The organism is Streptomyces sp. NPDC007346, assembly GCF_040703535.1.
Classification (GTDB): Bacteria; Actinomycetota; Actinomycetes; order Streptomycetales; family Streptomycetaceae; genus Streptomyces.
The window spans coordinates 1-56661 of record NZ_JBEYKR010000011.1; the positions used below are offsets into that span (position 1 = coordinate 1).

Genomic DNA, 56661 nt, shown 5'->3' on the forward strand with positions numbered 1-56661 from the left:
CTGGGCGCGCCCCATCGCCGGCCTGCCGGTGGGCGAGCACGGCGCGGTGTTTCAGGGCCGGCTGGAAGACGAGCAGGGCAAGTTCAACCTGCGCACCTCCAGGTGGTGGGGGTTCCGGGGCCTACGCGGGTCGGCGGCCGCTGCTATCGGCCGTTGTTACCGCCGAAGAAATTTCCGTTACCGCCTTGCGCGGTGAAAAGCATGATGCTGCCGCCCTTGTCCATCTCGGAGCCAGGGGCGGGGTTGCTCGTCACCACCCTGGCGTCCGGGTTGTCGGCCGACCCCGGCCCCAGCTCGACGACCAGCCCCATGCCCTCCAGCTGCCCCCGGGCGTCCTGGTAGGACTTGCCCGAGAGGTCGGCGGGGACCGTGACCTTCTCCGGCTCCGGCGGCTCCGGCGGGCCCTTGGACACCTTGAGGACGATCTGCGCGTCCTTGGCGTGCTTTCCGGGCTCCGGGCTCTGCTCGACGACGACGTCCTTCGGCTCGTCCGAGTCGACATCGGACCGCGCGATGTTGGTGAAGCCGATGCCCCGCAGCTGCTGTTCCGCGGCCTCGAAGGTGCGGGTGCGCATGTCGGGCAGGTCCAGGGTCTCCTTCTTGGCGACCGTGATGGTCACCTCGGAGCCGTCCTCCGCCTCGGAGCCGCCCTCGGGCTTCTGCTCGATCACCGTGCCCTCGGTCTTCTCGGACTCGACCGCGTCCACGTTGACCGTGAACCCCTTGTCCTCCAGGGCCTTGCGCGCACCGTCCTCGGACTTCTCCAGGACATCGGGCACCTCGATCTTCGGTGCGCCGGAGGAGACCTTGACCGTGACGGTCCCGTTCTCCTCCATCGTGCCGTCCTTCGGGTCCTGCGAGCAGATCTTGCCCTTCTCCTGCTGCTCGCACGGCTCCTCGCCGCCGACCTTGAGGACGACCCCCGCGTTCCCGGCGAGTTGTTCCGCGTCCTTCACGGTGACGCCGACCAGGTTCGGCACGGAGACCTGGCCGTCGTTGCCGTTGTCGCTGAACACGGCCCGGCCGATCAGGATCGCGCCGACGAGCACCAGGATGCCCGCGACGACCAGCAGGATCGTCGAGGTGTTGCTCTTCTTCTGCTGCTGGCGCCGGCGGCCCGCGCGGTCGTCGTAGCCGTAACCGCCGTCGTCCGGGCTGACCGGCGGCAGCATCGACGTCTGCGCGTTGTTCGGGTCGGCGGGGTGCAGGGCGGTGGTGGGCTGGTCGGCGTTGTAGCCGTCGTAGCCCCCGTACCCCGCGGCCCCCATCGCCGCCGTCGCCGCGACCGGCCGGCCGTCGAGGCAGGCCTCGATGTCGGCCCGCATCTCGTCGGCGGACTGGTAGCGGTAGTCCGGGTCCTTGGTGAGCGCCTTCAGCACGATCGCGTCCATCTCGGGCGTGATCTCGGGGTCGAAGTTGCTCGGCGGCTGCGGCTCCTCGCGCACGTGCTGGTAGGCCACGGCGACGGGCGAGTCCCCGACGAACGGGGGCCGGACCGCGAGGAGCTCGTAGAGGAGACAGCCGGTGGAGTACAGGTCGGAGCGCGCGTCGACCTGCTCGCCCTTGGCCTGCTCCGGGGAGAGGTACTGGGCGGTGCCGATGACCGCGGCGGTCTGCGTCATGGTCATGCCGGAGTCACCCATGGCACGGGCGATGCCGAAGTCCATGACCTTGACCTGGCCGGTGCGCGTCAGCATCACGTTGGCCGGCTTGATGTCCCGGTGGACGATCTGGGCGCGGTGCGAGTATTCGAGCGCCTGGAGGATCCCGACCGTCATCTCCAGCGTGCGCTCGGGCAGCAGCCGGCGGCCGGAGTGCAGGAGCTCCCGCAGCGTCGAGCCGTCGACGTACTCCATCACGATGTACGGGATGGAGACCCCGTCGACGTAGTCCTCGCCGGTGTCGTAGACGGCGACGATCGCGGGGTGGTTGAGCGAGGCGGCCGACTGGGCCTCACGGCGGAACCGGGCCTGGAAGGACGGGTCACGGGCCAGGTCGGCCCGGAGCGTCTTCACAGCTACGGTGCGGCCGAGCCGGGTGTCGTGGGCGAGGTAGACCTCGGCCATGCCACCACGGCCGAGCACCGAGCCCAGCTCGTACCGGCCGCCGAGGCGACGCGGCTCTTCCATAACTGTTCCAGCCCTCTCCGTCAGTCCTGACCGCACCCGTGTGTGTGGTCCGGCGGTGCGCTGTTCGCGCATACGCTACCGGGCACGCGGTACGTGATCAGCCCGCACCCGTCAGCCGATATCCGACCGGTATCCGATGTCCGGAATGGGCGGGCGACCGCCGTGACGGGCCTCACTGCTTGCTGTCGATGACCGCCTTCATCACGTCGCGCGCGATCGGGGCGGCCAGTCCGCCACCGGAGATGTCGTCCCGGTTGGCGTTGCCGTCCTCGACCACGACGGCGACGGCGACCGGTGAGCCGTTGTCGGTCTTCGCATACGAGATGAACCAGGCGTAGGGCTTCTCGCTGTTGTTCAGACCGTGCTGGGCGGTACCGGTCTTGCCGCCCACTGTGACGCCGGGGATCTGTGCCCTGGTTCCCGTACCGTCCTTGACGACGGTCTCCATCATCTGCTGGACCTTCTGGGCGTTCTCCCCGGACAGCGCCCGGCTGAGCTCCTCGGGCTCGTGGGTGTAGATGTCGTCCAGGTTGGGCGCCTGTCGCTTGGCGACCATGTACGGCTGCATCAGCTTGCCGTCGTTGGCGATGGCGGAGGCGACCATGGCCATCTGGAGGGGAGTGGTCCGGTTGGACGCCTGGCCGATGCCGGCCATCGCGTTCTGCGGCTTGTTGTCCTCGGGGTAGATGCTCGCGTCGGCGCGGACGGGGGTGAAGACTTCCTTGTTGAAGCCGAACTTGTCCGCCTGCTCGATCATCTTCTCGTTGCCGAGGTCGTCGCTGACCTTCCCGAAGACGGAGTTGCACGACACCCGCAGGGCCTCGCGCAGCGACGCGTTCTCGCAGGGGATGTTGCCCTCGTTCTGCAGCGGCAGGTTGGTCTGCGGCAGCGTCCAGGGCAGCGGCGACTCCGTCTTGGCGTCGATGTCGTCGTAGAGCCCGTTCTCCAGGGCGGCGGCGGCGGTGACGACCTTGAAGGTGGAGCCGGGCGGGTAGGTCTCGCGCAATGCCCGGTTGAGCATCGGCTTGTCCTTGTCCTTCAGGAGCTTTTCCCGCGCCTCGGAGTCCTTGTTGGAGTTGCCCGCGAAGACCGAGGGGTCGTACGAGGGTGTGCTCGCGAGCGCCAGGATGGCGCCGGTCTGCGGGTCGAGGGCGACGACGGCGCCCTTCTTGTCCCCGAGCCCCTTGAACGCGGCCTTCTGCGCGGCGCCGTTGAGGGTGGTGACGACGTTGCCGCCCTGCTTCTTGTCACCGGTGAACATCGACAGGGTGCGGTTGAAGAAGAGCTGGTCGCTGTTGCCCGTGAGGATGCCGTCCTCGAGGTTCTCCAGCTGCGAGGAGTCGAAGGCCTGCGAGGAGTAGCCGGTCACGGGGGCCCACAGGGGCCCGTCCTTCCAGACCCGCTTGTACTTGAAGTCGCTGCCGTTGGTCTCGACGGACCCGGTGACGGCCTTGCCGTCGACGATGATGTTGCCGCGCTCGTGGGCGTAGCGCTCGATGCGGATGCGGCGGTTCTCGTCGCGGGTGTTGAGATCGTCGGCGCGTACGTACTGGAGGTAGTTGGTCCGCACCATCAGCGCCAGCATGAGGATGCCGCAGAAGATGGCGATCCGGCGCAGCGGCTTGTTCACGGTCGGACCACCTGGGTCATCTCGGCGTCGGTGGACGGTGAGGGGGCGGGAGCCGGCCGACGGGCGGTATCGCTGATGCGGATCAGGATGGCGATCAGCGCCCAGTTGGCGAGCACGGACGAACCACCGTAAGCGAGGAACGGCATGGTCATACCGCTGAGCGGGATGAGACCCATCACGCCGCCGGCGACCACGAAGATCTGGATCGCGAACGCTCCGGAGAGGCCGATGGCGAGCAGCTTGCCGAAGGGGTCGCGTGCGGCCAGTGAGGTACGGACGCCGCGCTCGATGATCAGGCCGTAGACCAGCAGGACCGCCATCATCCCGGCCAGCCCCAGCTCCTCGCCGACAGTGGAGAGGATGAAGTCGGCGTTGGCGGCGAACATGATCAGGTCGGAGTGGCCCTGTCCGAGCCCGGTGCCGAGCGTGCCACCCGAGGCGAAGGCCATGAGGGACTGGCCGAGCTGGTCGCTCTGGGCCCACGTCGCCTCGGAGAACGGGTCGAGCCAGGCGCTCACACGCTGCTGCACGTGCGACTCGAAGGAGGCCACACCGACCGCGCCGACCGCCGACATCAGCAGACCGAAGACGATCCAGCTGGTGCGTTCCGTGGCGACGTAGAGCATCACCACGAAGAGGCCGAAGAAGAGCAGCGAGGTGCCGAGGTCGGTCTCGAAGACCAGGATCAGGATCGACAGGGCCCAGATCGTGATGATCGGCCCGAGGTCACGTCCGCGCGGCAGGTACATCCCCATGAAGCGGCGGCTGGCCAGTGCCAGGGCATCGCGCTTCACCATGAGATAGCCGGAGAAGAAGATCGCGATGAGGATCTTGGCGAACTCGCCCGGCTGGATCGAGAAGGGGCCCAGGCTGATCCAGATCTTCGCGCCGTTCACGGCGGGGAAGAACATCGGGATGATCAGCAGGACCAGCGCGACCACCATGGAGATGTAGGTGTACCGCTGCAGGATGCGGTGGTCCTTGAGGATCATCAGCACCGCTACGAAGAAGGCGACACCGATCGCGGAGTACAGCAGCTGTTTGGGGGCGTCGGGGCTGTACGCCCCGTACAGGTACTCCGCCCGCTGGATCAGCCGGGGCGACTGGTCCAGCCGCCAGATCAGCACCAGGCCCAGCCCGTTGAGCAGGGTGGCCAGCGGCAGCAGCAGCGGGTCCGCGTACGGCGCGAACTTGCGCACCACGAGGTGCGCCACGCCGCCGAGGAGGATGAGCCCGGCTCCGTAGCCGAACATGCCCGACGGCAGCGAACCGTCCAGCGCGAGCCCGACGTTGGCGTAGGCGAACACCGAGATGGCGATGGCGAAAACCAGCATCATCAGCTCGGTGTTGCGGCGGCTCGGTGCGTCGATCGCGCCGATGGTGGTCGTGTTGGTGACAACGCTCATGGTGCTGAAGGCCCCCTACGGCTTTACTGCTTACCGCACTGCGGGACCAGCTTCTTCTCTTCCTCCGAGAGGCTGGGGCCGGGAGTGGGAGTCGCTGTGGTCGGCTTGGTCCCCGCGGTGGAGGACGTGGCGGAAGTCCTGGTGGCGGGGGCCCCGGCGGTGCCGCCGGCCTGGCCCTCGCCCGTACGGGCCCTGGTCTCGGCCTCGGCCGCGCGGCGCTCCGCGTCCTTCTTGCAGGCCGAGGCCTGCACGGCGAGTTCGTCGACCTTCTTGCGTGCGTCGGTGATGTTGCCCTCGGCGATCGTCGCCTCGACCTGCTTGCGCTGGTAGGGGGGCAGGTACTTCAGCTCGATCTCGGGGTGGTTCTTCTCGACCTTGGAGAGCGAGATCCAGGCGAGGTCCTGGCTGATGCCGCGGAACAGCGCCACGTTCTCGTTCTGCGCGCCGACGTAGAACTGGGTCTGCGTCCAGCGGTAGCCGCCGTAGAGACCGCCGCCGATCACGGCCAGGGTCAGCACGGTGAAGACGGAGCGCTTGAGCCATCTACGGCCGCCACGCGGCTTGGTGAGGTCGTCATCGGTGTAGGAGTCGTACGAGCCGTCCGGCATGGAGCCGTAACCGGAGTCACCGCTGCCGGGCGGGCCGAAGCCGCCCGAGGGGGGCGGGACGGGGCGGCCGAGACCGGCCGCACGCCCGGCGGGGGTCTGCATGGCCCCGCCGTCGCTCAGCTGGGCCGCCTGGTTCTCGGCGACCGCGCCGACGACGACCGGGGTGTCGTTGAGGCGGCCGGCCAGGGTGTCGTTGTTGTCGACGTCCAGGACGTCGGCCACGATGCAGGTGATGTTGTCGGGACCGCCGCCGCGCAGAGCGAGCTGGATGAGCTCCTGGATGGTCTCCTGCGGGCCCTGGTAGCTGGCCAGGGTCTCTTCCATCGTCTGGTGCGAGACCACGCCGGAGAGGCCGTCGGAGCAGATCAGGTAGCGGTCACCGGCGCGGACCTCGCGGATGGAGAGGTCCGGCTCGACGTGGTCGCCGCTGCCCAGCGCCCGCATCAGCAGGGAGCGCTGCGGGTGGGTGGTGGCCTCTTCCTCGGTGATCCGGCCCTCGTCGACGAGGCGCTGCACCCAGGTGTGGTCCTGGGTGATCTGGGTCAGGACGCCGTCGCGCAGCAGATACGCGCGGGAGTCGCCGACGTGCACCAGACCGAGCCGCTGGCCGGTCCAGAGCAGCGCGGTGAGCGTGGTGCCCATGCCCTCCAGCTGGGGGTCCTCCTCGACCATGACGCGCAGCTGGTCGTTGGCCTGCTGCACCGCCGTGGCCAGGGACGTCAGGATGTCCGAGCCCGGCACGTCGTCGTCGAGCTGGACGAGCGTGGAGATCACCTCGGAGCTGGCGACCTCACCGGCCGCCTGGCCGCCCATGCCGTCGGCGATGGCGAGCAGGCGTGGTCCGGCATAGCCGGAGTCCTCGTTCCCCTCCCGGATCATGCCCTTGTGCGATCCGGCGGCGAAGCGCAGGGACAGACTCATACGCACCTGCCCAGTCGACGCCGCGTCGGGGTACAGCCTGTCTCGAGCCACACTGCCCACCCTCCGGTCGGGAACCGGGCAGCGTCCGTCGTCCTGGCCGCCGCGGCTCGCTCGCTCCGCTCGCTCATTGTCGTACTACTTCCGCAGCTCGATGACGGTCTTGCCGATACGGATCGGCGCGCCCAGCGGAACGGGCGTCGGGGTGGTGAGCCGGGTCCGTTCCAGATACGTGCCGTTGGTGGACCCGAGATCCTCGACGATCCACTGCCCGTCCCGGTCCGGGTAGATCCTGGCATGCCTGCTGGACGCGTAGTCGTCGTCCAGCACGATCGTTGAATCGTGGGCCCTGCCCAGGGTGATGGTCTGGCCCTGGAGCGCGACCGTGGTGCCCGTGAGGGTGCCTTCGGACACGACCAGCTTTGTGGGTGCGCCGCGGCGCTGGCGGCCGGGCTGCTGGCGCTGCTGGGGCGGCGCCGCCTGTTGCGGTTGGCGGCCCTGTTGGGGGCGCGCGTCGGCGGCAGTGCGGCGTGAGCCGCGCTGCGTGACGCGCGTTCCGAACAGGTCGCTGCGGATGACCTGGACGGCCACGATGACGAACAGCCACAGAACGGCCAGGAAACCTAGCCGCATGACCGTCAGGGTCAGCTCTGACATTGCCCCCGCTTCACCCTTCGGCTTGCCGGTAAACGATGGTGGTGCTGCCCACGACGATCCGTGAGCCGTCGCGGAGCGTAGCGCGGGTTGTGTGCTGCCCGTCCACCACGATGCCGTTGGTGGACCCGAGATCCTGGATCGTCGAGGGCGTTCCGGTCCGGATCTCACAGTGCCGGCGCGATACGCCGGGGTCGTCGATCCGCACATCGGCGTCGGTGGATCGTCCCATCACCAACGTCGGGCGGGAAATCTGATGGCGGGTGCCGTTGATCTCGATCCAGCGCCGCACCTGGGTGTCCGGCAGTGCGCCGGGCCCGGCCGGCGGGCGCCGGTCGCTCGTGGGGGCCGCGGGCCGTACGCCGCCGGGCGGCGGGGCCGCGGGCATCGGCGGGGCCGCGGCCGGGGGGTAGCCGTAGCCACCGGGGGCCTGCGGGGGGGCGGGCCGGCCGGGGGCGGGCCGCTGGTGCTGATCGGGCTGGTCCAGCTGTGACGAACTCGACGCCAGGGTGCGGCTGCGCACGCGGTAGAGACCGGTGTCGAGGTCGTCCGCCTTCTCCAGGTGGACCTTGATCGGTCCCATGAAGGTGTAGCGCTGCTGCTTGGCGTAGTCGCGCACCAGGCCGGACAGCTCGTCGCCGAGCTGGCCCGAGTACGGGCTGAGCCGCTCGTAGTCGGGCGTGCTGAGCTCGACGATGAAGTCGTTGGGGACGACGGTCCGCTCGCGGTTCCAGATCGTCGCGTTGTTGTCGCACTCCCGCTGGAGGGCTCCCGCGATCTCCACCGGCTGCACCTCGGACTTGAAGACCTTGGCGAAGGTGCCGTTGACCAGCCCTTCGAGACGCTGCTCGAAACGCTTCATGACCCCCATGGGGCACCTCCTCCGGTGTCATCGTCCCTGTACTGCTTACTGATCGTATCCACGCGTCGGGAAATCGGCTGGTTCCCCTTCTCTGCCCTGTGGATGAGTGTCACCCCTCACACGGATCGTAGAGGTGGCCTCCTCACAGTGTCCCGCACACGCGGTGCTCTCTGGAGGAGTGGGTGTGACGGCTTCGCGTTCCCGATTCCCGTCCGGGAGCCGGTCGAACAACGGATGTGAATCCACCCTGTCCAGCGTGCTAATCTTCCGGATGTCGCCAGGCGCTCGCACCGAACACGGTGAGAGAGTCTGGAAACACCACTCTTGCGCGAGTGGCGGAACGGCAGACGCGCTGGCTTCAGGTGCCAGTGTCCTTAGGGACGTGGGGGTTCAAATCCCCCCTCGCGCACAACGGCAGTTGCTTGCAACTGTTGAAGCTCATGAGAGAACCCCCGCTTCGGAGAGATCCGGAGCGGGGGTTCTTCGTTGTTGGGTCGGCTGTTCCGCCGACGGACGGTGGGGTAAACAGGCAGGGCGGTCGGTATGGCCCGGCGGAGGCCGGGCGGCGGTGGACCTCTCCGGAGCGGTTGTCCGGAGCGGTTTCCGGACAGACCGATGGTCTGCGAGGCGGCGTACATGCATACGCTGGCTGCAGAGGCTGGATCGACGGCTGCTCGGCAGTGAAGGGCTGAGCGCACAGAACGTCCCGGAGGCAGGAAATGGCGAAGCAGGCTCGCGCGGTGCAGACGTGGCGGTCGATCGTGGATGCCGCGGCGAGTGTCTTCGACGACTACGGCTACGAGCGCGCGGCCATCTCGGAGATCCTGCGCCGCGCCAAGGTGACCAAGGGGGCGCTGTACTTCCACTTCGCGTCCAAGGAGGCCATCGCCCAGGCGATCATGGACGAGCAGACCTCCACGGTCGACTTCGCCCAGGACGGATCGCCGCTCCAGTCGCTGGTGGACGGCGGCCAGCAGTTCGCCTTCGCTCTGCGCCACAACGCGATGGCGCGTGCCGGGACCCGCCTCTCCATCGAAGGTGTCTTCCTCGGCGGCCCGCACCCGTGGGGTGACTGGATCGACGCGACGGCCCGGATGCTGGAGCTGGGCAAGGAGCGGGGCGAGGTGCTGCCCCATGTCGATCCGATGGTGTCGGCCAAGGTCATCGTGGCGTCGTTCACGGGTATCCAGCTGATATCGGAAGCCGACTCGGGGCGTGCCGATCTGCGTGAGCAGGTGGCCGAGATGTGGCGTCACCTCCTTCCGTCGATCGCCCACCCCGGTGTCATCGCCCACATCAAGCCTGAGGGCCGGGTGGACCTCGCGGCCCAGGCGCGTGAGAAGGCGGAGCAGGCGGAGCGGGAGGCCCGGGAGATCGCCGCCGCGGTGGAGGCGGCCCGTGGCTCCGCGGCAGCCGGCCCGCGGAACGGCGGAGGCGGCCAGCGTGGCGGTGGGGCGGGTCGCGGTACGCGGGACCAGCCCGAGGGGGAGGGTGCCGACGAACCTGCCGGGGCCGGTGCAACGGCGTGTGGACGGGTCTGACCGGAGGCTGTGACCGGTCGGGCTGGGCTCTGTCGGGCTGTGCCCGGTCGGACCGTGTTTCGACGGGCTGTGCTTCGTTTCACGTGAAACATCCCGGTTGATGGCGGGCGTATCGGCGCGGGAGGCCTCGGCGAGCGGGACCGGCTCGGCCACCGACGGCTGTGTGGGGGCACAGGTCGGCCCCGGAACGATGAAGCACCACCTCCCCGGCGGAGAACATGCTCGTGAGCGGCTTCTCCAGGTAGGTCAGTGGCTTCTCCAGGTAGTTCTGGACAAATTCCCAGGCCCTGAGCCTTCAGCCCTCGCGCGAGGTACCCGGAGCGTACGAGCCGCCGATGCCGGCGCCGTGATGGAACCGGCGCTCATGGAGTTCGGGCAGGGGCGGACACGTACCTCGCGGAGCCGGAACGGGTGCCGCCGCTGAGGTCCGGGAGCTGCTCCGAAGTTGTCCACAGGGGCGGGCGGTTGTGGGGGAACAGCGGTACGGTCGTGCTCGGTCGCTGGCGAACAGCACCGCTGACCGGGGCGGACGACCGGGCCGGTCGGAGAGCTGACGAGGGTGGGGGAGGCGACGCTCCATGGGCGTCATCGAAGGCATGGGCGTGGACGACCGTATTCCGGTGGTGCCCGGATTCGCCCGGCGCGGGGAGACGGGGTCATCGAGGGCGGCGGGCAAGGCGCTCCGCGGCCGGGTTCCGCGCTCCGCGCACGCTTCGCTGGTCCTGCCGTCGGGTCGTCCCGACGCGGTGCGGGCCGTCGAGGAGTCCAACCGGGGCCGGGTGCCGGGGCTGGCGCCGATCCGGGTGGGGCGGATGGCCGCCTCGCCCTTCGCCTTCCTGCGCGGCTCGGCCGGGCTGATGGCCCACGACCTGATGGGGACCCCGGTCACCGGGGTGGGCGCCCAGCTCTGCGGTGACGCCCATGCGGCCAACTTCGGTCTCTACGGCGACGCCCGGGGCAACCTGGTCATCGACCTCAACGACTTCGACGAGACCGCCTTCGGCCCCTGGGAGTGGGACCTCAAGCGGCTCGCCACCTCGCTGGTGCTGGCGGGCCGGGCCGCCGGGGCGGACGAGGAGACCTGCCGCAGGGGCGCCTACGACACCGTGGGCGCCTATCGGCGCACGATGCGGCTGCTGGCGCGGCTGCCCGCGCTCGACGCCTGGAACGCCATCGCGGACGAGGAGCTGGTCTCGCACACGGACGCCCGCGATCTGGTCGGCACCCTGGAGAAGGTCTCGGAGAAGGCCCGCAGGAACACCAGCGCCCGGTTCGCCGCCCGGTCCACGGAGGACTGCCTCGACGGCGGCCGGCGCTTCGTCGACGCCCTGCCGGTGCTGCGCCGGGTGCCGGACGCGGAGGCAGCGGCGGTGGCGGCGGGGCTCGGCGGCTATCTGTCCACGGTCTCCGAGGACCGGGTGCCGCTGCTGGCGCGGTACGCGATCCACGACGTGGCGTTCCGGGTGGTCGGCACCGGCAGTGTCGGGACCCGGTCGTACGTGGTGCTCCTGCTCGACCACCGGGGGGAGCCGCTGGTCCTCCAGGTGAAGGAGGCGCGTCCGTCGGCGCTGGCTCCCTATCTGCCGGCGGTCGGCTTCGAGGCGCCCCAGGAGGGCCACGAGGGCCGCCGGGTGGTGCTCGGCCAGAAGCGGATGCAGGTCGTCAGCGACATCCTGCTCGGCTGGACGGAGGTGGAGGGCAGGCCGTACCAGGTGCGCCAGTTCCGCAACCGTAAGGGCAGCGTGGACCCCGCCGCGCTCACCGTCGAACAGGTCGATGACTACGGCCGGATGACCGGCGCCCTGCTGGCCCGCGCGCACTCCCACAGCGCCGACCCCCGTCTGCTCGCGGGCTACTGCGGCAAGAACGACGAACTCGACGCGGCGGTGGCCGACTTCGCGGTGGCCTACGCCGACCGTACGGAGGCGGACCACGCGGAGCTGGAGCGGGCGATCAAGACGGGACGGGTGGCCGCCGAGCGCGGGATATGAGGGGGACGCGGGGCCGGGCGTCCGCGCTGCCGGGAGCCGGGTCGGGGGCTTGGTCCGGAGCCGGGCCGTGGGCCGTACGGTACGGGGCGTGCGGCCGTGGCCATACGCTGGACAGGTGACCCACGAAGCCGCCGGGGTGCCTCCCACCCGGAACGATGATGACCGGCAGGACAACGACCGGCCCGCCGAGCCGCAGAGCGTGCCGGAAGCGCAGGACGCCCCGGCCTCTGCGGCGGGGGAGGCCGGGCCCGCCGGAGACCCGCAGGACGCCGCGCCACGCCCCGAGGCGCGGCTGGCCAAGGCCGTGCAGGTCGCCGAGCAGGCGCTGATCGAGTTCGAGATCGCGGTGGAGACCTTCCGGGTGGAGGTCGAGAACTTCTCCCGGCTGCACCACCAGAAGCTCGGCCCGATGTACGCGCGCCTGGACGAGCTGGACGCGCAGATCGCCGAGGCGCGCGCCGCGAGGACCGGTGACCCCGAGGACCTGCGCAAGGCCAAGGAGGCGCGGGACATCGTCATGCCGATGCCCGGCGTCGACGAGCTCTTCCACGACTGGATGGACTCCGACGGCCTCTCCCCCGAGGCGTCCGCCATGCTCACCGAGCAGCCGGTGCGGCCCCCGAAGCGGGTCAGGCCGAGCGAGGAGGCCCGCAAGCTCTACCGTGAGCTGGCCCGCAAGGCCCACCCGGACCTGGCCCAGGACGAGCCGGAGCGCGAGCGCCGGGACGAGTTCATCACCCGGGTGAACGCCGCCTACGGGCGCGGTGACGTCGAGCTGCTCAAGGAGCTGGCGGCGGAGTGGGCCGCGGGCCCGGCCAAGCCGCTCGCCCCGCTCAGCGAGAGCGAGGAGCTCTACGCCCGTCTGGAGTGGCTCAGCAGGCGCAAGGAGCTGCTCACGGTCCTCGCCAAGGAGCTGGAGGAGAGCGCGATCGGCTCGATGCTCCGGATGGCCCCGGACGACCCGGACCAGTTGCTGGAGGACATCGGTGACCAGCTGCTGGGCGAGGTGTCCCGGCGTGAGGCCGAGCTGGCGGAGATGGTGCAGTAGCGTTCCCGGTGACCCTGCCGCGTACGTACGAGAGAAGGCATGACCCATGAATTTCGCCCCGCTGCCCTCGGTGGACGTCGCGGAGGTGCCGTCGGACGGCCTGGTTCTGGACGTCCGCGAGAACGACGAGTGGGCGGCCGGTCACGTCGAAGGTGCGCTGCACATTCCGATGAGCGACTTCGTGGGCCGGTTCGGTGAGCTGACGGAGGCCGCCGAGGACGGTCGGCGCGTGCATGTGATGTGCCGGGTCGGCGGCCGGTCGGCCCAGGTCACGCAGTACCTGGTCCAGCAGGGGATCGACGCCGTGAACATCGACGGCGGCATGCTCGCGTGGGACGGGGCCGGGCGCCCGATGGTCACGGACAACGAGGCCCCGGCCTTCGTCCTCTGACGTTCGCGTCCCCCTGCCCGGGGCCGGCAGGCGGGTGGGCGGCCCCGCAGGGCGCCCCGTGCCTCCTCGTGGGCCGCCGACACGGCTGTCTGCCGTTCCTCGGTGCAGGTGGAGTCCGCTGCCCCGGCCGCCTGTTGGCATCCCGTGACGGCCCGCCAGGCCGGAACGGGCTCCGTGTGACGGGAACAGTGCGCAAGGGCAACGGCGTCAGCGGTCGAAGTCCAGCTCCACCTCCGGGGTGAGCGGATGCGACTGGCAGGCCAGCACGAAGCCCGCCTCCGTCTCCTCCGGTTCCAGCGCGAAGTTCCGGTCCATCCGGACCTCCCCCGAGACGAGGAACGCCCGGCAGGTCCCGCACACCCCGCCCTTGCAGGCGTACGGAGCGTCCGAGCGGCTCCGCAACACCGTCTCCAGCAGCGACTCCGCGTCCTGGACGGGCCAGCTCCCCGAGCGGCCGTGCAGGGTGGCCGTCAGCGTGGCGTCGGAGGGCGCGGCGACCTTGACCACCGTGGTGTCGGACGGGCCGTCGTCGACGTGGAAGATCTCCTGGTGGACCCGGGCCCGGTCGACGCCCAGCCCGCGCAGGGCCTTCTCCGCCCCCCGTACGAGACCGAGCGGACCGCACAGGAACCAGCCGTCCACCTCCGCCACCGGGAGCACCGCCGGCAGCAGGGCGGTGAGCCGCTCGGTGTCCAGGCGGCCGGAGGGGAGCCCGGCCGACTGCTCCTCCCGCGAGAGCGCGGTGATCAGCTGGAAGCGGTCGGGATAGCGGTCCTTGAGGTCGGCCACCTCGTCCAGGAACATCGTGGAGGCCGCCGTGCGGTCGCCGCGGATCAGGCAGAACCGCGCCTTCTCCTCACGTGCCAGGAGAGTGGCCGCCATCGACAGCACCGGTGTGATCCCGCTTCCGCCGACCACCGCCGCGAAGAGACCCGGACGCGGCTCCAGCACGAAGCGGCCCATCGGAGGCATGGCCTCCACCTCGTCCCCCACGGACAGCTCCTTGAGGGCGTAGGTGGAGAACGCCCCGCCCTCGACCCCGCGGATGCCGACCCGGACCACCGGCTCGGCGGGCTGCTCGGTGGCCGGTGCGCAGATCGAGTACGAACGGCGGATCTCCTTGCCGTCCACGCTGAAGCGCACGTTCAGATGCTGGCCGGGGGTGTGGCGGAAGATCTCGCGCAGCTCGGCCGGCACGGAGAAGGTCACGGCCACCGCGTCGTCCGTGATCCGTTCGATCGCGCTGACCTGGAGCGGATGGAACATCTACAACTCCTTGAAGTGGTCGAACGGCTCGCGGCAGGCGACGCAGCGGCGCAGGGCCTTGCACGCGGTGGAGGAGAACCGGCTGAGCAGCTCCGTCTCCGTGGAGCCGCAGTGCGGGCAGCGCACCGAGAGCGTCAGGGGCACGGGGCCGCCGTCGGCGCTGTGGGCGCGCGGTGGCGCTATGCCGAACTCGGCGAGCTTGCGGCGCCCTTCGGCGCTGATGTCGTCGGTCGACCAGGCCGGTGCGAGCACCGTGACCACGGAGACCTCCGGCACGCCCCTCTCGTGCAGCACCCGCTCGATGTCGGCGGACATGGCCTCGATCGCCGGGCAGCCGGTGTACGTCGGGGTGAGCCGCACGGTCACCCGGCCCGGCCCCTCCACCTCCACGCCCCGCAGGACGCCGAGCTCGGCCAGGGTCAGCACCGGCAGCTCAGGGTCGGGCACGGAGCCGGCGAGGCTGCGCAGCTCCGCCTCCAGCGGGGTGTCGGTCACCATGACGCCCCCGGGTGGCTGCGGTGCAGGTGCTGCATCTCGGCGAGCATCCGGCCGAACGGCTCGGTGTGCAGGCCCTGCCTCCCCGCGCCCGCCGCCCAGGCCCCGGTCCGGGGACCGGTCGGGAGGGCCAGCGTGGCCCGCTCCACGGTGCCGGTGACGGCGGAGAGCCAGGTGCGCTCCAGCTCCTGCCAGTCGACACCGGAACCGGCGGCAGGGGCCGTGGGGGTGGCGAGAGGTGTGGTGGAGTCCAGCCCTTCGATGGGCTGGAACATCTCGCCGGTGAAGCGCCAGAGCGCCTCCAGTCCGGCCTGCATCCGCTCATGGCTCTCGGCGGTGCCGTCGCCGAGCCGCAGGACCCACTGCTCGGCGTGGTCGCGGTGGTAGGCGACCTCCTTGACGGCCTTGGCCGCGAGGTCCGCGAACTCACCGCCCCCGGCCGCCAGCCGCTCGTACAGCAGGTGCTGGTAGACGGAGAAGTAGAGCTGCCGGGCGATGGTGTGGGCGAAGTCCCCGTTGGGCTGCTCGACCAGCTGGAGGTTGCGGAAGGCCCGCTCCTCGCGGAGGTAGGCCAGTTCGTCCTCGTCGCCGACGAGCGAGAGCAGCACCCGGGCCTGCCCCAGCAGGTCCAGGGCGATGTTGGCGAGCGCCACCTCCTCCTCCAGGACGGGGGCGTGGCCCGCCCACTCACCCAGCCGGTGCGAGAGCACCAGCGCGTCGTCGCCGAGGGCGAGGGCCGCGCTCACAGGTGCTTCACCCCGTCCGGGATCTCGTAGAAGGTCGGGTGGCGGTAGGGCTTGTCGCCGGCCGGCTCGAAGAACGAGTCCTTCTCGTCGGGGGAGGAGGCGGTGATCTCGGTGGACGGGACCACCCAGAGCGAGACGCCTTCGGAGCGGCGGGTGTAGAGGTCGCGCGCGTTGCGCAGGGCCATCTCGGCGTCGGGGGCGTGGAGGCTGCCCGCGTGGGTGTGGGACAGCCCGCGCCGCGAGCGCACGAACACCTCCCACAGCGGCCAGTCGGTCGAGCTGCTCATGCCGTCTCCTCCGCGTGCTGGGCCTGCGGTGTCCGCTGTGCGGACGGGGTGGTGTGCTTGGCGGCGTACACGGCGGCCGCGTCCCGGACCCAGGCGCCCTCTTCGTGGGCCCTGCGCCGCTGGGTGATCCGCTGCTCGTTGCACGGGCCGTTGCCCTTGAGGACCTCCTGGAACTCCGTCCAGTCGATCGCGCCGAAGTCGTGCTGTCCGCGCTCCTCGTTCCACCGGATGCCGGGGTCCGGCAGGGTGAGGCCCAGCGCCTGGGCCTGGGGCACGCAGATGTCCACGAAGCGCTGCCGCAGCTCGTCGTTGGAGTGCCGCTTGATCTTCCAGGCCATCGACTGCTCGGAGTGGGCCGAGGCGTCGTCGGGCGGACCGAACATCATCAGGGACGGCCACCACCAGCGGTCCACCGCGTCCTGGGCCATCGCGTGCTGGGCCTCGGTGCCGCGGCTGAGGGCGAGCAGCAGCTCGTACCCCTGGCGCTGGTGGAAGGACTCCTCCTTGCAGATGCGGACCATCGCGCGGGCGTAGGGGCCGTAGGAGCAGCGGCAGAGCGGCACCTGGTTGGTGATGGCCGCGCCGTCCACCAGCCAGCCGATCGCGCCGACGTCGGCCCAGGTCAGGGTGGGGTAGTTGAAGATCGACGAATAGCGCTGGCGGCCGGCGTGGAGCTTGTCGAGCAGCTCCTCGCGGCTGGTGCCGAGCGTCTCGGCCGCGCTGTAGAGATACAGGCCGTGTCCGGCCTCGTCCTGGACCTTGGCCATCAGGATCGCCTTGCGGCGCAGCGAGGGCGCGCGGGTGATCCAGTTGGCCTCGGGCTGCATGCCGATGATCTCCGAGTGGGCGTGCTGGGCCATCTGGCGGACCAGCGTGGCGCGATACGCCTCGGGCATCCAGTCGCGCGGCTCGATGCGGTCGTCGGCCGCCACGGCCGCGTCGAAGGCCGCGAGGCGGGCCGTGTCCGCGGCGTCCCCGGCTGTGCCCGCCGCCGTCCGTGCCCCCTGTGTCGTGCCTGAGGTGCTCTGCGTCTTCTGGTCCGCAGTCACTGCCGCCATCCCGGGCTCCCTACCGACCGATCGTTCGGTTCATTGACTTCAATGGTCGGTCGGAGGCCCGTAGGGTGTCAACCCTGTGGATAACCGAGTGGTGATCGATGGTGAGCGGGGCGGGATGGATGCGGACCACGGCGGGAGCTCCGGCAGCGGGGATTCCGGCAGCGTGCACGAGGACGTCCGGCCCCAGGCCGTGAGCCACGCGCATCCCGGACAGGACACTCGGACACCGGCGCTGAATGCCCCGGCATCCGGGCCGAACGACCCGGCACCCGCCGGGCCGAACGACCCGGCACCCGCCGGGCCGGAGGCCCCGCCCCCCGTCCAGGGCCCTCCCGGGGCCGGCGTGGGCATAGGCGGCCTCTCGTTCGGCTACCAGGTCGTCGCCGCCCTGGCCCTCTCCCTCATCGGGCTCCTGGCCTGCGCACAGGTGGCCATGGTCTTCCTGCACGTCGCCCCGTCCAACACGCTGACCAAGCAGCACGGGAAGACCGTCGACGACTGGATCTACCCGGAGTTCGAGCAGAACTGGAAGCTCTTCGCCCCCAACCCGCTCCAGCAGAACATCCACGTCCACGTCCGCGCCGAGGTGGCCGGAGCCGACGGGCGCCGCACCACCGGGTGGATCAACCTCAGCCGCGAGGACGGCGACGCGATACGCGGCAACCTCTTCCCCAGCCATGTGAACCAGAACGAGCTCCGCCGGGGCTGGGACTTCTTCGTGAACTCGCACGACGACCAGAACCGCCCCAACGGTCTGCGCGGCGACCTCTCCGAGCGCTACATCCGGCGCATCGCGATGCTGCGGCTGAGCGAGCGCGACCTGGGCGGCACGGTCGAACGGATCCAGATAAGGTCGGCCACCAGCCTGGTCGCCCCGCCCTCGTGGTCCACGGAGAAGGCCAACACCCGGCCCAGCTACCGGGTCCTGTCCTGGTGGACCGTGACCCCCGACGACCTGCCCGCACCGCGTGACGCGGCGCGCGGCGAGGAGGGGGACAAGTGACCACCACCCCGCCCACCGCACCACCGGCCGGCCCGCCCGCGCCCGCTCCCGGCCCCGGCTCACCGGACCGGATCGCCGCCGCCGGCGTCTCCCTGGCCCGCGCCCTCCAGCGCATCACCGCATCGGCCCTCGGCCCGTACCAGAGCGCCGTCATCCGGATCGGGTTCGCCGCCACCTACCTGTTCTTCCTGGTGCGCGAGGTGCCGCACCGCCATGAGCTGTACGGCCCCGACAGCCCGTGGCACTGGGACCTGGCCCGGCAGCTCACGGCCGGGAACGAAGCCTTCTCCGTCCTGCTCTGGTCGGACAGCACGCTCTGGTTCGAGGCGGTGTACGCGCTCACCGTGCTGTCCGCCGCCGGTCTGCTCCTGGGGTGGCGCACCCGGGCCATGTCGGTCCTCTTCATGGTCGGCGTGCTCTCCGTACAGAACCGCAGCGTCTTCATGGGCGACGGCGGCGACAACGTCATCCACCTGATGGCGATCTACCTCGTGCTGACGCGCTGTGCCCAGGTCTGGTCGCTGGACGCCCGCCGCGCGGCCCGTGCCACGGAGCGCGCCGCGCTGGGCCTGCCGCCCCGGCGGGACACCGTCGGCCCGGTGCTCTGGGCGCTCCTCGGTCCGGCCCTGCTGGGCGCCACCCTGATGGACGGCCTCGGCGGGACCTGGTGGCTCCCGGTCCTGCTGTGGCTCCTCTGGCTCTCCGCCGCGGCCTGGTGGGCCGCGAACCGCTTCGAGCCCGCCGGACAGCCTCGCGCCCTGCTCGATGTGCTGGCCAACCTCGCCCACAACGCCACGCTCGTCGTGATCATGGTCGAGGTCTGCCTGATCTACGCGACCGCCGGCTGGTACAAGATCCAGGGCTCGCGCTGGCAGGACGGCACCGCGCTCTACTACCCGCTCAAGCTCGACTACTTCACCCCGTGGCCCGCCCTCTCGGACGTGCTCGCCTCCAGCGGGCTGATGGTCATGGTGCTGACGTATGCGACGGTCATCGTCCAGGTCGCGTTCCCGTTCACCCTGTTCAACCGGCGGCTCAAGAACGTCCTGCTCGTCATCATGATCGGCGAGCACGCCGGGATCGCCCTGCTGCTCGGGCTGCCGTTCTTCTCGATGGCGATGATCGCGGCGGACGCGGTGTTCCTGCCGACGGTCTTCCTCGTCTGGCTGGGCGGCCGGGCCGCGCTGGGCCGGCAGCGGCTGCTGGCGCGGCTGCCCCTGCCCGCCCGGTTCCGGCGGGGGAAGGAGGCGTCGGGCGCCCCGGGGATTCCCGGTGCGCGGCCGGCGCCCGACGCGGCCGGGCCGGGCGGCAAGGACGACGGCGGTACGGGCCGGGGCGGCGGCCACAGCGGTACGGGGGAGGCCCCGCCGCACGGTGGTGGCGGGGGCCATACGCTCGTCGGGTGAGCAGCGAGACCGGCAGCACCGGCAGCACCCCAGAGCCCGAGCCCGTGGACGTGGCCCCGGCCGAGCCCCTTCAGTACGACGACGGCTACGGCCAGGGGATCGGCGTCGGGCCGCACCCGCTGCCGTGGCCCGAGGGCGAGCGTTACGACCCGGAGCTGCTGGCCCACGGCGACCGGCGCAACGTCGGTGACGCCTACCGCTACTGGACGCGGGAGGCGATCGTCGCCGATCTCGACCTGCGGCGGCACGACTTCCATGTGGCCGTGGAGAACTGGGGCCACGACTTCAACATCGGCTCGGTGGTGCGGACCGCCAACGCCTTCCTCGCCAAGGAGATCCACATCGTGGGCCGACGGCGCTGGAACCGACGCGGCGCCATGGTCACCGACCGCTACCAGCATGTGCGCCACCACCCGGACACGGCGGACCTGACCGCGTGGGCGGCGGCCGAGGGGCTGCCGATCATCGGGATCGACAACCTCCCCGGCGCCGTACCGCTGGAGCGGACCGAGCTGCCGCGCCGGTGCGTGCTGCTGTTCGGGCAGGAGGGGCCGGGTCTCACCGAGGAGGCGCGGAACCACGCCTCGATGGTGTGCTCGATCGCCCAGTTCGGCTCGACCCGGTCCATCAACGCCGGGGCCGCGGCGGCCATCGCGATGCACGCCTGGGTGCAGCGCTACGCCGATGTCCCCGACCCGCGAGACGCCCTCTGACCAGGGCGTGTCCGGCGGATCAGGGCCGGAGCGGCAACGTAGCGAGGTGCCGTGCCAGGCGCCGCGGACCCGGTCAAGATCCGCCGGACACGAGCTAGGCCTGGCGGCGCACCTCCACCACGCGGAAGCGGTTGGCCACGAAGGCCGCGTCGCACAGGGCCGCGTTGGCCGCCGGGTTGCCGCCCGAGCCGTGGAAGTCGGAGAAGGCCGCCGTCTGGTTGACGTAGACCCCGCCGGTCAGGTTCAGCGAGAGCTGGGCCGACTCGTCCAGGCAGACGTCCTCGATCGCCTGCTCCACCTCGGCGGAGGTGGTGTAGGCGCCGACCGTCATCGCGCCCTTCTCGCGGATCGTGCGGCGGAGCAGCTCCAGGGCGGCGGACGTCGACTCCACCGCGACGGCGAAGGAGACCGGGCCGAAGCACTCCGAGAGGTACGCCGCGTCCTCGTCGGTCTTCGTCCCGTCGAGCTTGACGACGACCGGCGTGCGGACGACGGCGTCGGGGAAGTCGGCGTTGGCGACCGTACGTGAGGGCAGGGCCACCTCGCCCAGCTCACCGACCCCCTCCACGCGGGCCTTGACGTCCGGGTTGACCAGGGCGCCGAGCAGGGCCCCCGCGCGGGCGTCGTCGCCGAGGAGGCCGGTGACGGCCGCCGCGAGGTCGGCGACCACCTCGTCGTACGACTTGGCGCCGTCGTCCGTGGTGATGCCGTCCCGGGGGATCAGCAGGTTCTGCGGGGTGGTGCACATCTGGCCGCTGTAGAGCGAGAGGGAGAACGCCAGGTTGGAAAGCATGCCCCGGTAGTCGTCGGTGGAGTCGACGACGATCGTGTTGACGCCGGCCTTCTCCGTGTAGACCTGCGCCTGGCGGGCGTTGGCCTCCAGCCAGTCGCCGAAGGCGGTGGAGCCGGTGTAGTCGATGATCCGGACCTCGGGGCGGACCGCGAGGTCCTTGGCGATGCCCTCGCCCGGCCGCTCGGCGGCGAGCGCGACCAGGTTGGGGTCGAAGCCCGCCTCGGCCAGCACCTCACGGGCGATGCGGACGGTGAGCGCCAGCGGCAGCACGGCCCTGGGGTGCGGCTTCACCAGCACGGGGTTGCCGGTGGCGAGCGAGGCGAACAGGCCCGGGTAGCCGTTCCACGTGGGGAAGGTGTTGCAGCCGATGAGCAGCGAGATCCCGCGGCCGGTCGTGGTGAACGACTTGGTCAGCTTCAGCGGGTCGCGCTTGCCCTGCGGCTTGGACCAGTCGGCCGTATCCGGCGTGCGGACCTGCTCCTGATAGGCGTACGCGACGGCTTCCAGGCCACGGTCCTGCGCGTGCGGGCCGCCCGCCTGGAACGCCATCATGAAGGCCTGGCCGCTGGTGTGCATCACGGCGTGGGCCAGTTCGTGGGTGCGGGCGCTGATCCGCGCCAGGATCTCCAGACAGACCAGGGCCCGGGTCTCGGGGCCCGCCGCGCGCCAGGCGCCCGCGCCGGCCTTCATCGCCGGGAGCAGGACGTCCAGGTCGGCGTGCGGATACTCGACGCCGAGCTCCGGCCCGTAGGGCGAGGTCTCCTTGCCCGTCCAGCCGTCGGTGCCCGGCTGGCCGAGGTCGAGCCGGGTGTTCAGCACCGCGTCGAACGCGGCCTTGCCCTCGGCCGCCCCGAGGCTGCCCGGAGCGCCGCCCTCGCCGTACGCCTTCGGGTGCTCGGGATGCGGCGACCAGTACGCGCGGGTACCGATCGTGTCGAGGGCCTGGTCGAGCGTGGGCCGGTGGGTCTCGGACAGCTGCTGGGGGGTGAGCGCGGAGGCCATGGCGGACCAACTCCTCATCGAGCCGGGCGGGGACGTACGGACGGAGTTAGAGTAACCGAACGATCGGTCGGGACAAGGGGCCCCGGCGAACCTGTGGACAACTTCGGAGGTCCCCACCTGCACGGGGACGGTCCCTCATGGGGGAGGATCGCGGACATGACCACGGCCAAGCGGGACACGTACACCCCGGAGACTCTGCTCACCGTCGCTGTTCGTGTCTTCAACGAGCGCGGTTACGACGGCACCTCCATGGAGCACCTCTCCAGGGCGGCGGGAATCTCGAAGTCCTCCATCTACCACCATGTGGCGGGCAAGGAGGAGCTGCTGCGCCGGGCTGTGAGCCGGGCGCTCGACGGGCTCTTCGCCGTTCTGGACGAGCCGGGGGCGGTGCGCGGGCGCGCGATCGAGCGGGTCGAATACGTCACGCGCCGGACCGTCGAGGTGCTGATGGCGGAGGTCCCCTACGTCACGCTGCTGCTGCGGGTGCGCGGCAACACGAAGACCGAGCGCTGGGCGCTGGAGCGGCGGCGCGAGTTTGACCAGCGGGTGGCGGAGCTGCTGAAGGCCGCGGTGGCCGACGGGGACCTCCGGGCCGATGTGGACATAAGGCTGGCCACCCGGCTGCTGTTCGGCATGGTCAACTCGCTGGTCGAGTGGTACCGGCCGCAGCCGGGCGGCTTCCCGGGCGAGGAACAGCTCGCCGACACGGTGGTCCAGCTCGCCTTCGAGGGGATGCGGGCGACCGGCGGCCGCTGAGCCCGTCCGCGTCCGGACCGGTCAGGCCGGCTCCACCGGGCGGTCCGGGCGGGGGCCGAGGTCCGTCTCCTCGAACACCAGCAGCGTGCGTGTCGAGAGCACCTCGGGGATGGACTGGATCCGGGTGAGGACCAGCTCGCGCAGCGCCCGGTTGTCCGGCGTGTGCACCAGCAGCAGGACGTCGAAATCGCCGCTGACCAGTGCGATGTGCGTGGCACCGGGCAGCGCCTGGAGCTGCTCGCGCACGGTGCGCCAGGAGTTCTGCACGATCTTGAGCGTGATGTACGCCGACGCGCCCTGCCCGGCCCGCTCGTGGTCGACCCGGGCGCCGAAGCCACGGATCACGCCGTCCTCGACGAGGCGGTTGATCCGCGCGTAGGCGTTGGCGCGCGAGACGTGGACCCGCTCGGCCACCGACCGTATCGAGGCGCGGCCGTCCGTCTGGAGGATGCGCAGGATGTCGCGGTCGATGGCGTCCAGCGGGCGCGCGGGCGGCGCGGCGGGCGGCGGAGTGGGCGACGACGGGCCAGGAGGCGCCGACGGGCCCGGGGGCGGTGCCGGCGCCGTGGCTGAAGGCGTGGCTGAGGGCACGGCCTGGCCGGGCTCCCCGCCCCTGTCGGCCATTTGTTCAGCTGTCATCTGCCCGCGCCTCCCTGTTGTGGACGACCTGTCCCTATCCCAGGCTGTGGAGAACCGTTTGTCCACAGGCTGAAGGTGCGTGTAGCCAAAATGCGCTCGCGACCGAACAATCGGTAGGTGAGACACACCACACCGGTGCCTCGCCCGACCCGCGACACCCCCGCGACATCTCTTGCCATCCCGATACATATCGACACCCTCGATCTCTCGATCACCATCGATGCCTGGAGGTGCTTCCCATGACGGTCCAAGAGCTGCCCGGCGCGGCCGCCTACCGGCCCACGCCGCCCCCGGCCTGGAAGCCGATCACCGACCCCGCCCCGCTGCTCCCGGACCCGGAGCCCTACCGGGTGCTCGGTACGGACGCGGTCGCCGACATCGACCCCGAGCTGCTGCTCAAGCTCCACGCCGAGCTGGTCCGCGGCCGGCGGTACAACACGCAGGCCACCGCGCTGACCAAGCAGGGCCGTCTGGCGGTCTACCCCTCCAGCACCGGCCAGGAGGCGTGCGAGATCGCCGCGGCCCTGGTGCTGGAGGAGCGGGACTGGCTCTTCCCCAGCTACCGGGACACGCTGGCGGCCGTGGCGCGCGGGCTCGACCCGGTCGAGGCGCTGACGCTGCTGCGCGGCGACCGGCACACCGGCTACGACCCCCATGAGCACCGCATCGCCCCGCTCTGCACCCCGCTCGCCACGCAGCTGCCGCACGCGGTGGGCCTGGCGCACGCGGCCCGGCTCAAGGGGGACGACGTCGTCGCGCTCGCCATGGTCGGCGACGGCGGCACCAGCGAGGGCGACTTCCACGAGGCGCTGAACTTCGCGGCCGTCTGGAAGGCCCCGGTCGTCTTCCTCGTGCAGAACAACGGCTTCGCCATCTCCGTGCCGCTGGCCAAGCAGACCGCCGCACCCTCCCTCGCCCACAAGGCCGTGGGGTACGGGATGCCGGGCCGGCTGGTCGACGGCAACGACGCGGCCGCCGTGCACGAGGTGCTGAGCGAGGCCGTGGCCCGTGCCCGGCGGGGCGAAGGGCCGACGCTGATCGAGGCCGTCACCTACCGCATGGAGGCCCACACCAACGCCGACGACGCCACCCGCTACCGGGGCGACAGCGAGGTCGAGGCCTGGCGGGCGCACGACCCCGTCCAGCTCCTGGAGCGCGAGCTGACCGGCCGCGGGCTCCTCGACGACCAGGGCATCGAGCGGGCGAAGGAGGCCGCCGAAGCCATGGCCGCCGAGCTGCGCGACCGGATGAACGCCGATCCCGAGCTGGCGCCGATGGACCTGTTCACCCATGTCTACGCCGAGCAGACCAGTCAGCTCCGGGAGCAGGCCGCCGCCCTGCGCGCCGAGCTGGAGGCCGAGCAGGACCACGAGCACAGCGCGGAGGAAGGCCGATGACGACCGCGGCGACGAAGGCCGGCGCACGTACGGCGAAGGCGAAACCGGCCACCATGGCGCAGGCCCTCGGGCGTGCGCTGCGTGACTCGATGGCCGAGGACCCCACCGTGCACGTGCTCGGCGAGGACGTCGGCACCCTGGGCGGGGTCTTCCGGATCACCGACGGGCTGGCCAAGGAGTTCGGCGACGACCGGTGCACCGACACCCCGCTGGCCGAGGCGGGCATCCTCGGGGCGGCCGTCGGCATGGCGATGTACGGGCTGCGGCCCGTGGTGGAGATGCAGTTCGACGCGTTCGCCTACCCGGCGTTCGAGCAGCTGATGAGCCATGTCGCCAAGATGCGCAACCGCACCGGGGGAGCCATGCCGCTCCCCATCACCGTGCGTGTGCCCTACGGCGGCGGGATCGGCGGCGTCGAGCACCACAGCGACTCCTCCGAGGCGTACTACATGGCCACGCCGGGCCTCCACGTCGTCACGCCGGCCACGGTGGACGACGCGTACGGCCTGCTGCGGGCCTCCATCGCCTCGGACGACCCGGTGGTCTTCCTGGAGCCCAAGCGGCTCTACTGGTCCAAGGCCGACTGGTCGCCCGAGGCCCCGGCCGCCGTCGAGCCGATCGGCAAGGCCGTGGTCCGCCGGACCGGGCGCAGCGCCACCCTGATCACGTACGGGCCGTCCCTGCCGGTCTGCATGGAGGCCGCCGAGGCGGCCGTCGCGGAGGGCTGGGACCTCGAAGTCGTGGACCTGCGCTCGCTGGTGCCGTTCGACGACGAGACGGTCGCGGCCTCGGTGCGGCGCACCGGACGTGCGGTCGTCGTCCACGAGTCCCCCGGCTTCGGGGGCCCCGGCGGCGAGATCGCCGCCCGGATCACCGAGCGGTGCTTCCACCACCTTGAGGCTCCGGTGTTCCGGGTGGCCGGCTTCGACATCCCTTACCCGCCGCCCATGCTGGAGCGGCACCATCTGCCGGGAGTGGACCGGGTGCTCGACGCGGTGGCCCGGTTGCAGTGGGAGGCGGACAGCTGATGGCCCAGGTCCTCGAATTCAAGCTGCCGGACCTCGGTGAGGGACTGACCGAGGCGGAGATCGTGCGCTGGCTGGTGGAGGTCGGCGATGTCGTCGCCATCGACCAGCCCGTCGTCGAGGTCGAGACGGCCAAGGCGATGGTGGAGGTGCCCTGCCCCTACGGGGGCGTGGTGACCGCCCGGTTCGGCGATGAGGGTTCCGAACTCCCGGTCGGCGCCCCGCTGCTGACGGTGGCGGTAGGGGCGACGGAGGCCTCCGCTGCCGCCGCCGCACCGGAGGGCGGCGGGGCTGCCGCCGAGGAGCCTTCCGGCGAGTCCGGGTCCGGTTCCGGTTCGGGTTCCGGGAACGTGCTCGTGGGGTACGGGACCGGCGCACCGGCCGCCCGGCGCCGGCGCATCCGGCCGGAGCGCAGCCCCGTACCCTCCCCCGCCCCTGCCGCGCCCGCTCCCGTGGCCGCGGCGCCTTCTCCCGCACCGGTCGCGGCCGGCGAGGTGAACGGCCGGCAGGGACCCGTGGCCGTGGTCTCCCCGCTCGTACGCCGGCTGGCCCGGCAGCACGAGATCGATCTGCGGCAGCTGACGGGGTCGGGGCCCGACGGGCTGATCCTGCGGGCCGACGTGGACTCCGCCATCCGGCAGGCTGGGCAGGTCGGGCAGGTCGGGCAGGTCGGGCTGGCCACGGAGCTGGAGGCGCGTGCGGCTGCCGAGCCCGTCGCGGCGGAGGCATCCACGGCCCGTGGGGCCACGGCCGCACCGGCTGCCGAGCGGATTCCGCTGCGCGGCGTGCGCGGAGCGGTCGCCGACAAGCTGTCGCGCAGCCGGAGCGAGATCCCCGACGCCACCTGCTGGGTGGACGCGGACGCCACCGAGCTGATGGCCGCGAGAGCGGCCATGAACGCCGCTTCGGGCCCGTCCGGCGGGCCCAAGGTGTCGGTCCTGGCGCTCCTGGCGAGGATCTGCACGGCGGCGCTGAGCCGGTACCCCGAGCTCAACTCCACCGTGGACACGGCCGCACGGGAGATCGTGCGCCTGCCCGGCGTGCACCTCGGGTTCGCGGCGCAGACGGAACGGGGCCTCGTCGTCCCGGTCGTCCGGGACGCGCACACCCGCAACGCCGAGTCGATCGGGGCCGAGATCGCCCGGCTGACCGAGCTGGCGCGGACCGGGAAGCTCAGCCCGGCCCAGCTGACCGGAGGCACCTTCACGCTGAACAACTACGGGGTGTTCGGGGTCGACGGTTCGACGCCGATCATCAACCACCCCGAAGCGGCGATGCTCGGCGTCGGCCGGATCATGCCCAAGCCCTGGGTGCACGACGGTGAGCTGGCCGTACGTCAGGTCGTCCAGCTCTCGCTCACCTTCGACCACCGGGTGTGCGACGGCGGAACGGCCGGCGGATTCCTCCGGTACGTGGCCGACTGCGTGGAGCAGCCCGCCGTGCTGCTGCGCACCCTGTAAGGCCTCCGGTCGCCCTGGAGGACCTGTCGTCACGCGGACGCCCTCTCCGGGACCGGCCTCGCGGCCACCCCGGAGGGGGTGCCGGCCACCGGGGCCGCCCATACTCGACGTATGACCGCCTACGACGTGATCGTCCTGGCCGGCGGGGCCGCGAAGCGGCTCGGCGGCGCCGACAAGCCGGCTGTACGGGTCGGTGGCCGCGCGCTGCTCGACCGGGTGCTGGCGGCCTGCTCCGGCGCGGACACCACCGTCGTGGTGGGCGGCCGCAGGCCCACCGCCCGGCCGGTCGTCTGGACCCGCGAAGTCCCGGAGGGCGGCGGCCCGTTGGCGGCACTCGGTGCGGGGGTGCGGCTCACGACGGCGGAGCGGGTGCTCGTCCTCTCCGCCGACCTTCCGTTCCTGGGCCCCGCCACGGTCGACGCACTGCTCGCCGCCGCCGGCGAGGACGGCCGGGAGGGCGCGCTCTGCACCGACCCCGACGGCCGTGACCAGCTGCTCGTCGCCGTCTACCGCGCCGAGCCGCTCCGCCGGGAGCTGGCCCTCGTCGCCACCGAGCACGGCTCCCTCGCCGGGCTGCCGCTGCGGCTGCTGACCGGGGAGCTGGACCTCGCCCGGGTCGATGCCGGGCCCCACGCCGCGTTCGACTGCGACACTTGGGACGACATCGCCGCCGCCCGCGCCCGGATCAGGGAGCATGGGGCTGTGCTGGACGAATGGATCACCTCGGTCAAGAACGAACTGGGAATCGAACTCGACGTCGACACCGATGTCCTGCTCGACCTCGCCCGCGACGCCGCGCACGGGGTCGCCCGGCCCGCCGCACCGCTGACGACCTTCCTGGTCGGGTACGCGGCGGCCAGGGCGAGCGCTGACGCGGGGCCGGAGGAGGCCGCTGCGGCGGTCGCCGAAGCCGCTCGCAAGGCCACCGCGCTCGCCCTGCGCTGGGAGGCCGAGGGGGCGGAGAAGGGGAACCGGCCGGAGAAGAGCGGCGAAGGGGCCGGAACACCATGACCGGCGGAGACCGGCACGGCCGGTCCGGCCGGCAGGGCCGGGACGGTGCGTCCGGTCGGGACGGTGCGTCCGGTCGGGACGGTGCGTCCGGTCGGAACGGTGCGTCCGGTCGGAACGGTGCGCCCGGCACCGACAGCGCCCTGGCGCGCGCCGAGGCCGAGGAACTGGCCGTCGAGCAGGCCCTGGCACTCGTCGGCGGCCGGGACCGGGCGCGTGGCCAGGCACTCCGCCAGGGCCGTGACCGGACGACCGGCCAGACGCCCGACCCGGCGAACGATCAGGCGCGGAATGAGGCACCCCCGCCCCACCAGGCCCATGACCGGACGAGCGACCAGGGCCGGGAAACCCGCGACCAGGCCCGCGACCAGGCCAGCGACCAGACCCGCGACCGAGCCCGTGGCCAGGGCCGTGACCGGACGAGCGACCAGGCCCGGGACCAGACCCGCGACCAGGCCCGGGACCAGACCCGCAGCCAGGTCCGCGACCAGGCCGGCGACCGAGCCCGGGACCAGACCCGCAGCCAGGCCAGCGACCAGGCCAGTGACCAGGCCAGCGACCGAGCCCGCGACCAGACCCGTGGCCAGGCCGACGGCCAGCAGCTCGGCGAGGCCCCCGCCTCAACGGAGAACCCGCCCCCTTCTCCGTACTCCGCATCCGACACCCCCGCCCCCGCCCCCGCCCCCACGCCCCCGCCCTCCCCCGCCCCGGACCTCTCCTGGGGCCGGGCGCGGGCCGTTGCCGCGCGGGCCGGGCGGGGTGGGCCGACCGCCGTGGTGCGGCTGCCGCTGGACCGCGCCCTGGGCCACGTACTCGCCGAGCCCCTCGGGGCCCTCACCGACCTGCCGTCCTTCGACACCTCGGCCATGGACGGCTGGGCCGTCGCCGGACCGGGCCCCTGGACCTTCGAGGAGGGGACAGGGCTGCGGGCCGGCACCGCGCCCACCACCCCCCTGCCCGACGGCACCGCCGTACGCATCGCCACCGGCGCCCGTACCCCCGCCGACACCACCGCGGTCATCCGCACCGAGCACGCCCAGGCCGACGAGGCCAGAGGGCTGCTCTCCACCCGGCGGCCCGTCGTCACCGGCCAGGACATCCGCCCCCGGGGCCAGGAGTGCCGCTCGGGCGACCAGTTGGTCCCGGCCGGCACGGTCGTCACCCCGGCGGTGCTCGGGCTGGCCGCTGCCGCCGGGTACGACGCCCTGCCCGCTGTCCCCCGCCCCCGCGTCGACGTCCTCGTACTCGGTGACGAACTCCTCGCCGCGGGCCTCCCGCACGACGGCCTGATCCGCGACGCCCTCGGCCCCATGCTGGCCCCCTGGCTGCGGGCCCTGGGCGCCGAGGTCTCCGTCCCCCGCCGCCTCGGGGACGACGCCGGGGCGTTGCGCGAGGCCCTCACCACCTCCGACGCCGACCTGATCGTCACCACCGGCGGGACCGCGGCGGGCCCGGTCGACCATGTGCACCCGGTCCTGGCCGCCATCGGCGCCGAGCTGCTCGTGGACGGCGTCGCCGTACGCCCCGGCCACCCCATGCTCCTGGCGCGGCTCTCCCCGGACGGGCCGTACCTGGTCGGGCTGCCCGGCAATCCGCTCGCGGCCGTATCGGGGCTGCTGACCCTCGCCGAACCGCTCCTCGCCGGGCTGGCGGGCCGCCCGGAGCAGGACGCGTACCGGGCGCTCGTCCACGCCGATGTCCCCGGGCATCCGCACGACACCCGTCTCGTCCCCGTGGTCCACCGCGCGGGCCGTGCGGGCGCCCGGGACCATGTGGCGCCCCTGCGCTACAACGGCCCCGCGATGCTGCGCGGGATCGCCGCGGCGGACGGGTTGGCCGTCGTGCCGGCCGGCGGGGCGCGGTCCGGCACCGAGGTGGAGGTCCTGGATCTCCCATGGGCCCCGGCGGCACCGTGGACGGAAGGGTGTTTCACGTGAAACTTCCCGGCCACGACGCGATGGCCAGGCGGGCCGACGAGCATGTCGTACCGACGCGGGTGATGCTCCCGCGCCGGGTCGTCGACGGTCCGGCGCGGCAGGTCGGCAAGCGGCTGCTGATGGCGCTCCTCGTGCTGGCCGCGACGGTGCTGATCGTCTGGCTCGACCGCGAGGGCTACAACGACACCGCCGACGGCAAGGTCGACCTGCTGGACGCCGTCTACTACGCGACGGTCACCCTCTCCACCACCGGGTACGGAGACATCACCCCGTTCAGCGACGGTGCGCGGCTGATCAATGTGGTGCTCGTGACACCGCTGCGCGTGCTCTTCCTGATCATCCTGGTCGGCACCACTCTCGAGGTCCTCACGGAGCGGACCCGGGAGGACTTCCGGCTGAAGCGTTGGAGATCCAACTTGCGTGACCACACTGTCGTCGTCGGCTTCGGCACCAAGGGCCGTTCGGCTATCCAGACCCTCCGCGCCACCGGCCTGGCGAAGGAGCAGATCGTCGTCGTCGATCCGGCCTCCAAGGTGATCGAGGCCGCCAACGCCGAGGGCTTCACCGGCGTGCTCGGCGACGCCACCCGCAGCGATGTGCTGCTGCGGGCCGAGCTCCAGAAGGCGCGTCAGATCGTCATCGCCACCCAGCGCGACGACACCGCCGTGCTCGTGGCGCTGACCGCGCGTCAGCTGAACCGCGGGGCGAAGATCGTGGCGGCGGTCCGCGAGGAGGAGAACGCGCCCCTGCTGCGGCAGTCCGGCGCCGACGCGGTGATCACCAGCGCCAGCGCCGCCGGACGGCTGCTCGGCCTCTCCGTCCTCAGCCCCAGCGCGGGCACGGTGATGGAGGACCTGATCCAGCAGGGCAGCGGCCTCGACCTCGTCGAACGGCCGGTGATAAAGGCCGAGGTGGGCAAGAGCGTCCGGGAGACCGACGACCTGGTCGTCAGCGTGCTGCGTGGGCACCGGCTGCTCGGTTACGACGACCCGGCGGCCAGCCCGTTGCAGCTGACGGACCGGGTCATCGCCATCGTGCGCGCCACCCCGCCCCCCGGATCGGGCCGGTCCGTCCCCTCCCTGCCCCATCTGCCGCTGCCACCGCACCACCGCCCCTGACCGGGGGAAGCCGCGGGGAGGGTCCGGCGGCAAGCCGCGCGGGCCGGCCGTCACACAGCGCGGACGGGCAGCGGCGGGAGTAGCCTCGCGGCCATGCATGCGATCACGATCCCCGAACCCGGTGGCCCCGAGGCGCTCGTCTGGGCCGAGGTGCCCGATCCCGTACCCGGCGACGGCGAGGTCCTCGTCGAGGTCGTCTCCAGCGCCGTCAACCGTGCCGATGTCCTCCAGCGGCAGGGCTTCTACAACCCGCCCCCCGGCGCCTCCCCCTACCCCGGCCTGGAGTGCGCGGGCCGGATCGCGGCGCTCGGCCCGGGGGTGACCGGCTGGGCGGTGGGCGACGCCGTGTGCGCGCTGCTGTCGGGCGGCGGTTACGCGGAGAAGGTCGCCGTACCGGTGGGCCAGCTCCTGCCCGTACCGGACGGCGTCGATCTGACGGAGGCGGCCGCGCTGCCCGAGGTGACCGCGACCGTCTGGTCCAACGTCTTCATGGTCGCCCACCTCCGGCCCGGCGAGACCCTGCTGGTCCACGGCGGTTCCAGCGGCATCGGCACGATGGCCATCCAGCTGGCGAAGGCGGTCGGCGCCCGGGTCGCGGTCACGGCGGGCAGCCAGCAGAAGCTCGCCGAGTGCGCGGCGCTCGGCGCCGACATCCTCATCGACTACCGCGAGCAGGACTTCGTCGAGGAGCTGGCGAAGGCGACCGACGGCGCGGGGGCCGATGTCATCCTGGACATCGTCGGCGCCAAGTACCTGGACCGCAACGTGAAGGCGCTCGCCGTCAACGGCCGCCTGGCGATCATCGGCCTCCAGGGCGGCACGAAGGGCGAGCTGAACCTCGGCGCCCTGCTGACCAAGCGGGCCGCCGTCACCGCGACCTCGCTGCGGGGCCGCCCGCTCGCCGAGAAGGCCGCCATCGTCGCCGCCGTACGCGAGCACGTGTGGCCGCTGATCGCGGGCGGAGTGGTCCGGCCCGTCGTGGACCGCACGGTGCCGATGGATGATGCCGCCGAGGCTCACCGGGTGCTCGAGTCCAGCGCCCACATCGGCAAGGTGCTGCTGGTCGCCCCGGGCGCGTAGCGCCCCGGGAGCCCGGAACGCGGCGGGGCCCGGCACACCTCAAGAGGTGGACGCGACGAACGGCGTCCATCTCACGGGGTGCGCCGGGCCCTCCGCGTGCGGTCGGCCAGGGACGGGTACGGCTTCAGGGGCGGGTACGGCTGCGGGGACGGATACGGTTACGCGGCGGATACAGCTGCGGGACCGATACGGCTACAGGGACCGATACGGCTACAGAGACCGGTACGGCTACAGGTACGGGCCCGAACGGATCGGCCCGTGCGGGTCCCCGCCGCCTTCCTCGTCCTCGTGGGCCATCCCGGGCGGCAGCGCCCGCCGCATCTGCTCCAGCTGGGCGCGGGCCGCCATCTGCTGGGCGAACAGCGCCGTCTGGATGCCGTGGAAGAGGCCCTCCAGCCAGCCCACCAGCTGGGCCTGCGCGATCCGCAGCTCGGCCTCGGAGGGCACCGACTCCTCGGTGAACGGCAGGGAGAGCCGCTCCAGCTCCTCCACCAGCTCCGGTGCGAGACCGTCCTCCAGCTCCTTCACGGAGCTGGCGTGGATCTCCTTGAGCCGGACCCGGCTCGCCTCGTCGAGAGGGGCCGCCCTGACCTCCTCCAGAAGCTGCTTGATCATGCTGCCGATGCGCATGACCTTCGCGGGCTGTTCGACCATTTCCGTCACCGGGACCTCGCGCGACTCGTCGTCACTGGCACCGCCGCCGATAGCCATTCCGTCCTGGCCCACTACAAGGACCTGCGGGTGCTCCTGCGACCGGTCATTCCTCGGCATTTCCATGCCGCCATTGTCTCGCACACGTGCCGTACACCACGGTGGTGCCCCCGGAAACGGATGATCCACCGTCTCCGAGGGCACCGGATGCGTCCCGAGGGCACGCGGAGCGGGCGCCTAACCCGCCCGTCGGGCCAGCTTCAGCCGGGAGCTGGTGAGGCCGGCGGCCAGCAGTCCGGCCAGCACCGGGACGACCAGGGCCAGCAGCGCGATGGTCTCCCACGGCATCACGATCGGCGTGTACGCCGACTGCATCGGATCCGCCCGCATCACCGCCAGGGCCTCGCGCAGGTCGGTCAGGCGCAGCGCGATGGCGGGCACGATCCCCGCCGCGGTCCCCAGCAGCACCCCGGTCAGGGCGACGACCAGGCACTGGAAGCCGGAGAGCGAGCGCCGCACGCCCGGGGGCGCGCCCACCGCGCTGAGGGTGGTGAGGTCGGCCTCCGCGTCGGCCTTGGAGAGCCCGGTCGTGATGGCCGCCGCGCCCAGGGTCACGATCCCGGCGAAGAGGGCGAGGATCAGCAGGACCGTCGCGTCGTCACGTTGCAGGGCGGAGTTGGCGGTCGACACGTACGCGCGGTCGCCGGCCTGCGCCATCGCCGCGTCGGCCGCCTGCTGCTCGGCGTCGGTCGGCTCGCGGTTCAGCGTGTAGATGGAGCCGAGCTCCTCCGTGTGCAGGCCGAGCCGGTCCGCGGTCTGCTGCGGCATCACCATGCGGATGCCCGGGGTCACCGCGTAGCGGTCCGGGGCGACGTACACCTTCAACCGGTCCGTGGTGGTGCGGTCCTTGCCGGGGTGCAGGGCGCGCATCTTCTTGTCACGCTCGTTGTAGAGGTGGTGTGCCTTGAGGGTGACCTCGCCGTCCTTCGCGTACGCCGAGTTGAGCAGGACGGGCGTGCCCGCGGCGAGGGCCTTCGCCGCGGCCGGGTCGTCCAGCTTCACGTACGAGGTGAGCAGGGCGGCGTCCCCGATGACGATCTTGTGGTCGCTGCTGCCGAAGGTGATCATGGTGTAGTTCGCGTCCACACAGGCGGGGGAGTTCATCAGCCGCTTGTGCTCGTCGGCCGAGATCCGCAGGGCGAGTTCCCTGGCGCCCTTGCCCTTCAGGGGGCAGGAGTGGGCCTTCCCGGTGGGCTTGACGATCTCCAGGGTTCCGCAGCCGTTCTCCTCCTCGTAGTACACGAAGCAGTCGCTGCCCGCCCAGACCCGGCCGAGCCCGGCGGGCGCCCCGGTCACGGGGTAGTTCTGCTCGACGGCGGCCCGCGCGCGGAGCAGGTCGGGCTTCTCGGCGGGGTCGAAGGCCATCAGCGCGGCGGTGCCCGGGGTGAGGTTGGGCTCGTGGTTGTAGGCCTGCTCGGCGTTGCCGCTGGCGGTGTACGTGGCGATGGCGACGCTGCCCGCGACGGCGGCCATGACGGCGGCGACGGCGGGTGCGGTACGGCCCCGGTTGCGGGCCGCGTCGCGCAGGGCGATGCGGGGCGTCAGCGGCAGCCGGCGGCCGAGCCGGCCGAGCAGGCCGACGACGACCGGGATACAGCCGAGGAGACCCAGTTCGGCGAGGACCGAACCGCCCGCGACCAGGGTGGTGTTGCCGCTGACGCCCCCGTACACGGCGACGGCTGTGCCGCCCGCGAGCACGATGGAGCCGACGATGGGCAGCACCCGGGAGCTGCGGCGGGAGCCGCGGCGGCCGGTGAGCGACTCCAGGACGGACTGGCGGCCCGCCACGATCGCCGGGGCGAGTGCGGCGAGGACACCGGTGACCAGGCCGAGTACGGCGATGGCGAGGATCTCCCAGGGCCGGACGGTCAGTTCGCCGAAGCGGCTGCCGGTGAACTCCTCGATCATCGGGCGGAACAGGGCGGTGAGCCCGAACCCGGCCCCGACGCCGACGACCGCGCCGGCTCCGCCGAGCACCGCACCGCCCGCGAGCACCACGGCCCGGACCTGGCCGCGGGTGCCGCCGCACGAACCGACCAGGCCCAGCTGCCGGCGCGAACGGCGGGCGCCGACGGCGAACGCCGGACCGGCCAGCAGCACGATCTCCAGTACGGCCATGGCGGCCACGGTGAGGGCCGCCGCGGTCAGCTCCCTGTTGTCGTTCTCCCAGCTCTGGAAGCTCGCGGCCATGGGGACTTCGGAGTCCGGGGGCGGGTCGAGGACGACCTGGCGGGCTCGTACCACCACGCCCTTGTCGTTGGCGGCGAGGACGTCCGGCCAGGTCACGCCTGCCCCGGGCGGGCCCTGGACCAGCCACCTCAGCCTGCTCGCCTGGGGCGGCAGGATCTCCTTGTCGCCGTCGGCGGTCCTCTGCCACGGGGCGATGACCGCGCCGGGGACGGCGAACAGGGATTCGGCCTTCAGCTCGGCGGGGAGCTCCACCGCTCCGGTGAGGGTGTAGACCTGCTCGGGGCCGCGCACGGTGACGCGGTCGCCGACGGAGAGCCCGGACGCGTCGAGGAAGGCCCTGGTCGCGGCCATCTCGTTCTTGGCCCGCGGGTAGGCGCCGTCGGTCAGTTCGACCCGGCCGCGCAGCATCGGGTCCGCGACGGCCAGTTCGGTGATCTCGGTGTTGGTGATGCCGTGGCGGGTGGTCACGGACGCGGGCACGGACTGCTCGGTGACGTACCGCGAGCCCTTCGGGAAGGTCGCCGGTACGTCGACGGGCTTCGGCTGGTCCCCCTCACGCCTCTCCGGGGTGTCCTCGGGCGTCTGCCACATGATGCCGTCGGGCATCTGCTCCAGCCGGACCGGGCCCGCCCCCTGGTCCGTGAAGCGGGCGTCGGCCGCCCCCAGATCCGCCGTCAGTTCCTCCGCCACGGTGGGCAGGGCGCTGCGGTACGTCAGGTCGGCGGCGGTCACACCGAGGACCGGCAGGGCGATCATCGCGACGACGAGGGCGCTGCGGCCCTTGGCCCGCATCGCGTCACGTCTGGCTATGCGGAAGGCGGCGCGCCATCCGGGGAAGAGGCTCACTTGGCGGCCTCGGGGGTTCCGGTGGAGCCGTTGGTTCCGCTGGTTCCGCTGGTTCCGCTGGTTCCGGTGGGCCCGGTGGGCCCGGTGGGCCCGGTGGTTCCGGTGGCTCCGCCGAGCTCTGCCGCTTCCGCGGCTCCCGACGCTCCCGTCGTGAGGAGTGAGTCGGCCCCGGTGGTCAGCGTCTGGTCGACGATCGAACCGTCACGGAGGAAGACGACCCGGTCGGCCCAGGCCGCGTACCGGGGCTCGTGGGTCACCATGACCCCCGCCGCGCCCTGGTCGCAGCGGGTGCGCAGCAGGGCGAGGACGGCCTCCCCGGTCTCGGAGTCGAGCGCTCCGGTCGGCTCGTCGGCGAGCACGAGGCGCCGGTCGCCGACGAGGGCGCGGGCGATGGCGACGCGCTGCTGCTGTCCGCCGGACATCTCGTCGGGGAAGCGGTCGGCTATCTCGGTCAGCTTCATCTCGGCCAGTGCGGCGAGGGCCTCCTTGCGGGCCTTGCGCAGGGAGACGCCGTCGAGTTCACGCGGCAGCGCGATGTTCTCGGCGGCGGTCAGGGCGGGGATGAGGTTGTAGTCCTGGAAGACGTACCCGACGCTGCGGCGGCGCAGGGCGGCGACGCCCTTGCGGCCGAGGGACGCGATGTCCTGGCCCTCGATGATCACCTGGCCGCTGCTGGCGTTGTCGAGCCCGCCGGCCAGGGTCAGCAGGGTGGACTTCCCGGAGCCGGAGGGCCCCATCACGGCGACCAGCTCACCCGGGTACACGGCGAGGCTGATCCCGCGCAGGGCGTGCACCTCGGCGATGCCGGAGCCGTGGGTACGGGTCAGGTCCCGCAGTTCGAGTACGGGGGCGCCTGCGGGTGCCCCGGAGGACGGCGGCGGCGGTGTGACGGCGGGCGAGGACATGGTGGGTGGTTCCCCCCTGGGAAGGTCGCGCTGGTCGTTGGGTGCGGGACGGGAAAGGTGAAGGTCAGGGCCGGGACGGGCCGGTCGAGCAGGCACGGCGCCAGGGCCGGGGCCGGGGCCGGTCGGTCGGGCTTCGATGCGGGCCCGATCGGGCGGCCTCAGTGCAGGGCCGGTCGGACCGTCTCGGTGCCGGCCCGGCTCAGCGCCGGACCTTCGTACGCCCGGTCAGGGCGCGGGCCGGTCCGCGGGTGGCCGCCGGGCCGGGTTCGGCCGAGGGCTCGGTGGCGGCGGCTTCGGCGAGGCGGACGAGCCGCGACTCGCAGTGGTCGAGCCAGCGGGCCTCGGCCTCCGCCTGGAAGATCAGCTGCTCCACCACGAGGAGCCAGGCGACCTCGTCCCGGTTGGCCGGGACATCGGCCAGGGCTTGGGCCTTGAGCCGGGTGTAGTCCTGCATGGCCTTGAGGGTGTGGTGGCGCTGGGACTGGATGACATCACGGATGTCGACACCCGGGGCCCCCACGGCCATGGCCAGCTTGATGGCCAGTTCGTCGCGGGGCGGGCTGGTGCGGTCCACCGGGGTCTCGAACCAGCTGCGCAGCTCGGCCCGGCCGCCGTCGGTGATCGCGTACAGGTCGTGCCCGGCCTCGTCGGCCCCCTCCTGCACGACCATGCCGTCGCGCTCCAGGCGGCTGAGCGTCGTATAGACCTGGCCGACGTTGAGGGGCCAGGTGGAGCCGGTGCGCGACTCGAACTCGGTGCGGAGCTGGGACCCGTACCGAGGGCCCCGCTCCAGAAGGGCCAGCAGCCCGTGGCGGATCGACATACTGAGTATGTATACCGAGTATGTTGCTCTTGGCAAGTCGTCCGGGCGGAGCGGCCACGGAGGGGGACGATCAGTTCACACGGCGCAAGCGGAAGGCGAGGAAGGCGAGTCCGAGCCCCACCAGGGCGATCCCCGAACCCAGCGAGACCTGCTGGACCTGACGTACGGCGGCGGCGTCCAGGGCGCGGGCGGGCGGAGGCCCCGGCTCGCTGAACGCCTCGGGCGGCGGGGTGAAGACCAGCAGGTCAGCGGCGGTGTCCTCGGGCCCCAGCGACGGTTCCGGCTCGGTCGGCGTCTCGGCCCGCGTCAGCTCCAGCGGGGTCAGCGAACGCCCGGGGCGCGCCTTCCCGGCCCCGGCCTCGCGCCCGGCCATGGGCGCGGTCGACCCCGACACCTCGACGGAAGCGGAACGGCTGGGGGAGGACGAGGCGGAGTCGGAGGGGGCCTCGGCGGAGCCGTCCACGTCACCGGGCTCGGCGGAGGGGCTGCCGACGGGCCCTTCCGCCTCTCCGGAGCCGGGGAGGCCGGACGGCAGGGGCGACAGAGGCAGCGGCAGAGGCAGGACCAGGGCCGAAGGAAGCCCGGAGGGAGGGTCGGCCGAAGGGAGGGCCGAGGGGGGCGCGGCGCCCGCCGGAGTCCCCGACGGGAGCGGCGTGGCGGCGGGGCTCGACGGGCCAGGGGGTGTGGCGGTGGGTGTGGCGCCGGTGGGAGGGGAGTCGGCCGCCGACGCCCCGTAGGCGGTCCCGCCCGGTGGGCCCGGTGTCCCCCACGGCCCCAGCACCGCGCCGGCCGCCAGCAGCAGACAGACCGCGCACCTCGACGGCCACACGGCCGGACGTCCTGGAACCATGAGATCAGCGTCACACGGGCTCCAGCACCCGGCATCCCGGACGGGAGAGGCGGAGACAACCGGCCGTTCCGGGTCGATTACCGCTCCGGATCGGAGATCGGAGGCCTCGCACATGATCAGATCGGCCGCGCGGCGATCACGTACGAGCACCGGGAGCACCGGGAGCACCGACAACGCTGAGAACGCCAGCAACAGCAGAAACACCGGGCGACCAAGCAGGTCACCCCGGACGGACCGTTCAGGAAGGCCGGCCCGTGGAGACCTTCAGCTCGAAGTGGGCGCCGCGCTCGGAGACCGCCGTACCCGAGGACGGGAACTGTCCGACGACCTGGCCCTCCGCGTACGTGTTGCCCGGCTCCTCGATCTCCTTGACCGTCCAGCCGGCGGCCGCCGCGCACTCCTTGGCCGAGAGGATGTCCTTGTAGACGAAGTTGGGCGCCTGGACCTTCTTCGGGTCGTTGGAGTCCTCCATGGCGTCCGTGCACTTCGTCGTCTTCATCGTCCGGTTGCGCTCCGGCGGCCGGTAGCCCTCGTCCGTCGAGGTCTCGCTGGTGCCCGGGTCGCCGCCCTTGCCCGCCTCGTCGTCCTTGTTGTCCTGGAGGGCGAGCGCGGTGATCAGCCCGCCGACGGCGATGAGCGCGACGACGATCGAGCCGACGATGACCGGCATGTTCCGCTTGGAGGAGGAGCCGCCCGCGGCGCCGGCGGCCGTCTCGTGCTGCGGGTTGATCGTGTACGGCGGCGGGGTCTGGTGGGCGAGGGGCCCCGGCGTCGGGTAGCTCTGGGCCGCCTGCGGGTAGCCGTAGCCCGGCGCGGGCGTCGGGGCCGGCTGGTTGTACGGGCCGGGGTGGTGCGGCTGCTGGTGCTGCGGGTGCGGCTGGTACGGCGTCTGGACGCTCTGCGGGGCGGGGGTGGCCTGGTCCACGGGCGGGAACACCGCCGAGCCGACGCCCGCACCGCTGTTCGCGGGACCGCCCCCGGCGACGATCGCCGGGGCGCCGGTCTGGCCGCCGGAGGCGTTGAGGACCCGGGCGATCTCGTCCCGCATCGCGGCGGCGCTCGGGAAGCGCTCGTTCGGGTTCTTCTTGAGGGCGCGGGCGACGAGCGCGTCCACCGCGGGGGTGACCGACCGGTTGATGCTGGAGGGCGCGACCGGCTCCTCCTGCACATGCGCGTACGCGATGGCGAGCGGCGAGTCCGCGTCGAACGGGATGCGGCCGGTGAGGAGCTGGAAGAGCATGATGCCGACCGAGTACAGGTCGGATCGGGCGTCCACACCGCGGCCCAGGGCCTGTTCGGGGGAGAGGTACTGCGGGGTGCCGACGACCATGCCGGTCTGCGTCATCGAGGTGACACCGGACTGCATGGCGCGGGCGATGCCGAAGTCCATGACCTTCACGACGCCGCGCTTGGTCATCATCACGTTGCCGGGCTTGATGTCGCGGTGGACCAGGCCCATCTCGTGGCTGGTCTCCAGCGCGGCCAGCACGTCCGCCGTCACCTTGAGCGCCTTGTCGGCGGGCATCGCACCGTACTGATGGATGTCGGCGGCCAGCACCGAGCCGAGCGGCTGCCCCTCGACGTACTCCATGACGATGTACGGCATCAGCGCGCCGCCGAGCTCGTCCTCACCGGTGTCGAAGACGGAGACGATGTTGGTGTGCTGGAGCTTGGCGACGGCCTGCGCCTCGCGCCGGAACCGCTCGCGGAACGACTGCTCGCGCCCCAGCTCGGTGTGGAGGGTCTTGATCGCGACCTGGCGGTCCAGAGCGGAGTCGTAGGCCAGGTATACGGACGCCATCCCGCCCTCGCCGAGCAGGTCACGCAGCTGGTAGCGGCCGCCTGCCACCGCCCCGCCCGCATAGCGGCCCTGTGCGCCGTCCTGGCTCATGACTTGCTTCCCCCTCGGCGGCGCGGCCCTGGCACGCGGTGTGCGCACGTGATGTGCCGCGCACACGACGTGATGCACACGCGACGCTTCTGTAGGACGCGGTCGCGTGCGACCTGGTTCCGTACAACGCGATTACGCGCCAAGTCTGCCCGAGGGGTCCGACACGTCAAGCCGGGTGCCCGTTCCGTGACCCTAAGCACAGGAAGCGTCTCGGAAGCGTTACAGGAAACGCCGACAACCCAGGTGCGAGGTGCGCCGGCCGGTCCGATGATCCGTCCGGTGCGGAACCTGGGTGTCCGGCGGAGGCTGTAGCGTGACGTGGCAATGCAGCAAGGCACCGTGAGAACCCGCGGACGCGCGGACAGATACGACGGCGAGGACTGATGGCACCCGATTCCGAAGCAAACGGCGGCGGAGTTTCGGATGGCTCCGACGCCTGGGGTGTCGGCGGCGTCGTCGGTGACGGACGTTACCGGATGACCTACCGGCTCGGCCGGGGCGGCATGGCGGAGGTGTACGCGGCGGAGGACGTCCGGCTCGGACGTACGGTCGCGGTCAAGCTGCTCCGCTCCGACCTGGCCGAGGACCCGGTCTCCAAGGCCCGCTTCACGCGCGAGGCGCAGTCCGTCGCCGGTCTCAACCACCACGCGATCGTCGCCGTGTACGACTCCGGCGAGGACACCGTGGGCGGCCAGACCGTCCCGTACATCGTGATGGAGCTGGTCGAGGGCCGCACCATCCGCGACCTCCTGCTGACCGCCGAGGCGCCCCCGCCCGAGCAGGCGCTGATCATCGTCTCGGGGGTGCTGGAGGCGCTGGCCTACTCGCACCAGCACGGCATCGTGCACCGCGACATCAAGCCCGCCAACGTGATCATCACGGACTCCGGCGCGGTCAAGGTGATGGACTTCGGCATCGCGCGGGCGCTGCACGGCGCCCAGTCGACGATGACCCAGACCGGCATGGTCATGGGCACGCCGCAGTACCTCTCCCCCGAGCAGGCGCTCGGCAAGGCCGTCGACCACCGCTCCGACCTGTACGCGACGGGCTGCCTGCTCTACGAACTGCTCGCGCTGCGGCCCCCGTTCACCGGCGAGACCCCGCTCTCGGTGGTCTACCAGCACGTCCAGGACATCCCGGTGCAGCCGTCGGAGGTCTCGGACGTGGTGCCGCCGGAGCTGGACGGGATGGTGATGCGCTCGCTGGCCAAGGACCCGGACGACCGGTTCCAGAGCGCCGAGGAGATGCGCGGCCTGGTCCAGTACAGCCTGCAGATGCTCCAGGTGCAGGGCGGCCACACCGGTACGTGGAACACCGGCCCGGTCGGGCTTCACGAGGGCGGCCAGACCCCGCCGCACGGGATGACGGGCTCGACCCGGGCCATGGGCCACCCGATGCACGGGGACACCTCGCAGGGCCCGATCCTGCCCCCGATGAACCCGGACGACGGCGGATACAACGGATACAACGGCTACGACAACGGTCAGCACGGCGGCGGCCGGCGCAACAAGATGTGGCTCTTCGTGCTGCTCGCCCTGGTCGCGATCGGCGCCGGGGTGGCCTTCGCCATCAGCGCGTCGAAGGGCGACGACAACGAGAAGACGCCGGTCACGCCGTCCACCTCGGTGAGCTCGTCCGAGGAGACGCCCTCGGAGGAGCCGACCGAGGAGGAGCCCTCGGAGGAGCCCGAGCAGCCGACCGACCCCGGAGGCGGCCGGACGCAGCCCGAACCGCCGCCGTACAACCCGCCCCCGACCCCGACCCAGCCCTCGTTCACCCCGTCCCCGACCCCGTCCGACAACACGGACGCCGGGACGACGGACGGCACCACCAACGAGGGCACCAGCGGCGAACCGAGCGGCGACCCCACCGAACCGACCACCGACCCGGGCACACCGGGCGGCAACGGCGGGGAGCCCGGCGGCTCCGAAGGCGCGAACGCGGGCAACGCCGGCAACAGCGGTACGGGCGACGCGGCCGGCGGCCCTGCGGCGGGGGGCACCGCTCCGTAGAGTCCGGGCCACGTCATAGGGGTACGCGTCCTCACAGGCGCACGCGTCACGTCATAGGGGTGCGCATCGCCTTATAGGAGTACGCATCACCTCATAGACGCACGCGTGACCCCTTTACGGATCACGTTTACGGATCACGCGTGCCCCCTTGAGCGCACGCGTGATCCCTACGCGCACGCGTGATCCCTACGCGCACGCGTCACTCCGTGAACGCCGCGCACACCGCCTCGTACTCACGGGTCCACCACACCGCCAGGGCCGACACCGCGGGGAACTGCGGGTCGGCCCTTCGGTCGTCCAGGCGGTAGCGCCAGCGCAGTATCCAGAAGTCGTTGAGCCGCTCCCACCACACCCGGTGCACGGCGGCGGCCAGTTCGGCCGCGCTCGCGCCCGCCGCGCGCCGGTACGCGCGGGCGTAGGCCCGTACCTTCGCCAGGTCCAGCTCCCCGCCCGGCTGCACGAAGAAGATCGCCGCGGCCCGGACCGCCTCCTCGGCGCGCGGCTGGACGCCCAGCCGGTCCCAGTCCACGATCGCGACCGGATCGGCGCCCCGGTAGAGCAGGTTGAGCGGATGGAAGTCCCCGTGCACCCACCCGGTGGCGGGCCCGTCCGGGGTGGGCGGGCGGCGGTGCGCATGCCGCTCCAGCAGGGACCGGCGCTCCACGAGCCGGTGCACGGCGAGCTCGTCGAAGGCATCGCGCGGGGCGTCCCGGGGGCGCTGCCCGCGCGCCATCGCGAGCAGTTCGTCGATCAGGGCGAACGTGTCGGCGGCGCGCGGGCTGCCGTACCCGGCGGGCACGGACCCCACCGACGGCTCAGGCGCCCCGCCCGGCTCCATGACCTGCTCAAGAGCGGTGTGTACGGCTCCGAGGAGCGTCCCGAGACGCCGGGACTGGTGGGGGGTGAGCTGGGATCCGACCCGGTGCAGGCCGTCGACCCAGGGGTGCAGGGCGTAGCAGCGGTCGCCGATCACGGTGACCGTGGTGCCTTCCGCGTCGGCCAGGGGCGGGACGACGGGGACGCCGAGGGAGGCCAGGCGCTGGGTGGCGCGGTGCTGGCGCACGATCGTGGCGCGTTCACCGGTGGCGTCGTCGATGTGCCTCTTGTCGAGGTGGTGCTTGAGGAAGTAGGAGCCGCGGGTGGTGGACACGCGGTATCCGTGGTTCAGCAGGCCCTTGGTGATCGGCTCGCAGGCGAGCGGTTCTCCCACGTGGGGATAGCGGCGCAGCACCTCGCCGACCGGAGGAACTGGTGGGCGGGTTACATATGAGCGCGGCACTTACCAAATGGTAGATCACGCTGCGTGGCGGACAAGCTGACTTGCGTCGAAGGCCAGAGTGTGCTCCGTGACGAAGTGCGGGTCGACCCGGAGGTAGGCCGGCTCGAAGGGTTCCCCGTTGGCGCGGACGGGGGCGGCACCGAAGAGTTCCGCCTGCTCGGAGCAGGGGTGGACGATCTCGGCGGGCCCGGTGAACTGCACCGACCACAGGTCGCCGCCGTCGCCCGACGCGGCCGCGTTGTAGTTGTCGGCTCCATAGGCGACGACGCTCCCGTCGCACGCCTCGTGGTAGCCGAAGCCGCTGTGCATCCGCAGCAGGATGCGGCCGTCGCTCACGACGTGCCGGGCCACCGCCAGGAACGGCAGGGCGCGCATGCTGGTGGCGAGACGGCCGTACGGGACCCGGCGGAGCAGCTCCATCGCCGTGGGCGCGGGGGATTCGTCGGAGGGCATACGGTCCACTGTCCGGCACACGTAGGGGCCGGGTAAGAGTCCCCGGCCCTGGGTGACCCGGGACCAAAGTCCCCGAGGGCCGGCCCGTAAGGACCCGTTCGGCTCAGTAGCGCCCGGTTCAGCGGCGTTCAGCTCGGCAGCGCTCGACCCGGCGGCGCTCGGCTCACCGGCGCTCCGCCTGGAGCCGTGCGACGTACGCGGCCGCCTGCGAGCGGCGCTCCATGCCCAGCTTGGACAGCAGGCTGGAGACGTAGTTCTTGATCGTCTTCTCGGCGAGGTGCAGCCGCTCCCCGATGACCCGGTTGGTCAGCCCCTCCCCGATCAGGTCCAGGATCCTGCGCTCCTGCTCGGTGAGGCCGGAGAGCTTGTCGTCGCCCCTGCCGCTGCCGCCGTCGCGCAGCCGCTCCAGCACGCGGGCGGTCGCCACCGGGTCCAGCAGCGATTTTCCGGCGGCGACGTCCCGTACGGCATTGAGCAGTTCGTTGCCCCGGATCGCCTTCAGTACATAACCCGACGCACCGGCCATGATCGCGTCGAAAAGGGCCTCGTCATCGGCGTACGAGGTGAGCATCAGGCATTTGATGTTCTCGTCCAGCGAACGGACCTCCCGGCACACCTCCACGCCGCTGCCGTCGGGCAGCCGGACGTCGAGCACCGCCACATCCGGACGTGTCGCCGGGATCCTGACCAGCGCGTCGGCGGCCGTACCCGCCTCGCCGACCACCTCGATGTCAGGTTCGGAGGCGAGCAGCTCATGGACACCGCGCCGGACGACCTCATGATCGTCGAGCAGAAATACCGTGATTTTTCCATCTTCGCGCACGATCGCAGTCTCACATACTCGCCTCCCCTCCGCTCTTCCCAGCCGCTGATCCGCGGGATAACGTGCCGTTGTTCCGGCGGCCTGCAAGGCTGTTCCCAGTGCTGTGACCAGCAGAGCTTCGCGATTTTTTCGATTTACTTGGAAATCCAAGCAAAATCGCAGGTCAGATAGGGTTTCGCAGTTGTGCGACGCACTGGGTAACGTGCCTATGACAGGGCGCTCGCCGGGGCACCTGTCACGCCTGTATCCCGGCCGAGAAGCACCCACCCCGTGCACGGGTCCGGACACAGGCGAGCCGCACTGGTCTCCCGGCAGACCCCGGGGGCCGGACCGACGGAGGAGCACGCACGTGACCGTGGAGAGCACTGCCGCCGCGCGTAAACCGCGACGCGCCAGTAAGCGGACCAGCGCCGCGAAGAAGCCGCAGAGTTCCGAGCCCCAGCTCGTGCAGCTGCTGACGCCCGAGGGCGAGCGTGTCGAGCACCCGGACTACAGCATCGACCTCAGCGCCGACGAGCTGCGCGGTCTGTACCGGGACATGGTCCTCACCCGCCGCTTCGACGCCGAGGCGACCGCCCTCCAGCGTCAGGGCGAGCTGGGCCTGTGGGCCTCGCTGCTGGGCCAGGAGGCCGCGCAGATCGGCAGCGGCCGGGCGCTGCGCGACGACGACTACGTCTTCCCGACCTACCGCGAGCACGGTGTGGCCTGGTGCCGTGGGGTCGACCCCACCAACCTGCTGGGCATGTTCCGCGGGGTGAACCACGGTGGCTGGGACCCGACGACCAACAACTTCCACCTGTACACGATCGTCATCGGCTCGCAGACCCTGCACGCCACCGGCTACGCCATGGGCGTCGCCAAGGACGGCGCGGACTCGGCCGTGATCGCGTACTTCGGTGACGGCGCCTCCAGCCAGGGCGACGTCGCGGAGTCGTTCACCTTCTCCGCGGTCTACAACGCGCCGGTCGTGTTCTTCTGCCAGAACAACCAGTGGGCCATCTCCGAGCCCACCGAGCGCCAGACCCGCGTGCCGCTCTACCAGCGCGCGCAGGGGTACGGCTTCCCCGGCGTCCGCGTCGACGGCAACGACGTACTCGCGTGTCTGGCCGTCACCCGCTCCGCGCTGGAGCGCGCCCGCCGCGGCGAGGGCCCGACCCTGGTCGAGGCGTTCACGTACCGCATGGGCGCCCACACCACCTCCGACGACCCGACGAAGTACCGGGCCGACGAGGAGCGGGCCGCCTGGGAGGCCAAGGACCCGATCCTGCGGCTGCGCGCCTACCTGGAGAAGGAGAAGCTCGCCGACGAGTCCTTCTTCACCGAGCTGGAGACGGAGAGCGAGACCCTCGGCAAGCGGGTCCGCGAGGCGGTACGGGCGATGCCCGACCCGGAGCCGATGGCCCTGTTCGAGCACGGCTACGCCGACGGCAACTCCCTCGTCGACGAGGAGCGCGCCCAGTTCGCCGCCTACCAGGCATCGTTCGCAGACTCCGCCGAGGAGGGCAAGTAGCCATGGCCGTGGAAAAGATGTCCATCGCGAAAGCGCTCAACGAGTCGCTGCGCCTGGCCCTCGACACCGACCCCAAGGTCCTCATCATGGGTGAGGACGTCGGAAAGCTCGGCGGCGTCTTCCGTATCACCGACGGCCTCCAGAAGGACTTCGGCGAGGACCGGGTGATCGACACCCCGCTCGCCGAGTCCGGCATCGTCGGCACCGCGATCGGTCTGGCCCTGCGCGGCTACCGCCCGATCGTGGAGATCCAGTTCGACGGCTTCGTCTTCCCCGCGTACGACCAGATCGTCACGCAGCTCGCCAAGATGCACGCCCGCGCGCTCGGCAAGATCAAGCTCCCGGTCGTCGTCCGTATCCCGTACGGCGGTGGCATCGGCGCGGTGGAGCACCACTCCGAGTCCCCCGAGGCGCTCTTCGCGCACGTGGCGGGCCTGAAGGTGGTCTCGCCGTCCAACGCGAGCGACGCCTACTGGATGATGCAGCAGGCCGTCCAGAGCGACGACCCGGTCATTTTCTTCGAGCCCAAGCGGCGTTACTGGGACAAGAGCGAGGTCGACACCGACGCGATCCCCGGCCCGCTGCACAAGACCGTCACCGTCCGCGAGGGCAGCGACCTGACGCTCGTCGCGTACGGCCCGATGGTGAAGGTCTGCCTGGAGGCGGCCGCGGCCGCCCAGGAGGAGGGCAAGTCCATCGAGGTCCTGGACCTGCGCTCGATGTCCCCGATCGACTTCGACGCCATCCAGACGTCGGTGGAGAAGACCGGCCGGCTCGTCGTCGTCCACGAGGCCCCCGTCTTCTACGGCTCCGGCGCGGAGATCGCCGCCCGGATCACCGAGCGCAGCTTCTACCACCTGGAGGCCCCCGTCCTGCGGGTCGGCGGCTACCACGCGCCCTACCCGCCGGCGCGGCTGGAGGACGAGTACCTGCCGGGCCTGGACCGGGTGCTCGACGCTGTCGACCGCTCGCTGGCGTACTGAGAAGAGAGGGGTCGTGACGACGATGACGCAGACGTCCGCTCGCTTCCGCGAGTTCAAGATGCCCGACGTGGGCGAGGGGCTCACCGAGGCCGAGATCCTCAAGTGGTTCGTCCAGCCCGGTGACACGGTCACCGACGGCCAGGTCGTGTGCGAGGTCGAGACGGCGAAGGCGGCGGTGGAGCTGCCGATCCCGTTCGACGGCGTGGTGCACGAGCTGCGCTTCCCGGAGGGTACGACGGTCGACGTCGGCCAGGTGATCATCACGGTGGACGTGGCGCCGGGCAGCGACGACGCTGTTGCTCCCGCGGCCGACCCGGTGCAGGAGCCCGTTGAGGCTCCCGCCGAGGAGCCGAAGGGCCGTACGCCGGTCCTGGTCGGCTACGGGGTCGCGGAGTCCTCCACCAAGCGCCGCCCGCGCAAGGGGGCTTCGGCCGCGCCGGAGGCCGCCGCGGTGGCGGCGGCTGTGCAGGCCGAGCTGAACGGTCACGGTTCCGCGGCTCCCGTGGTCGATGCTCCTCCGGCCGGCCGCCCGCTGGCCAAGCCGCCGGTACGCAAGCTCGCCAAGGATCTGGGGATCGACCTGGCGACGGTGGTACCGACCGGCAAGGACGGGATCATCACCCGCGAGGACGTGCACGCGGCGGCGGCTCCGGCGGCTGAGGCCTCCCCGGCTCCGGCTTCCCTGGCTGCGGCGCCTCAGGCGTCCGAGCCGGCGGCGGCTCCTGCCGAGGCCCCGGCGGCGGTCGGCTCGGCCCGGGAGACCCGTATCCCGGTCAAGGGCGTCCGCAAGGCGATCGCGCAGGCCATGGTGGGCAGCGCGTTCACCGCGCCGCACGTCACCGAGTTCGTCACGGTCGACGTGACGCGCACGATGAAGCTGGTGGCGGAGCTGAAGGAGGACAAGGAGATGGCAGGGGTGCGGGTCAACCCGCTCCTGATCATCGCCAAGGCCCTCCTGGTCGCGATCAAGCGGAACCCCGAGGTCAACGCCGCCTGGGACGAGGCCAACCAGGAGATCGTGCAGAAGCACTACGTCAACCTGGGCATCGCGGCGGCCACCCCGCGCGGCCTGATCGTGCCGAACATCAAGGACGCGCACGACAAGACGCTGCCGCAGCTCGCGGCGGCCCTGGGCGAGCTGGTCACCACGGCGAGGGACGGCAAGACGTCCCCGGCGGCGATGGCGGGCGGCACGGTGACGATCACCAACGTCGGCGTCTTCGGCGTCGACACGGGCACCCCGATCCTGAACCCGGGCGAGTCCGCGATCCTGGCGGTCGGCGCGATCAAGCTCCAGCCGTGGGTCCACAAGGGCAAGGTGAAGCCGCGTCAGGTCACCACGCTGGCGCTGTCGTTCGACCACCGCCTGGTCGACGGCGAGCTGGGCTCCAAGGTGCTGGCCGATGTGGCGGCGATCCTGGAACAGCCGAAGCGCCTGATCACCTGGGCGTAGGTGCTCGGCCGGTGGGCCCGTACGCAGCTCCGCGTACGGGCCCACCGGCATGTCTGGGGCTTCACCGTACGGACAGCTCGGCGAACACCGACTTGCCGACGGTGCGGGGCTCGACGCCCCAGTGGTCGGCGAGCTGAGCCACGATCAGGAGCCCGCGCCCGTAGCAGTCGTCGGCCTCGGGCTGCCGGAGGCAGGGCAGCCGCTCCCCACGCGCATCGCTGACGGCGACCCGGAGGACGAACTCGGTGAGGGTGAGGTGGACCCGGAAGAGCCGCCCCCGGATGACTCCGTGCAGCAGCGCGTTGGTGGCCAACTCACTGACCAGGAGCGCCGCGTCCCCGGCCATGGTCGGATGCCCCCACTGAAGGACGAGCCGAGCGGCCCGATGCCGGCTGAGCGAGACGCTGCGAGCGGTGGGCGTGTAGTCGACCCGGTCCTCCCGGAGGATGGGCTCGGGGGCGGGGGCTGAGATCTCCTGGGCTGCGGTCATGGTCGCGTGCCTCCGGGGTGGGGTGGGTGGCGAGCTTGCGCTGGTTCCGATCCGCTGTGCAATCAGCGGAGTGCTGAAAGTAGCGACAGAAAGCTCTGGGACTCAAGCACTTTGGGGAAGATATTCCCCGTACGAGCGAATGAGGGGCGCTGCCGTCGTGCTTGCTGGCACACTGTGCGTGATCAGCGGGAGGGCGAGATGCGGAATTCCGGAGTCGCTGCACGCGGCAATCGGACGTCCACTGTGCTTGGGCGACGCCTCGGTGGCGAGCTGCAACGCCTGCGGCTCGGAGCGGGCATGACGCAGCAGCAGGCTGCCGAATACCTGAGCGCGACGGCGACCAAGGTGGTGAAGATGGAAAGCGGGTGGGTTCCGATCCGCGATCCGGACATCCGGGCGTTGTGCCAGCTGTACGGGGTGGCGGACGACCAGGTCGTCGCCGGACTGTTGGACATCGCGAAGACGGACCGCGAGCGCCGGAAGGTGAAGGGCTGGTGGGACAACGGCCTTGTTCCGGGCGGCGTGGACTACATCGCCATGGAGGACGGCGCGCTGCGCAACAGGCAGTGGCAGGTCGCCCTGATTCCGGGGCTGTTCCAGACTGCCGAGTACACCAGGGCGATGGGCGTGGCGGATCTGCCCTGGGACGACATCGACCAGATCGAAGCCGTGGTGGAGACTCGGGCGCGGCGCCAGCGAAGGCTGCACGGCGACAACCCGCTGTTGATGCACGCCGTCATCTGGGAGGCAGCCTTGCGGCAGCTCATCGGAGGCCCTGACGTCATGCGGCGGCAGCTCAATCACCTGTGTGATCTGTCGGAGCTTCCCAACATCCACATCCAGGTGCTGCCGTTCCGGTCCGGTGGACACAGCGGGGTCGGCGGGCCGTTCAATATCCTGTCGTTCAGCGAGGACAGGGCTGTGGACGTGGTCCACATGGACGCCTCGCGCTCCGAGATCTGGATCGAGGACGCGGAACGGAGCGCCGTCTTCATCGGGATGTTCAACAGCCTGGTGACATCGAGCCTGTCGCCACATGATTCCGTACAGCTCATGCAGAGCATCGCCAAGGGGATGAGGGAATGAGAACGTTCCGGTTCACCAAGTCCAGCTACAGCACCAAGGACCACGACTGCGTCGAAGTGGCCCGCAACATCCCCCGTACCGTCGCCGTCCGCGACTCCAAGCGCCCCGGCGGCCCCGTCCTCACCGTCGCGCCCGCCGCATGGGATGCCTTCCAGGCCGACCTGCGCCGGCCGCAGCAGCCGTAGGCCATAGGCCGTACGTACGACGAAGGGGCCCGGCCCGCACACACCGTGCGGGCCGAGCCCCTTCGCCGTACTCGCGGGCGGGCTACTTCTTGAACCCGTAGTCCATGAGCTTCTTCGCGTCCGCCGTGCGGGTCGCCTCGTTGGTCGATGTGAGGACCGTGCCGATGACCGTCTTGCCGTTGCGCGTCGCCGCGAAGACCAGGCAGTACTTGGCGGTCGGGCCCGAGCCCGTCTTCACGCCGATCGCACCGCTGTAGCTGCTGAGCATCTTGTTGGTGTTGGCCCACGACATGACGCGCTTGCCGCCGTTCTTCGTGGTGACCGTCTGCTTCGTCGACTTCGTCTTGACGACCGCGCGGAACGTGGGGTTCTTCATCGCCTGGCGGGCGATGATCGTCAGGTCGCGGGGGGTCGAGTAGTTCTTCCCGCCCCCTATGCCGTCGAACGAGTCGAAGTTGGTGTTCTTCAGCTTGAGGCTCTTCGCCGTGGCGTTCATCTTGCCGATGAACGACTTCACGCGGGCCGCACGGGTCGTGCCGGTGCCGAACTTGTCGGCCAGGGCGTACGCCGCGTCGCAGCCGGACGGGAGCATCAGACCGTAGAGGAGCTGGCCCACGGTGACCTTGTCGCCGACGATGAGCCGGGCGGACGAGGCGTTCTTGGAGACGATGTAGTCGCTGTACGCCTTCTGGATCGTGACCTTGGTCTTCAGGTTCACGTTCTTCTGCTGCAACACCACGAGGGCGGTCATGATCTTCGTGGTGGAGCCGGTGGAGCGGCGGGTGTCCGCAGTCTTGCTGAACAGGCTCTTGCCGGTGCCGCTGTTCATCACGAAGCCGCCCTTGGCGACGAGCTTCGGAGCCGGCGGCGGAGTGGCGGCGTGTGCCGTCGAAGCGAAGGCGCCGCTGGCCAGCACCGCACCTGCGGTGAGAGCCACGGTGCTTGTGATGGTGACGCGATTGATGCGCTTGATCACGATTTTCAACTGAACGCTCCAAATGCCCCTGATATGCGGCCACATAAGGGTGCCGCTCGGTGGTGAGACTGCTGGGGCAGGGCAATGGATGCGTTCCCGAACGGGTGAATTTGCGCAGACTTGACCCTGGTCGTCCATAAGCGCAGACGGCGGGCTCAGCTCAGGCGTAGGAGGAAAGCAGTTCGTCGAGCGTCCAGATCGTGGCCCGTACCCCGGACGTACGCGCGAGATACCGGTCTCGCTCGACCAGGATGTTGAGGTCGCCGCAGCCGAGCCGGTTGCAGGCGTGCTCGATCAGGCTGCTTCCCGTGCTGCCGCCGTCCACGAGGGCCTGGAGATGGGCCGCCGCGTCCCACTCGACCTCGTTGAGCGCCCAGGGGGCTTTACCTTCGATGACGGTGGTCAGTACGCCGGAAAGCCGTTCCGCGCAGGACCGGCGAGCGCGGCCGTCCGAAACCTGGGCGATGTGATTGCCGGTTTCGATGATCGCGGTGACCGGCAGCAGTAGATCGGTGTTCCGGCGCTCCCGCTTGGTCTTCAACTCGTCGATCACTCGCTTGCGGTCCTGGCATTTGCCGGGAACCTCCAGCAGATTGCACAGGATCGACGTATCGACGAACTCCACCCCCCGGGCCACGGTCTCACCCGATCCCGAGGAGCCGGTCGAATTCGGCGTAGTCCTGGTCGCCGCGCTCCTCCCGCATCAGGCGGCCGTGGGTCACCACGTCGCCCAGCGGGCCCGCTCCCATCGCCGTGGCGTAGCCGTCCAGCTCGGTGAGCCTGGTCAGGAGGCTGGTGCCTGTTGTGCGGTCGCGCGAGCAGACGACGACCCCTTGGTGGTCGTCACCGCTGAGGGCCGAGAGGAGGGCGGGGCTGTGGGTGGTGATCAGGACCCGGGTCGCGCTCTCGGTGGCCGCACCGCGTACGAGCCGCAGGACCTCCGCCGCTTGCGAGGGGTGCAGTCCGTTCTCCAACTCCTCGATGACGAGGGTCAGGGAGCGGTCGAGGCCGCCGACGGGTGACGCGCCCAGATCGAGTCCTTCGCCGCCCGTGAGCAGCGAAGTGGTGATCGCCAGGAAGCGGAGCATGCCATCGCTCATCTCGCGGGCGGGTGTGAGGCCCAAGGGGCCCTCGTCCAGCGCGAGCATGACGTCCCCCAGTTCCGACTTGGTGACGGCGAGCCGCTCGATGTCGTGATCGGCCAGCCCGCGCAGGAGATCGACGAGGCGGGCGAAGAGGCCGGGGTCGCGCCGCTGGATGTTGCCGACGGCTGCCGACAGGTTCTCCGCCGTTCTGCGGAGGTGAGTGTCGCGAGCCGGTACGTACTGTCGCATCAGGTGCGGTACGGGATCGAGGTGGAAGGCGCCTGTGAGCGCGGTCAGCAGCGACTCGGCAGCCCAGAGGGTGTCGTTCTCCCCATCGCTGTCGCCGGGGACGCGGAGGAGGAGCTGAGAGGTCAGCAGCCGACTGCTGCGGAAGGGGGCTCGGGGGTTGCGGCCCGGCCTGCCGTTGTGCCAGGAGGCGTCGATGTCGGCGCGTTGAGTGCTGGGCTCCCCGCTGGTGAGGAGCGGCTTGGTGCCGTTCGAGGTCGGGCCGGTGAGCCGTTCCTCGATGATCTGCACCTCCGGATCCACCTTGATCGTCACGTCGAACGTGATGGGGCCGTGCTCCGTACTGACCGTGCAGCCCAGCGAGAACCGGTCCGAGCCGTGCGGCACGCACCCGTTCAGCCCGCCACGCACCGGGCCCGCCGCGCTGCGCCGGCTCTCCAGCGCCTCGTTGATGTCGTCGCCACGGGCCAGTCGGGAGAGGACTTCCAGTCCGTCCAGCGCGTTCGACTTACCGCTGCTGTTGCGCCCGATCAGGACGGTGAGAGGCGCCAGGGGGAGCACCGCGCCGTGGAAGCTCTTGAACGCGGTGAGACGTACCTCTTCGATGGCGTGACCTGTCACCCGCTCAACGTAGCGCACGCTGCACAGGCCATGTAGCGCACGCTGCGATGCACCTCTTCGACGCAGGAAACCCGCCACGGTCCAGAATCCGGACGCCGCTCCTCCATGCGTGCATGTTGTATCTATGCTGTGCGCATGCCCGCCTCGGCCCCCGCGCCCGCCCCCGTACAGCCGCCCCGCACCTCCCTCAAGCAGCCGCCCGCCGCCGAGCGTGTCTACGCGCACATCAAGGAGGCGGTCCTGGACCGTCGCTACGAGGGCGGGACGCTGCTCACCGAAGGGGGGCTCGCGGACGCGGTGGGGGTGTCGCGGACGCCTGTGAGGGAGGCGCTGCTGCGGCTGGAGGTCGAAGGGCTGATCAAGCTCTACCCGAAGAAGGGCGCCCTCGTGCTCGCGGTCTCCGCGCAGGAGATCAAGGACGTGGTGGAGACCCGGCTGCTGGTGGAGGAGTTCGCGGCGCGTAAAGCTGTTCCCGCGTCACCCCGGTTGATCGCGCGGCTCGAACAGCTCCTTCAGGAGCAGCGGCAGCTGGCGGAGGCCGGGGATCTGGCGGCGGTGGCCGTCAAGGACCGGTGTTTCCACGCGGAGATCGTGAAGCACGCGGGGAACGAGATCCTCTCGCGCCTCTACGACCAGATGCGCGACCGCCAGTTGCGGATGGGCGTCGCGGTGATGGAGGCGCACCCGGGCAGGATCGCGGCCAACATCACCGAGCACGGTGAGCTGCTGGAGGCGATCAAGGGCGGGAACGCCGAGGAGGCCGCGCAGGTCGTGCGGCGCCATGTCGGGCGTGTGCGGGTGCTGGTCCGGGGTGAGGACCGGTGAGTTCGGCCACCCCCACACTCTCCCTGCCCGGTGATCCACCCGGGGGCCGGCGGGCCGCCTGGGTCTGGGGCATCGGCGTCGCCGTCTACTTCGTCGCCATCATCTTCCGTACGAGCCTGGGCGTGGCCGGTCTCGACGCCGCCGACCGGTTCGACGTCAACGCCTCCGCCCTGTCGACGTTCTCCATCCTCCAGCTCCTCGTCTACGCGGGTATGCAGATACCCGTGGGGCTGATGGTCGACCGGCTCGGCACCAAGCGGGTCCTCACCATCGGCGCGGTCCTGTTCACGGTCGGGCAGCTCGGGTTCGCGCTCTCCCCCTCGTACGGCATGGCGCTCGCCGCACGTGCCCTGCTCGGCTGCGGTGACGCGATGACGTTCATCAGCGTGCTGCGGCTCGGCAGCCGCTGGTTCCCGGCCCGGCGCGGGCCGCTGATCGCCCAGGTCGCCGCGTTGTTCGGGATGGCGGGCAACCTCGTCTCGACGCTCTTCATCGCGCGGGCCCTGCACAGCTTCGGCTGGACCACCACCTTCGCCGGCAGTGCGGTGGCCGGTGTGGTGGTGCTGGTCCTGCTCCTGCTCTTCCTCAAGGACCACCCCGAGGGGCACGAGCCGCCGCCCGCCGAGCACGCGGGCGCCGCGTACGTACGCAAGCAGATCGCCGCCGCCTGGCGAGAACCGGGGACCCGGCTCGGGATGTGGGTGCACTTCACCACCCAGTTCCCGGCGATGGTGTTCCTGCTGCTCTGGGGGATGCCGTTCCTCGTGGAGGCGCAGGGGCTGAGCCGGGCGACGGCGGGCACGCTGCTCACCCTGGTGGTGCTCTCCAACATGGTGGTGGGGCTCGTCTACGGGCAGGTCATCGCCCGCCACCAGGAGGCACGGGCCCCCATCGCGCTGGGCACGGTCGCGACGACCGCCCTTCTCTGGGCCTGCGCGATCTTCTACCCCGCCGAGCACACACCGATGTGGCTGCTGACCGCCCTGTGTGTCGTGCTGGGCGCCTGCGGCCCCGCCTCGATGGTCGGCTTCGACTTCGCCCGGCCCGCCAATCCGCCGGAGCGTCAGGGCACCGCGTCCGGGATCGTCAACATGGGCGGGTTCATCGCCTCGATGACGACGCTGTTCGCCGTGGGGGTGCTGCTGGACGCGACGGGCGGCAACTACCGGGTCGCCTTCGCCTCGGTCTTCGTCCTGGAGGCGCTCGGGGTCGCCCAGATCCTGCGGCTGCGCCGCCGTGCGGCGCTCAGGGAACGCGACCACCATGTGGTGAGCCGGGTGGAGGCCGTGCACGTGCCCGCGTAGGGCCCTGTCGTACGTGTCGTACGGGATCGAGCCGTACGTGCTCGGGGTCGACCCGTACGTGCTCGGGGTCGACCCGTACGTGCTCGGCGGCGCGCCCGCCCACCCGTGAACTGCCGGGACGGGCGCCGCCGGGAAAGCCGGAGCTACGGGGTGACGGCGAAGTGGTCCAGGATCGCGGTGGCCAGCTCCTGGTCGCCCTCGGCCTTGACGCGGTCGGCGACCGTGGCGGGCCGGACCCGGCCGCAGGCGAGGCGCACGTACGTCTCCCAGTCCATGGAGAGCGTCACGGCGGGGCCCAGCGAGGGCGAGCCGTCGACCGAACCGCGGCCCTCCGCGTCGACCCGTACCGTCCGCAGGAACTCCACCGGGCCGTGCACGTCCAGCACCACCGCCGAGTTGGCCGGTGCGCCCGCGTCCTTCGCGACCACCTTCGGCAGCGCGGCGAGCAGGGCGTCCCGGGTGATGTGCGCGCCGGGGGAGTCCAGGTTGCCCGGCTGACCGAGCGTCGCCCGCAGATCCTGCTCGTGCACCCAGACGTCGAAGGCCCGCAAGTTGAGCGCCACTTCGAGGGTCTGCTCGGCGCCCAGGGGCGCGCGGACCATGGTGTCGGGGGCGCGGGACTCGTTGCGCAGCTGCCGGGCGCGGCGGATGAGGACGTACTCCAGCTCGGACGTCATCTCCGGAGCGGTGTGGTGGCGCCGGACGTCGACCTGCATCTCCATGTAGCGGGCGAAGTCGCTCTGCACG

At 71.4% G+C, this 56661-nt stretch carries 50 protein-coding genes and 1 tRNA gene (1 of these 51 only partly in view); 24 read left to right on the forward strand and 27 right to left on the reverse strand.

Features of this window, described 5'->3' with window-relative positions; translation table 11 throughout:
- Window positions 1-143 precede the first annotated feature (143 nt).
- The 6 genes from pknB to AB0917_RS05695 all read right to left on the reverse strand — a co-directional run bounded on the left by pknB (window position 144) and on the right by AB0917_RS05695 (window position 8216).
- Entirely contained in the window at window positions 144-2129 is a 1986-nt protein-coding gene (pknB, locus tag AB0917_RS05670) for a Stk1 family PASTA domain-containing Ser/Thr kinase (RefSeq protein ID WP_366818182.1), read from the reverse strand.
- A 172-nt stretch (window positions 2130-2301) separates the two neighbouring features.
- The gene (locus AB0917_RS05675; protein ID WP_366818183.1) at window positions 2302-3759 is read right to left on the reverse strand and encodes a penicillin-binding transpeptidase domain-containing protein; all 1458 of its coding nucleotides are present in this window, start codon (window positions 3757-3759) and stop codon (window positions 2302-2304) included.
- Window positions 3756-5165 (reverse strand): FtsW/RodA/SpoVE family cell cycle protein, encoded by a 1410-nt coding sequence (locus tag AB0917_RS05680; RefSeq protein WP_366818184.1) that lies wholly within the window; start codon window positions 5163-5165, stop codon window positions 3756-3758. Before AB0917_RS05680 ends, AB0917_RS05675 begins: the two co-directional genes overlap by 4 nt.
- A 23-nt stretch (window positions 5166-5188) precedes the next feature.
- Window positions 5189-6694, reverse strand: coding sequence for a Stp1/IreP family PP2C-type Ser/Thr phosphatase (locus AB0917_RS05685; protein ID WP_366818185.1), 1506 nt, complete (start codon window positions 6692-6694; stop codon window positions 5189-5191).
- A gap of 135 nt (window positions 6695-6829) precedes the next feature.
- Entirely contained in the window at window positions 6830-7348 is a 519-nt protein-coding gene (locus tag AB0917_RS05690) for an FHA domain-containing protein (RefSeq protein WP_366818186.1), read from the reverse strand.
- Between the two features lie 10 nt (window positions 7349-7358).
- Window positions 7359-8216 (reverse strand): DUF3662 and FHA domain-containing protein, encoded by an 858-nt coding sequence (locus AB0917_RS05695; protein ID WP_366818187.1) that lies wholly within the window; start codon window positions 8214-8216, stop codon window positions 7359-7361.
- Between the two features lie 317 nt (window positions 8217-8533).
- Here AB0917_RS05695 and AB0917_RS05700 point away from each other — a divergent pair.
- From AB0917_RS05700 to AB0917_RS05720, 5 genes are all read left to right on the forward strand, one after another.
- Window positions 8534-8616: transfer RNA gene (locus tag AB0917_RS05700), tRNA-Leu, on the forward strand.
- Between the two features lie 310 nt (window positions 8617-8926).
- Window positions 8927-9748, forward strand: coding sequence for a ScbR family autoregulator-binding transcription factor (locus tag AB0917_RS05705; RefSeq protein WP_366818188.1), 822 nt, complete (start codon window positions 8927-8929; stop codon window positions 9746-9748).
- Window positions 9749-10326: 578 nt separating this feature from the next.
- The gene (locus AB0917_RS05710; protein ID WP_366818189.1) at window positions 10327-11739 is read left to right on the forward strand and encodes a DUF2252 domain-containing protein; all 1413 of its coding nucleotides are present in this window, start codon (window positions 10327-10329) and stop codon (window positions 11737-11739) included.
- A 115-nt stretch (window positions 11740-11854) separates the two neighbouring features.
- Complete coding sequence (locus AB0917_RS05715) at window positions 11855-12787, forward strand: hypothetical protein (RefSeq protein WP_366818190.1); 933 nt, start codon at window positions 11855-11857, stop codon at window positions 12785-12787.
- A 46-nt stretch (window positions 12788-12833) separates the two neighbouring features.
- Window positions 12834-13178, forward strand: a complete 345-nt coding sequence (locus tag AB0917_RS05720) for a rhodanese-like domain-containing protein (RefSeq protein WP_366818191.1) — start codon at window positions 12834-12836, stop codon at window positions 13176-13178.
- 207 nt (window positions 13179-13385) lie between these two features.
- On the opposite strand, the gene AB0917_RS05725 is transcribed toward AB0917_RS05720, so the two are convergent.
- The 5 genes from AB0917_RS05725 to paaA are packed head-to-tail and all read right to left on the reverse strand — an operon-like array spanning window position 13386 to window position 17030.
- Window positions 13386-14444 carry a 2Fe-2S iron-sulfur cluster-binding protein gene (locus AB0917_RS05725; RefSeq protein ID WP_366818192.1) on the reverse strand — a complete coding sequence of 353 codons (1059 nt, stop codon included), beginning with the start codon at window positions 14442-14444 and terminating at the stop codon, window positions 13386-13388.
- A complete protein-coding gene (gene paaD / locus AB0917_RS05730; RefSeq protein ID WP_366818193.1) occupies window positions 14445-14942 on the reverse strand; it encodes a 1,2-phenylacetyl-CoA epoxidase subunit PaaD in 498 nt (165 codons plus the stop codon).
- Window positions 14936-15685 carry a 1,2-phenylacetyl-CoA epoxidase subunit PaaC gene (paaC, locus tag AB0917_RS05735; RefSeq protein ID WP_366818194.1) on the reverse strand — a complete coding sequence of 250 codons (750 nt, stop codon included), beginning with the start codon at window positions 15683-15685 and terminating at the stop codon, window positions 14936-14938. Before paaC ends, paaD begins: the two co-directional genes overlap by 7 nt.
- On the reverse strand, window positions 15682-15972 hold the full coding sequence (gene paaB, locus AB0917_RS05740; protein ID WP_366818195.1) for a 1,2-phenylacetyl-CoA epoxidase subunit PaaB: 291 nt from the start codon (window positions 15970-15972) through the stop codon (window positions 15682-15684). Before paaB ends, paaC begins: the two co-directional genes overlap by 4 nt.
- Window positions 15969-17030: a 1,2-phenylacetyl-CoA epoxidase subunit PaaA gene (gene paaA / locus AB0917_RS05745; protein ID WP_366818196.1), complete on the reverse strand. Its 1062-nt coding sequence runs from the start codon at window positions 17028-17030 to the stop codon at window positions 15969-15971. The genes paaB and paaA overlap by 4 nt, the downstream gene beginning before the upstream one ends.
- A gap of 115 nt (window positions 17031-17145) precedes the next feature.
- Between paaA and AB0917_RS05750 the strand changes: the two genes are divergently transcribed.
- The 3 genes from AB0917_RS05750 to AB0917_RS05760 are packed head-to-tail and all read left to right on the forward strand — an operon-like array spanning window position 17146 to window position 20152.
- Entirely contained in the window at window positions 17146-18033 is an 888-nt protein-coding gene (locus tag AB0917_RS05750; RefSeq protein ID WP_366818254.1) for a DUF5819 family protein, read from the forward strand.
- The gene (locus tag AB0917_RS05755) at window positions 18030-19439 is read left to right on the forward strand and encodes an HTTM domain-containing protein (RefSeq protein ID WP_366818197.1); all 1410 of its coding nucleotides are present in this window, start codon (window positions 18030-18032) and stop codon (window positions 19437-19439) included. Before AB0917_RS05750 ends, AB0917_RS05755 begins: the two co-directional genes overlap by 4 nt.
- 44 nt (window positions 19440-19483) lie before the next feature.
- Complete coding sequence (locus AB0917_RS05760; protein WP_366818255.1) at window positions 19484-20152, forward strand: TrmH family RNA methyltransferase; 669 nt, start codon at window positions 19484-19486, stop codon at window positions 20150-20152.
- Between the two features lie 94 nt (window positions 20153-20246).
- Here AB0917_RS05760 and paaN read toward each other — a convergent pair whose 3' ends face one another.
- On the reverse strand, window positions 20247-21947 hold the full coding sequence (paaN, locus tag AB0917_RS05765; RefSeq protein WP_366818198.1) for a phenylacetic acid degradation protein PaaN: 1701 nt from the start codon (window positions 21945-21947) through the stop codon (window positions 20247-20249).
- A gap of 156 nt (window positions 21948-22103) precedes the next feature.
- Here paaN and AB0917_RS05770 point away from each other — a divergent pair, with 156 nt between their 5' ends.
- Window positions 22104-22703, forward strand: a complete 600-nt coding sequence (locus tag AB0917_RS05770) for a TetR/AcrR family transcriptional regulator (RefSeq protein ID WP_366818199.1) — start codon at window positions 22104-22106, stop codon at window positions 22701-22703.
- A gap of 21 nt (window positions 22704-22724) precedes the next feature.
- Here AB0917_RS05770 and AB0917_RS05775 read toward each other — a convergent pair whose 3' ends face one another.
- Complete coding sequence (locus AB0917_RS05775) at window positions 22725-23327, reverse strand: Lrp/AsnC family transcriptional regulator (RefSeq protein ID WP_366818256.1); 603 nt, start codon at window positions 23325-23327, stop codon at window positions 22725-22727.
- A gap of 254 nt (window positions 23328-23581) precedes the next feature.
- Between AB0917_RS05775 and pdhA (AB0917_RS05780) the strand changes: the two genes are divergently transcribed.
- The 7 genes from pdhA (AB0917_RS05780) to AB0917_RS05810 all read left to right on the forward strand — a co-directional run bounded on the left by pdhA (AB0917_RS05780) (window position 23582) and on the right by AB0917_RS05810 (window position 32367).
- Window positions 23582-24739, forward strand: a complete 1158-nt coding sequence (gene pdhA, locus AB0917_RS05780; RefSeq protein ID WP_366818200.1) for a pyruvate dehydrogenase (acetyl-transferring) E1 component subunit alpha — start codon at window positions 23582-23584, stop codon at window positions 24737-24739.
- On the forward strand, window positions 24736-25767 hold the full coding sequence (locus AB0917_RS05785; protein ID WP_366818201.1) for an alpha-ketoacid dehydrogenase subunit beta: 1032 nt from the start codon (window positions 24736-24738) through the stop codon (window positions 25765-25767). Before pdhA (AB0917_RS05780) ends, AB0917_RS05785 begins: the two co-directional genes overlap by 4 nt.
- Entirely contained in the window at window positions 25767-27224 is a 1458-nt protein-coding gene (locus tag AB0917_RS05790) for a dihydrolipoamide acetyltransferase family protein (RefSeq protein WP_366818202.1), read from the forward strand. Before AB0917_RS05785 ends, AB0917_RS05790 begins: the two co-directional genes overlap by 1 nt.
- Window positions 27225-27335: 111 nt before the next feature.
- Window positions 27336-28235: a DUF6457 domain-containing protein gene (locus AB0917_RS05795; RefSeq protein ID WP_366818203.1), complete on the forward strand. Its 900-nt coding sequence runs from the start codon at window positions 27336-27338 to the stop codon at window positions 28233-28235.
- 140 nt (window positions 28236-28375) lie between these two features.
- Complete coding sequence (locus tag AB0917_RS05800) at window positions 28376-30169, forward strand: molybdopterin-binding protein (protein WP_366818257.1); 1794 nt, start codon at window positions 28376-28378, stop codon at window positions 30167-30169.
- The gene (locus tag AB0917_RS05805) at window positions 30127-31287 is read left to right on the forward strand and encodes a potassium channel family protein (RefSeq protein WP_366818204.1); all 1161 of its coding nucleotides are present in this window, start codon (window positions 30127-30129) and stop codon (window positions 31285-31287) included. The genes AB0917_RS05800 and AB0917_RS05805 overlap by 43 nt, the downstream gene beginning before the upstream one ends.
- 93 nt (window positions 31288-31380) lie before the next feature.
- Window positions 31381-32367: an NAD(P)H-quinone oxidoreductase gene (locus AB0917_RS05810; RefSeq protein WP_366818205.1), complete on the forward strand. Its 987-nt coding sequence runs from the start codon at window positions 31381-31383 to the stop codon at window positions 32365-32367.
- A gap of 228 nt (window positions 32368-32595) precedes the next feature.
- Here AB0917_RS05810 and AB0917_RS05815 read toward each other — a convergent pair whose 3' ends face one another.
- From AB0917_RS05815 to AB0917_RS05840, 6 genes are all read right to left on the reverse strand, one after another.
- The gene (locus tag AB0917_RS05815) at window positions 32596-33144 is read right to left on the reverse strand and encodes a bacterial proteasome activator family protein (RefSeq protein WP_026241814.1); all 549 of its coding nucleotides are present in this window, start codon (window positions 33142-33144) and stop codon (window positions 32596-32598) included.
- 111 nt (window positions 33145-33255) lie between these two features.
- The gene (locus tag AB0917_RS05820; RefSeq protein WP_366818207.1) at window positions 33256-36114 is read right to left on the reverse strand and encodes an FtsX-like permease family protein; all 2859 of its coding nucleotides are present in this window, start codon (window positions 36112-36114) and stop codon (window positions 33256-33258) included.
- On the reverse strand, window positions 36111-37019 hold the full coding sequence (locus AB0917_RS05825) for an ABC transporter ATP-binding protein (RefSeq protein ID WP_366818208.1): 909 nt from the start codon (window positions 37017-37019) through the stop codon (window positions 36111-36113). Before AB0917_RS05825 ends, AB0917_RS05820 begins: the two co-directional genes overlap by 4 nt.
- Window positions 37020-37218: 199 nt before the next feature.
- Window positions 37219-37842, reverse strand: coding sequence for a PadR family transcriptional regulator (locus AB0917_RS05830; protein ID WP_366818209.1), 624 nt, complete (start codon window positions 37840-37842; stop codon window positions 37219-37221).
- A gap of 70 nt (window positions 37843-37912) precedes the next feature.
- Window positions 37913-38692: a hypothetical protein gene (locus AB0917_RS05835; protein WP_366818210.1), complete on the reverse strand. Its 780-nt coding sequence runs from the start codon at window positions 38690-38692 to the stop codon at window positions 37913-37915.
- Window positions 38693-38930: 238 nt separating this feature from the next.
- The gene (locus tag AB0917_RS05840) at window positions 38931-40583 is read right to left on the reverse strand and encodes a protein kinase (RefSeq protein ID WP_366818211.1); all 1653 of its coding nucleotides are present in this window, start codon (window positions 40581-40583) and stop codon (window positions 38931-38933) included.
- Between the two features lie 383 nt (window positions 40584-40966).
- On the opposite strand from AB0917_RS05840, the gene AB0917_RS05845 reads away from it, so the two are divergent.
- A complete protein-coding gene (locus tag AB0917_RS05845) occupies window positions 40967-42595 on the forward strand; it encodes a protein kinase (protein WP_366818212.1) in 1629 nt (542 codons plus the stop codon).
- Between the two features lie 199 nt (window positions 42596-42794).
- Here the strand turns inward: AB0917_RS05845 and AB0917_RS05850 are convergent, their stop codons facing one another.
- The 3 genes from AB0917_RS05850 to AB0917_RS05860 form a co-directional block, all read right to left on the reverse strand.
- Window positions 42795-43826 carry a phosphotransferase gene (locus AB0917_RS05850; RefSeq protein WP_366818258.1) on the reverse strand — a complete coding sequence of 344 codons (1032 nt, stop codon included), beginning with the start codon at window positions 43824-43826 and terminating at the stop codon, window positions 42795-42797.
- Between the two features lie 63 nt (window positions 43827-43889).
- Entirely contained in the window at window positions 43890-44327 is a 438-nt protein-coding gene (locus AB0917_RS05855; protein ID WP_366818213.1) for a pyridoxamine 5'-phosphate oxidase family protein, read from the reverse strand.
- Between the two features lie 163 nt (window positions 44328-44490).
- Window positions 44491-45150, reverse strand: coding sequence for a response regulator transcription factor (locus tag AB0917_RS05860; protein WP_366818214.1), 660 nt, complete (start codon window positions 45148-45150; stop codon window positions 44491-44493).
- A gap of 349 nt (window positions 45151-45499) precedes the next feature.
- Between AB0917_RS05860 and pdhA (AB0917_RS05865) the strand changes: the two genes are divergently transcribed.
- Genes pdhA (AB0917_RS05865) through AB0917_RS05875 form a run of 3 tightly spaced genes read left to right on the forward strand, consistent with a single transcriptional unit; the run spans window position 45500 to window position 49096 of the window.
- Window positions 45500-46660, forward strand: coding sequence for a pyruvate dehydrogenase (acetyl-transferring) E1 component subunit alpha (gene pdhA / locus AB0917_RS05865; RefSeq protein WP_366818216.1), 1161 nt, complete (start codon window positions 45500-45502; stop codon window positions 46658-46660).
- Window positions 46661-46662: 2 nt separating this feature from the next.
- Entirely contained in the window at window positions 46663-47643 is a 981-nt protein-coding gene (locus AB0917_RS05870) for an alpha-ketoacid dehydrogenase subunit beta (RefSeq protein WP_366818217.1), read from the forward strand.
- A 13-nt stretch (window positions 47644-47656) separates the two neighbouring features.
- Window positions 47657-49096 (forward strand): dihydrolipoamide acetyltransferase family protein, encoded by a 1440-nt coding sequence (locus AB0917_RS05875; protein WP_366818218.1) that lies wholly within the window; start codon window positions 47657-47659, stop codon window positions 49094-49096.
- 61 nt (window positions 49097-49157) lie between these two features.
- Here the strand turns inward: AB0917_RS05875 and AB0917_RS05880 are convergent, their stop codons facing one another.
- Entirely contained in the window at window positions 49158-49586 is a 429-nt protein-coding gene (locus AB0917_RS05880) for an ATP-binding protein (protein WP_366818220.1), read from the reverse strand.
- A 198-nt stretch (window positions 49587-49784) separates the two neighbouring features.
- On the opposite strand from AB0917_RS05880, the gene AB0917_RS05885 reads away from it, so the two are divergent.
- Window positions 49785-50672 carry a helix-turn-helix transcriptional regulator gene (locus tag AB0917_RS05885; protein WP_366818221.1) on the forward strand — a complete coding sequence of 296 codons (888 nt, stop codon included), beginning with the start codon at window positions 49785-49787 and terminating at the stop codon, window positions 50670-50672.
- The gene (locus AB0917_RS05890) at window positions 50669-50857 is read left to right on the forward strand and encodes a DUF397 domain-containing protein (protein WP_366818222.1); all 189 of its coding nucleotides are present in this window, start codon (window positions 50669-50671) and stop codon (window positions 50855-50857) included. Before AB0917_RS05885 ends, AB0917_RS05890 begins: the two co-directional genes overlap by 4 nt.
- 82 nt (window positions 50858-50939) lie before the next feature.
- Here AB0917_RS05890 and AB0917_RS05895 read toward each other — a convergent pair whose 3' ends face one another.
- The 3 genes from AB0917_RS05895 to AB0917_RS05905 form a co-directional block, all read right to left on the reverse strand.
- Entirely contained in the window at window positions 50940-51842 is a 903-nt protein-coding gene (locus AB0917_RS05895) for a D-alanyl-D-alanine carboxypeptidase (RefSeq protein ID WP_366818223.1), read from the reverse strand.
- A gap of 151 nt (window positions 51843-51993) precedes the next feature.
- Complete coding sequence (locus AB0917_RS05900; protein ID WP_366818224.1) at window positions 51994-52458, reverse strand: hypothetical protein; 465 nt, start codon at window positions 52456-52458, stop codon at window positions 51994-51996.
- Window positions 52459-52474: 16 nt separating this feature from the next.
- Entirely contained in the window at window positions 52475-53785 is a 1311-nt protein-coding gene (locus AB0917_RS05905) for an AAA family ATPase (RefSeq protein WP_366818225.1), read from the reverse strand.
- A 135-nt stretch (window positions 53786-53920) separates the two neighbouring features.
- On the opposite strand from AB0917_RS05905, the gene AB0917_RS05910 reads away from it, so the two are divergent.
- Together AB0917_RS05910 and AB0917_RS05915 are read left to right on the forward strand one after the other, a co-directional pair.
- Window positions 53921-54610 (forward strand): GntR family transcriptional regulator, encoded by a 690-nt coding sequence (locus AB0917_RS05910; protein ID WP_366818226.1) that lies wholly within the window; start codon window positions 53921-53923, stop codon window positions 54608-54610.
- Window positions 54607-55914 (forward strand): MFS transporter, encoded by a 1308-nt coding sequence (locus AB0917_RS05915; RefSeq protein ID WP_366818227.1) that lies wholly within the window; start codon window positions 54607-54609, stop codon window positions 55912-55914. Before AB0917_RS05910 ends, AB0917_RS05915 begins: the two co-directional genes overlap by 4 nt.
- Window positions 55915-56057: 143 nt before the next feature.
- Here the strand turns inward: AB0917_RS05915 and AB0917_RS05920 are convergent, their stop codons facing one another.
- Window positions 56058-56661, reverse strand: partial view of a maleylpyruvate isomerase family mycothiol-dependent enzyme gene (locus AB0917_RS05920; RefSeq protein ID WP_366818228.1) — the 3' portion only. It continues 221 nt past the right edge of the window; the window shows 604 of its 825 coding nt (coding positions 222-825); the start codon falls outside the window, past its right edge — the gene reads right to left on this strand; its stop codon occupies window positions 56058-56060.

Excerpts from the sequence above, each read along its gene's own strand:
- AB0917_RS05845 (WP_366818212.1), top strand. The coding sequence starts at position 40,967 with ATGGCACCCGATTCCGAAGCAAACGGCGGCGGAGTTTCGGATGGCTCC.
- AB0917_RS05810 (WP_366818205.1), top strand. The coding sequence starts at position 31,381 with ATGCATGCGATCACGATCCCCGAACCCGGTGGCCCCGAGGCGCTCGTC.
- AB0917_RS05855 (WP_366818213.1), bottom strand. The coding sequence starts at position 44,327 with ATGCCCTCCGACGAATCCCCCGCGCCCACGGCGATGGAGCTGCTCCGC.
- paaA (WP_366818196.1), bottom strand. The coding sequence starts at position 17,030 with ATGGCGGCAGTGACTGCGGACCAGAAGACGCAGAGCACCTCAGGCACG.
- AB0917_RS05840 (WP_366818211.1), bottom strand. The coding sequence starts at position 40,583 with ATGAGCCAGGACGGCGCACAGGGCCGCTATGCGGGCGGGGCGGTGGCA.
- paaB (WP_366818195.1), bottom strand. The coding sequence starts at position 15,972 with ATGAGCAGCTCGACCGACTGGCCGCTGTGGGAGGTGTTCGTGCGCTCG.
- AB0917_RS05720 (WP_366818191.1), top strand. The coding sequence starts at position 12,834 with ATGAATTTCGCCCCGCTGCCCTCGGTGGACGTCGCGGAGGTGCCGTCG.
- AB0917_RS05795 (WP_366818203.1), top strand. The coding sequence starts at position 27,336 with ATGACCGCCTACGACGTGATCGTCCTGGCCGGCGGGGCCGCGAAGCGG.
- AB0917_RS05680 (WP_366818184.1), bottom strand. The coding sequence starts at position 5,165 with ATGAGCGTTGTCACCAACACGACCACCATCGGCGCGATCGACGCACCG.
- AB0917_RS05910 (WP_366818226.1), top strand. The coding sequence starts at position 53,921 with ATGCCCGCCTCGGCCCCCGCGCCCGCCCCCGTACAGCCGCCCCGCACC.
- AB0917_RS05685 (WP_366818185.1), bottom strand. The coding sequence starts at position 6,694 with ATGAGTCTGTCCCTGCGCTTCGCCGCCGGATCGCACAAGGGCATGATC.
- AB0917_RS05830 (WP_366818209.1), bottom strand. The coding sequence starts at position 37,842 with ATGTCGATCCGCCACGGGCTGCTGGCCCTTCTGGAGCGGGGCCCTCGG.
- AB0917_RS05835 (WP_366818210.1), bottom strand. The coding sequence starts at position 38,692 with ATGGTTCCAGGACGTCCGGCCGTGTGGCCGTCGAGGTGCGCGGTCTGT.
- AB0917_RS05710 (WP_366818189.1), top strand. The coding sequence starts at position 10,327 with ATGGGCGTCATCGAAGGCATGGGCGTGGACGACCGTATTCCGGTGGTG.
- AB0917_RS05825 (WP_366818208.1), bottom strand. The coding sequence starts at position 37,019 with ATGTCCTCGCCCGCCGTCACACCGCCGCCGCCGTCCTCCGGGGCACCC.
- AB0917_RS05870 (WP_366818217.1), top strand. The coding sequence starts at position 46,663 with ATGGCCGTGGAAAAGATGTCCATCGCGAAAGCGCTCAACGAGTCGCTG.
- AB0917_RS05750 (WP_366818254.1), top strand. The coding sequence starts at position 17,146 with ATGGATGCGGACCACGGCGGGAGCTCCGGCAGCGGGGATTCCGGCAGC.
- AB0917_RS05705 (WP_366818188.1), top strand. The coding sequence starts at position 8,927 with ATGGCGAAGCAGGCTCGCGCGGTGCAGACGTGGCGGTCGATCGTGGAT.
- AB0917_RS05790 (WP_366818202.1), top strand. The coding sequence starts at position 25,767 with ATGGCCCAGGTCCTCGAATTCAAGCTGCCGGACCTCGGTGAGGGACTG.
- AB0917_RS05690 (WP_366818186.1), bottom strand. The coding sequence starts at position 7,348 with ATGTCAGAGCTGACCCTGACGGTCATGCGGCTAGGTTTCCTGGCCGTT.
- AB0917_RS05815 (WP_026241814.1), bottom strand. The coding sequence starts at position 33,144 with ATGGAAATGCCGAGGAATGACCGGTCGCAGGAGCACCCGCAGGTCCTT.
- AB0917_RS05880 (WP_366818220.1), bottom strand. The coding sequence starts at position 49,586 with ATGACCGCAGCCCAGGAGATCTCAGCCCCCGCCCCCGAGCCCATCCTC.
- pdhA (WP_366818200.1), top strand. The coding sequence starts at position 23,582 with ATGACGGTCCAAGAGCTGCCCGGCGCGGCCGCCTACCGGCCCACGCCG.
- AB0917_RS05725 (WP_366818192.1), bottom strand. The coding sequence starts at position 14,444 with ATGTTCCATCCGCTCCAGGTCAGCGCGATCGAACGGATCACGGACGAC.
- AB0917_RS05885 (WP_366818221.1), top strand. The coding sequence starts at position 49,785 with ATGCGGAATTCCGGAGTCGCTGCACGCGGCAATCGGACGTCCACTGTG.
- AB0917_RS05695 (WP_366818187.1), bottom strand. The coding sequence starts at position 8,216 with ATGGGGGTCATGAAGCGTTTCGAGCAGCGTCTCGAAGGGCTGGTCAAC.
- AB0917_RS05805 (WP_366818204.1), top strand. The coding sequence starts at position 30,127 with ATGGGCCCCGGCGGCACCGTGGACGGAAGGGTGTTTCACGTGAAACTT.
- AB0917_RS05770 (WP_366818199.1), top strand. The coding sequence starts at position 22,104 with ATGACCACGGCCAAGCGGGACACGTACACCCCGGAGACTCTGCTCACC.
- pknB (WP_366818182.1), bottom strand. The coding sequence starts at position 2,129 with ATGGAAGAGCCGCGTCGCCTCGGCGGCCGGTACGAGCTGGGCTCGGTG.
- paaN (WP_366818198.1), bottom strand. The coding sequence starts at position 21,947 with ATGGCCTCCGCGCTCACCCCCCAGCAGCTGTCCGAGACCCACCGGCCC.
- AB0917_RS05785 (WP_366818201.1), top strand. The coding sequence starts at position 24,736 with ATGACGACCGCGGCGACGAAGGCCGGCGCACGTACGGCGAAGGCGAAA.
- AB0917_RS05890 (WP_366818222.1), top strand. The coding sequence starts at position 50,669 with ATGAGAACGTTCCGGTTCACCAAGTCCAGCTACAGCACCAAGGACCAC.
- paaD (WP_366818193.1), bottom strand. The coding sequence starts at position 14,942 with ATGGTGACCGACACCCCGCTGGAGGCGGAGCTGCGCAGCCTCGCCGGC.
- AB0917_RS05775 (WP_366818256.1), bottom strand. The coding sequence starts at position 23,327 with ATGGCCGACAGGGGCGGGGAGCCCGGCCAGGCCGTGCCCTCAGCCACG.